Raw genomic sequence first — 41,646 nt, 5'->3', positions numbered from 1 at the left:
ATACCAGACCCCGGCAGCGATCCGCCGCCGCGGCCGGGCCCGGCTGACGGCTTGGCTTGCCAACCGGAGCGTGCGCGGCGCCGACGCGGTCGCCGTCACCGCCCTGGAAGCCGCCCAGGCGCAGCAGACCGCGCTGCCCGGCGAGGACGTCGCGGCCCAGATCGTGGCCGACCTGGCTATGCAGATCCTGGCACTGGACGACCGGCTCAAGCGGATCTACAGGCAGATCCGCGAGACGTTCCGAAGCCACCCGCAGGCGGAGATCATCGAGTCCCTGCCCGGCATGGGGCCGATACTCGGGGCGGAGTTCGTCGTCGCCGCAGGCGACCTCGCCGCATACGCCGATGCCGGCCATCTGGCCTCGGCGGCCGGGCTGGTGCCCGTGCCCCGTGACTCCGGGCGCCGGACCGGCAACCTGCACCGTCCCAAACGCTACAGCCGCCGCCTGCGCAGGGTGTTCTATCTGTCGTCGCAGACCAGCATGATGCGCGAGGGGCCGAACCGGGACTTCCTTCGATGTGACCTCACCACGGTCCTGGCTCGTCCGCCGTGATCGACCGGATGACGGCGCGGAGATTGATGTGCACCAGATCCACGTCCGCGACGGACAGGACGAGGTCGCCGGTGAGGACCGCTCCCCCGTTGAGGAGGCGGTCCAGCAGGTCGATGAGCGCGACCGGCGGGCCCGCGGGGGTGCCGTTCGCGGTGGCGCCCGTCCGGTCCGGCTCGCCGCTCATCGTGCCGCGCCACCGTCGGCGACCGGGGTCGCGAACGAGTACGGGGCCCAGGGACCGGTGACCTCGATCCGTACGCCCGGGGTGTCACGGACGAGCGCGTCGAGCCGGGAACGGAACCGTTCCGCACGGTGCGCGGGCACGAGGTACGCCTCGTTGACGACGTTCTCCCCGGCGCGGGTGGACAGTTCGCCCTGCTGGGGGCGGTGCACCACCCGTTCCGGGGCGAGATCGCGGACCGCCATGGCGGCGTCCGCCGCCACTTCCGCGGCAGCCCGGCGGACGTCCCGGCCGGCGCGCCGCTGCGCCCGCCGCTGCTGGAGATAGGCGCGGCCGGGGCTCACCGTCGCCTGTTCCTCGCGCGGCTCCTGTGGCTCCTGTGCGGGAACGCCGCTCGGGTCGGCGTAGACCTTGACGCCGAACTCCACGTGCCGGTCGAGCCGTTGGAGCAGCCCGTCGAACTCGTCGTGCCGTTCCTCGAGCATCGCGGTCACGCGGTCGTCGTCCCGGTACACCGTGGCCAGCCGCATGGGCAGGACCGTCGCCGCCGCGAACGCGACGTCGACCACCGCGTGGTGGGCGCGGGCGATCGTTTCGAGCCGGGCCAGGTCCTCCAGTTGTGCCTTCAGGCCCTGCTCGCCGTAGGTGTCGGCCGGTACGCGCGACACGAGGGCGGCGAGGCCGTCGGCGCGGGCCACCACCCGCACGGGCCGGTCGTCCACACCGGCGAGGAGCAGGGCGGTGCGTCCCAGCGCGTCGTGGTCCCGGCCGACCGCGTACACGTACGACAGTTCGTCGCCGGTCCGGCGGCTGCCGGTCACGGTGTTCACTGCTCGTTCCTCTCTGCCGTGGCGTGCCGGTCCGGGGCCGTGCCGACGGGCGCTTCCGGCAGTCCGGCCGCCGCCCGCAGCTCGGCGAGTTCGGCCCGCAGCCGGGCGTTCTCCCCCTCCAGTCCCTCCTGCCGCGGCGCCGCCGCCCGGGAGGACAGCGACGGGTCGTGCTCCCACCAGTCGATGCCCATCTCCTTCGCCTTGTCCACGGAGGCGACGAGGAGGCGGAGTTTGATGGTCAGGAGCTCGATGTCCAGCAGGTTGATCCGGATGTCGCCCGCGATGACGACGCCCTTGTCCAGGACACGTTCCAGGATGTCGGCGAGATTGGCCGACGAACCCTGCGGTCCGTAGGGGGAAGCGGCCGTGCGGCCGGCGAGTGGGTGGGTCACGGTGTCCGTCCCCTCCGCACCGCCGGTGCCCTGCCCGGCGACGTGCCGCGATCGGCTGCCAGGGCCGCGCCCGCACCTGCGTTGTCCGTCATTGCTCGTGCACCTCTTTCTCTCGCGCCGCAGGACGCCCCGGCGCGCGTCCGGGGCCGTGCGGGGCCGGTCAGGGGCCGCGCGTTCCGCGCCGGTGGGCCTCGATCTCCTCCAGCCGGTCGAGGAGTTCGTCCTCCCGCCGGTCGAACTCCTCTTCTCCGATACGCCCACCGGTCAGGTCCCTCTCGAGTGCTGCCAGCTCCCTGAGCACCGGCTCCGGGTCGTAGTACTCGCGTTCCGCGGCGCGCACGATCTGGTCGAGCACCCACGCGGTACCCCGGGCCGGGACGAGCGGGAAGGTCAAAAGGCCGGTGATCAGGCCCATGGCTGCTCCCTTGGTCCGGGACGGTCAGACGAAGCTGTACGGCGGGAGCGGCCCAGTGAGCGTGAGCCGGTAGGCGGTGCCCCGCCTCTCCGCCTCCTCCCGGACGAGCCGGGAGAAGGCCGCCGCCTCGTCGTCCTTGACGAGGAACGACATGGTGAGGAAGACACTCGCGGCGGGCTCGCCCCGGGCGGTCCGCGCGGCCGCCGGTTCCAGCAGGGCCACCAGTTCCTCGGCCTCGCTCTGCCGCCGGGCCGTGACCGCGTCGGAGACCATCTCCCCGAGCGCCACGCGCTCCTGGTGGGCCGAGGGGTCGATCCGTGTGCGCTCGTTGAGCCGCCGGATCTCGTCGGACTGCGTCATGATCTCGCGCAGCAGGTCGTCCTCGTCGCGGGAGACCTTGAGATGGAACTCGACGTGGCCGTCCAGCTCGGCGAGCCGTTCGCTGTAGCCGGTCTGCTCCTGTTCGAGGACGGCGGCCACCTGGTCGTCGTCGGGACCGAGCAGGCCGAAGCGCATCGGCAGGGTCGCGCCGTCGTCCATCAGCCGCTCGATCACGTTCTGGTGGGCCAGCACGTCGCGCCGTTTGGCCCTCAGGCCGGGCGGTGCCTCGCTGACCACGGCCGCGAGGTTCCGTGCCGTGACCGTTCGCAGGTGCGCCGGCGGGTCGCCTACACCGTCGACGCCGTCCAGCCGCAGCGGGTGGTCGGCCCGGGTGATGGCGTACACATAGGTGGGCACAGGTCACTCCCCCCGGCTCGCGGACGTCTGAGAGGCGGAGGTCTTGCGCGTGGAGCGCCTGCGCGGCTCCTCCTCGGGTTCGTCGCGGTTGCCCTTGAGCGTGTCGGTGACGGCTTCCACCGCGCCGCTCAGCGCGCCCTTCGACTTGCCCTTCGCGCCGCTCTCGGTCGCGTCGCCGACGATGTCCGTGAGCTGGCTGGGCGCTTTGCGCCCGGATTCGAGGTCCAGCCGGTTGCACGCCTCGGCGAACCTCAGGTAGGTGTCGACGCTGGCAACGACCACGCGCACGTCGACCTTGAGTATCTCGATTCCGACCAGGGAGACCCGTACGAAGGCGTCGATGACGAGCCCTCGGTCCAGGATGAGCTCGAGGACGTCGTACAGGGTTCCCGAGCCGCTTCCGCCGGTCGTTGCGTTGCTGCTTTGCTGGACGAGTGTCACAGCAGAACTCCATCCGATGAGCTGGTGCGGGCCCGGCCGGCCGCTCCGGACAGGCCGGGCCCGGTGGATTCAGCGGCGGTCGATCTGCCCTCTCGCGTACCGGTGCCTGCGCTCGTACGCGACGAGCCATCCGTCGGCGTCGAGTTCGACGTGGTAGGACGCCATCACGCTCATGGTGTCGGGGACTCTCTCGAGTTCGACGACCTCCACGTCGGCGCACCACCCTTGGTCGGTGGCACGCAGCGCGGACACGGCGCCGGGCTCGCACCGGAGCAACTCGGCGAGTTGGTCGGAGGCACGGCGCATGGCCGTGGAAACATCGATGCGTTTCTCGGCGGCCGTACCGCCTTTGCCGTCCGTGGTGTTCATGATCCCGCCTGTCGCGCCTCGGAAGTCGTGTCCCGGCGAGGGCCTTCGGCCGTCCGCCGTGGCTTCGATGCGCGTGCCCGTGCGGAGCGAACCTATGCGGCATTGATGGGTACTTGTCGCCGCCGATTTGCCGTACCCCAGCTCGGATACCCCCTGGGGGCGGTGCTCAGGCTGCGGAGCCGCGGAACCTTGTCGTATTCAGTACGGGGTCCGTCGTGCAGCCGGTCGACGGCTGCCGCGCTGAACAGGCTCTTGGCGGAGGCGATCAGGGTGAAGGCCAGGACGGTTCCGAGCAGGCTCACGTTCGCCAGCTCCGCGAAAGCGTCGAGCCCGGGCGGCTGGACGGCACCGAGTAGACCCTGCACCTCGACCGTGGCGACCGGGGCGCTGAACGCGAGTGAGGCGAGCGTGGCCAGCACGACCGCGGCGAGCGCGCCCGGTACGGCCTGTGCCCGCTTCGACATCCGCTTCCACAGCACCATCACCGCGATGGTGCCGGCACCGATCGCGAGCGACGCGAGTGCCGCGGTGCTGACGGCGGCCTCGACCAGAATCTCGGGGAGTCCGGCTATCTTGCCGAGACCGGATGCCGGGGCGTCCATGCCTGCTGCCGCGTACAGCTGGCCGGCGATGAGGACGAGTCCGATGCCGGCGAGCATGCCCTCGACGACCGAGACCGAGATGGCCCGGAACCAGCGCCCCAGTTTTAGAGCACCCATGGCGAGCTGAAGGAGCCCGGCGGCCAGCACCATCACGCCCAGTGCCGGCAGCCCGAATGTGCGGACGGCTTCGAAGACCAGCACGGTCAGTCCGGCGGCCGGACCCGATACCTGGAGACTGCTGCCCCGCATCATGCCGGTGACGAGACCGCCGACGATGCCGGTGACCAGGCCCAGTTCCGCCGGAACGCCGGAAGCCACAGCGACACCGACGCACAGCGGCAGGGCGACGAGGAAGACGACGAGCGAGGCGGCGAAATCCTGCCGCAGATGAGGAAACTTCGTTCCGAGATTCATGGCGGGCCTCACAGCGCCTTGAAGGTGTCGGACTGCGCGTCGTGGGCCAGTACGGATCCCATGTGCACCTCGTAGAACCAGCCGTGCAGGCGCAGTTGCCCGCCTGTCAGGCGCTTGTCGACGCAAGGGTACGAGCGGAGCCGCAGCAACTGAGTCAGCACATGGCTCTGCACGGCCTCGGCGACAGCCGGGTCATCAACCTCCCCCTGGGGACGGGGAGTCGCGTGCGTGAGCCAGTCGCGCACCGCGGGCACGGCGGTCAAGTCCTCACCCCGCACGAGTGCTCCGACGGCGCCGCAGTGCGAGTGGCCGCAGACGACGATGTCCGTGACCCCGAGCACCTCCACCGCGTACTCGATCGTGGCCGCCTCGCCCGTGGGCTGCTGGAAGGGGTAAGGGGGGACGATGTTGCCCGCGGTCTGCAACTCGAAGAGGTCACCGGGCCGAGCCCCGGTGATCAAGGCCGGGACGACCCGGGAGTCGGAGCAGGTGATGAACAAGACGTGCGGGGACTGGCCATGGGCCAGCCGGGCGAACTCCTCAGGACGCTCCGCGCACTGCTCACGGAAGGATCGGGCGTTGTCGATGAGGGGCTGCATACCAGTATTTCCTCCTGGCGCGCGCTGGCGGCGCGTCGGCGTACGTACGAGAACGGAGCGCTTACGGCACGGCTGCATAACCCCACAGCGGCCCGCACCTGACGGTGCGGGTCGAGGCAGCAGGTCAGCTCGTGCCGATGTTGTGCTTGGCGTTGCATTCGACTGATGCGACCGACGGGTTGAGCCCGCCCTGTTCGGAGCTGCCGCTCAGGCAGCGTCGTCGTGTGCCAGGTTGCCACCCAGTTCGCGGGAGGCTTCGGCCTGGGCGAGGAGTTCCCGTGCCTTGGCCGAGACGCCCTCGATGGCGTCGGCACCGGCGACGAAGCGCAGCGGCGGCTGGTCCTGGCCGGCGAGGGTCAGCAGGGCGCGGGCGAGCTTGGCGGGGTCGCCGGGCTGCTGTCCGCTCATGCCCTTCCAGGCTTCGACCGTCGCGGCGGTGCGCTCAGCGTAGTCGTCGATGGTCGGCTCGGGCCAGGTGGTGGAGGCGTCCACGAGCAGCTCGGTGCGGAAGTAGCCGGGCTCCACGATCGTGGTGCGGATGTTGTACGGCTCGACGTCGTAACGCAGGGATTCCATCCAGCCCTCGACGCCGAACTTGGAGGCGGCGTAGGCGATGACGAATTCCTGGCCGATCAGGCCGGCCATCGAGGACATCGTGATGACATGACCGTCGCGCTGACCGCGCATGACGGGCAGGACTGCGCGGGTGACGTTCATCGGGCCGAAGAGGTTGGTCTCGATCTGCCGGCGCATGTCCTCCGGCGAGATCTCCTCGAAGAAGCCGGCGAAGAAATTCCCGGCGTTGTTGATCAGGACGTCGATGCGGCCGAAGCGGTCGACGGCGGCCTGCGCGGCCGCGTGCGCGTCGTCCAGGCTGGTGACGTCCAGCTTGGTGACCAGCAGGTTGTCGTGCGGACCGCCCAGGGTCTTCTCGACTTCCTCGGAGCGGCGGCCGGTCGCGACGACCTGGTGGCCGGCCGCGAGGGCCTCGCGGACGATGTCCGTGCCCAGACCGCGTCCGGCACCGGTGATGAAAATGACCTTACTCATGAGAGATTCCTTTCGGGCGCCGAATGAGGCGCCAGTACGTTGTGTTGCCGAGCGTGGATGGGGTCAGCCCTGTTCCGTGGGCATGATCCACAGCTCGCCTACGGCGGCGTGGCGGGGACGGGTGACCATGTAGGCGACGCCGTCGTCGATGTCCTCGGCCGCGAGGACCTCGGTTCCCTGGAAGTAGGGGTCGATCATCTCGCTACGGATCTCGGGCTTGTTGTGCGTGCCCAGTTCGCTCTCCACAGCGCCCGGCTCGAGGACACCGACGCGCACGTGGCGCTGGGTGACTTCCTGGCGCAGGGACTCAGTGAAGCCGTTCACGCCGAACTTGGTGAGGTTGTAGACGCCGAAGCCCTTGCTCGCCACGCGGCCGGCGTACGAGCCGATGTTGACGATGTCGGCCACCTGGCGCGGGCCCTGTTCGGCGGCCTGCAGCAGATGCGGCAGGGCGGCGCGGGTGGTGTAGAGCAGGCCCTGGACGTTGATGGCGATCATGCGGTCCCACTCCTCGGCGTCCGCGCCGACGACGGGGCCCAGGAGCATCAGGCCGGCATTGTTGACCAGGGTGTCCAGCCGTCCGAACCGCTCGAGAACCTGCTGTACGGTCCCCTCGGCCTGGAGGCGGTCGGTGATGTCCGCTGCCACCACCATCGCTGTGCCGCCCGCCTTGACGATCTCGGCGGCGAGGTCCTCCAGGCGGTCCTTGCGGCGAGCCACGAGCGCCACAAAGGCCCCGTTCTCGGCGAGCCGACGGGCGGTGGCGGCGCCGATCCCGCTGCTCGCGCCGGTGACGAGTGCGACGGTGCGGGTCAGTGTCGCTGCCATGGGCATGGTCGTCTCCTCCAGACGGATGGTGTGAGGGGGAAAGGGGGGCACCGCCGATCTCCTATGTGCCTGTGTCGCACATGCTTCGCACATCGAGATCATCTTGCGTATGCCGTGAGCCGTACCGTCGGCCCGCTGTCCAGACAACCACCCGTCAACCGCCCGCGGGCCCGCCTATGAGGTACGGCCCTTCAGGGGGTCTGCCAGTACCCCTTTGAAGGGCCCCGGCGGCGGCAGGCCGCCGTACGGTGGATCCATGGACCGCAGCAGTGAGATCCGTGAGTTCCTGCGCACCCGCCGGGCCCGGATCACCCCCGAACAGGCCGGCCTCGCCCCACATGGCGGCCCCCGCCGCGTACCGGGACTGCGCCGCGAGGAAGTAGCCCAGCTCGCCGGGGTCAGCGTCGACTACTACGTCCGCCTGGAGCGGGGCCGCACCCAGGGCGTCTCCGAGACCGTCCTGGAGGCCGTCGCCCGCGCCCTGCAGCTGGACGATGCCGAACGCGCCCACCTCTTCGACCTCACCCAGCCCACCACCGCGCGGACTCGCCGCAAGCGCCCCCTCGCCCCGCAGAGGGTCCATCCGGTCCTGTACCGGACCCTGGACTCTCTCAGCGTCCCCGCAGTGGTCCAGGGGCGACGCACGGACGTGCTGGCCGCCAACCGGCTCGCCTACGCCCTCTACACCGACTTCGAAGCCCGGCCCCGCCGCGAGCGCAACTTCGCCCGCTTCGTCTTCCTCGACGAGGCAGCACGCACGCTGTACACCGACTGGGACCAGGTCGCCAGTGACTGCTTGGCCGCACTGCGCCTGTACGCCGGACGCCACCCCGACGACCCGCAACTCACCGAACTCGTAGGAGAGTTGTCCCTGCGCAGCGACACCTTCCGCCGCCTGTGGGCCGACCACAACGTCATCGCCCACACCTCCGGCGTCAAACGCCTCCACCACCCGCTCGTCGGCGACCTCACCCTCGACTTCGTGGCCCTGGCCGTCGAAGGCGACCCCGACCAGACCCTGGTCATCTACACCCCGGAACCCGCCTCTCCCTCAGCGGAAGCCCTGAGCATCCTCGCCAGCTGGTCAGGCACCTCCACCACCGGCCCGCGCACTTCCGAACAGACACACAAGCCGGCCGGCTGACACCCGCAAACACGCGTCGGGCAGCTTCCGGACCGGACCGGACCAAGCATGGTCTGCGCCTGATCGGTGCGTCGGACCAGCCGGCCCAGAACCCTGGATGGCCGGCGCCACACCCGTCATCGCCGAACGACAGGGCGGGCCGACCCTTCACAAGGCGTCGTGGACGACGCCAGTTCTCCTGCAAGCGCGCCGATGAGTACGGCGATCGGCCTTCCACCGAGCAGAAAGCGTACGCATGTCTACTGAGCTGAGTGATACGCCTCTTCCTCCTCCCCCAGAGTCCCCATCGGGACCGTCCCGTCGTACGTTCGTCGCCACGACCGCCCAGGTCGACATGACCGAGGAACAGCGCCTGCACGCACAGCTGCTGAACCACGCCGCCCGGCCGATCGCGGACTATCCCCGAGTGCACGTGGACACGGAAGTGATCAGCGGCCCGGCCGCCGCCACGCTTGTGGACGCCTCGTCCCACGCCACCATGCTCGTTGTGCCGCGCCATCCCCCTGCCGAACGCCTGGGACTGCGCCTGGGCTCCATCGTGCACGCGGTGCTGCACCACGCACCGTGCCCGGTCGCCGTCGTGCCGATCGTCTGACGGCCCGCTCGGGCCATGCCGACCCCTCGCGATACGACTTGGCCCGGTTTCTGGGTGACGGAACCTCCATCCAGCCGGTCTGCGCGCCGGCGAACCCACGGCGGCCGTCGACTCACAAGGGGTCGAACGGCTTCGTCGCGGTAGGCCGAACGCCGTCGTGACCACGGCCCGCACAAGGGCATCCGACCGCCACCCGGAAGGTGTCCTGTACGGACGCGCCGCGCACCGGGCCTGACTCGCCAGTCGGCCTCGGGCCGTCCAGATCGGCCTGCCGCCATCGGTCACACGGGCCATCCGACGGCCTGGCGGGTGCTCAGCGCCATCGCGCCCATGCCCTCGATGTCGCGCTCCGCAGCGTCCAACAGCTTCTGGGCGAGATCGCGCATGGCCCTGCCCGCCGCCAGTTCGTCGCCGATCTCCGGCACATTCGTGTCCGCCGGATTGCAGTGCGCAACCCCGCGGCCGGTGAGCGCCGTGGTCCCGGTATCCGGCACCACGCGCGCCTTCGTCGTTCCCTCATCCTCGAAGAGGCGGAGGCGAACTCTCCATTCCACCGTAGGTGGCATCACTGTGCTCCTCACTTCGGTAGGGACCGATGTGATCCGGATGCGGTTTGTTCTGGGCTCGGGGGCCGCGCGGTGGGCGCCGACGTCTCCTCCCCGATACGGCGCCGGACCCGGGAGGCGAGTGCGCTCAGCCGCTCGGAGGCCGTCGCACGGGGCGCTGCGGGGGCTCGGATCCGGCGGGCCGCCGACGGCAATTCGGCCAGGTCCGCGGCCAGTCTCTTCCGGCACTCGTCGAGCGTGGGTCTCCTGCCGGTGCGCCGCCCGTTGCGCATAACCGTCGCCAGCAACGGCCTGCCCTCCTCGGGTGGCTGCTCGTCGGCGAGAGAGATCACGTCGGCGTAGCCGGGGCGGCGAGCGATGTGGCCTGTGATGCCGGGCAGTGGCGCGGCTGCCAACCAGTTCCGTCCGCCCTAGCATGGAGCCTAGGACAGAGCAGAGAAGCCACCGCGCGCAGCTCGCGTTGCACATGCGGTACGCCACCGGGCAGGTGCCACCCGCGCCCTCCCCACTTCTGATTGAGCCGACCGTTCCCAGTGCCGACCGCCCGCCCGGAGGCGCGGCAATCCCGCAAGCGCATGGGCGCCACGGAAGACCGGAAGGGCAAGACCGATGCCTCCCACACATCCACTCGACTTCGAACACGCCATCCACACCGCCAACATCTGGCTCAAAGCGGTGTCGGAAGCTCTGGGAACAGAGGACCGCCACCTCGCCCACCGGGTGCTGCGCACCTGGCTGCACACGCTCCGCGACCGGCTCACCGTCGACGTGGCCGCCCACTTCGCCGCGCAGCTCCCCGACCTGCTGCGGGGCGCCTACTACGACGGCTGGGACCCCAGCACAGTACCGATCAAGTACGACCGCGAAGGCTACGTGAACCGCTTCGTCCAGGAAGCGCGGGTCACTGCCGAAGAAGTGCCCCAGATCGTTCCCGCGGTCACCGCCGTCGTACGCGAGCACGTCTCGCCCGGGCAGCTGGAGGCGGCACTGGAGCAACTTCCGCACGACATCCGCGCACTCCTCCTCCAGCCGACTGCCTGACCCAGCTCCACGCACGCGGTAGGTACCAGCATGGAGTCAACTCCCTGGTCAGTCAGCGCCGTTTTTGGCATCGGGCAGCGACCTCGCTCCTGCGCGCGGAGTCCGCGACCGGCGGGAACGCGACGCCCCGGCGGGGCGCGGGCTGGGACCCGACAGTCCCCCTCAGACCGGCAACTGCCATGCGCCGCTCGCTCATCGTGCGCAGATCGTTGACCGGGCACGAAGTCAACGTCGAGCAATCCGTCACGGGGAGCGCCCAGTTGAAGAACAGACGGGTAGCCCCACCGGCATGACGACAGATGCACTACGGCCTGATCGCCCCGCCCAGTGAGGAGCCGGCCCGTCACCGCCTCATAAGGGAGCACGACATGACGCAGAACCACTCCCCTGAACCCGATGCCGCGCCCGGGCCGGAAGCCCGGTTGAGCCGGCTGGAAGCACAGGTCGCGACCCTGGCCGAGGCCATCCGGGCACTCGCCCGTGGGCTGGAGGACATCCCGTCGGAGGACGTTCCGCCCGAGGAAGGGGCACGCGGCGCACGACTCGCCCACGAAATCCTGCTCTCTCAGGGCCTGTAGAAGCAGCCTTGCGCCGGAAGGGACGGAGCCGGCTGCTGCGGCCGGCACCCGCACAGGCCGGCACCGGGGCACATGCCGGTCGACGAGACGACTGGGAGTCGGCGATGACGCATGCAGAAGGACGTAAACCCATCGTGGCCGGCATCGACCCCGATCCGGGGAAACGCACGGCGCTCGCCTGGGCCGCCGACGAGGCGGCCCGACGGGAACTGCCACTGCTGCTGGTCCTCGCGCAGAACGTACCGACCCCCGGCTACCGGCCGACGGGCGGCCGGCCGTCCTGGGAGGAGTGGAACGAGGCGCTGCACGCGACAGGGAATCGCGTGCTGAACGATGCGGTGGCCTACGTGGAGTCCCGGCATCCGCGGATGCGGGTGTCCGCGCTGCTGGCGGAGGGACATCCGGCGTGGGTACTGCGCGAACAGGCGCAGAACGCCGCACAGATCGTGCTCGGTACCTGGCACCTGAGTGCTGTCCAGGAGCTTTTCACCTCGGCCTCGGTCGCCCTGCCGCTCATCGCCCAAGCGCCCTGCCCGGTGGTGGTCGTACCGGAGCCGGAACACATCACCCAGCAGCCACCGTACTTCGTGGTCGGAGCCGACGGCAGCCCTCAGTCGGACGCCGCCGTCGGCTTCGCCCTCGAGGAGGCCGCCCTGCGCGGCGCGGCCCTGCGGGCCCTGTACGTGTGGCAGCCTCCGCGGCTCGGCGCCCCGGACGAGGACGCGGCCCTCCAGGAGTGCCGCAGGCTGCTGTCGGAGACAGTAGCCGGGCGTGCCGCCGCCCACCCGGAGGTGGAACTGCACCACGAGGTCGTAAGAGGCCACCCGGTACAGGTCCTCACCGAGGTGTCCGAACACGCCCTCGGCCTGGTCGTGGGCACACGCGGGCACGGCGGCTTCACCGGAATGCTGCTGGGCTCTGTCAGTCAGGGCGTACTGCACCACGCACGCTGCCCGGTCATCACCGTCCCGCACACGCACGACCAGTAGCCCGCGATCTCCGGAAGCCCGAGTTGGACGGGGCCCAGCTCGCGCCGCCGTCGTGGTGCGTAACACGCCCGCGGCCGCGACGGCCACCATCACCGCCCTGGGGTCCGCTTGTCGGTGAGCACTTGACCTCTGGGGCGACGCCGAGGTGCCTGCCGTGACTGCCGCCGGGACAGTGCGGGGGCTCTCCAAGGGGCGGACAGTGGAGAGAGGATCCGCGCCGCGAGCGCCTGAGGAGGGAGCGGTCGCATGCTGCATCGAACGGTCGGCGACCTCATGACCACAGCGGTTGTGAGCGTGCGGCCGGACACAGGCTTCAAGGACATCGTCCAGCACCTCGCGGAGCACGGCATCGCGGCGGTACCGGTCGTCGACGACCAGGCTCGCCCGATCGGCGTGGTTTCAGAGGCCGACCTGCTGCGCAAACAGGAGAGTCAGGCTGATCCGGGCGGACATCTGGCCCCGGCGCACGTACTGTCCGCGGAACGCGCCAAGGCCCACGCGTTGACCGCCGAGGGATTGATGACCAGCCCGGCCGTGACGGCGCGACCGCAGTGGTCGGTCGTGGAGGCAGCCCGCGCCATGGCCCGCCACCACGTCAAGCGGCTGCCCGTCGTGGACGACGCGGGGCAGCTGGTGGGCATCATCAGCCGTGGTGACCTGCTGCACGTCTTCCTGCGGCGAGACCCGACGATCCGCGAGGAGATCACGACGGAGGTTCTGACCCGGACCCTCGGCCTGGACCCCGGCGCTGTCACCGTCCAGGTCACCGACGGACGCGTGACGCTCAGCGGCACCGTGCCGCAGAACAGCCTCATCCCCATCGCCGTACGCCTGTCCGGGAGCGTCGACGGTGTCGTCGACGTCACGAATCACCTCCGCGCCGAGACCGACCCTGCAGCCGGTACACCACAGTGAGCCTGCACCATCGGAGACCATGCGGCCGCGCTCGAGCGGATCTGCGACGCTCTCGCGGATGCGCTCGGTGGCGAGCGCAGCGTGCATCCGGGCGCTGGTCACTTCGTCGCCGCAGCACCGGGCTTCGCCGAACGGCTTGAGACCTTCCTGCGCAAGAGTGTCACGTGACGGGCTTCTTCCAGCAGGTGAGTGTGGCGGCGAGGGTGAGGAACGCGGCGAATATGTTGGCGGAGCGCGGGATGCACCGAGTTCCTGACGGCCGGGGGCGCTCCGTGGTGCCCACCCGGCTCCTCCCGCTGCTGCTGACCCGTGGTGTACCCCCACGGCGCGGCACGTCGCCCCGCACGGAAGTACACGAAGTGTTTCGCCCGAAACACTTCGTGTACTTGCCTGACTTGGCTATCGGCGTCCCGCCGCAGTGCGGCAGGGCGTCCGCGATCCGCCAACTCGTCCACCAGGCCCCGGCCCCCGTCATTGCGAAGGCGCTCGGCTACCACGACAAGTCCACTACACGGCTGGTCACCGAAGCCGGCGGAACCTGGAGCCGATACGCCCCTGGCGACCACAAGCGGTGAGCACCGGAGGCTGGAAACTCAGGCGACCGATGTCCTGAAGGGATCTGTGGGGATGATCCCTGCCTCGTCGAAGAGCTGCTCCAACGCCTCGTGTCCGTGATGCCTGCGGAACTCGATCTCGGCGGTCGTCACAGGCAGGGTCCACAAGATGCGGGCGCGGCCCCCGGGAACAGGACAATGTTCAAGGTCGGGTCCGTGGAGATAGGGCAGACTGATCAGCAGGTGATCGCAGGTCGAAGCCGGCACCCATGGTTCACCGAGCGGCATGCTGTGCTCCACATCAAGCTGATGCCCTCCGCAGTGGTAGTAGGCGATCATCGCCATGAGCTCGATGAACCGCTGGTCGCGGACGTGGGCGGTCATGACGAACTCAAGACCATGACCGTCCTTCTCCATCGCAGCCCAGCACCCGGCGGTCACATAGGCCCAGCTGTCGCTGCGGGGGCCAGGTCCGACAACGAGAACTTGCAGAGCAGGCACCACCTCTCGCCGTCCCAGCCCGAGGTCGTAGTCGACGACCTCTACGGAGTGCCCCTCGAAGAACGCCCGGACATGTGACTCAACAGCCTCTGCGGCCAGCAGCCTCGCATCACTCACCGCGCGATCATCCCAGACCTCGATCAACGGCCCTTGACGGCTCACTCAGCGTCATGGAGCCACGAATACGACACCTCAACATGCGAGCCCACCAGTCCCAAGGCCGAACTCGAAGGAGACGATCACGAATGGGCCGGCAACGGCGAGCGCGCGCACGGCCCCAGGCCCGGGCCGAGGTCGCTTCCGCGCGGCTACTTGGGTGCCTGCCCAGGGCCGGTCAGCGGTTCGAGCTCGGTCACCACGTACTCGATCCGGACCTCGTCCGCCAGCTTCAGCGCGCCCAGGAACGCGGAGTACGGCTTGATCCCGAAGATGGACTGCGTGACGGTCGCCCCACCGCACACCATGCCATCGCCGTCGCTGCCCCCGTGCACGGTCACCGGATGGGTCCGGCCCTTGATGGAGAGGTCCCCGATGATCTCGAAGGATTCCAGCGTTCCCGTGATTGAGGTGGAGCGGAAGGTGATGGTGGGGTGTTCCGCAGTGTGCAGCAGGGCTTCGCCCTCGAAGGTCCGCTTGATCTCCGCCTTGTCGGCGTCGGTGAGGGGTTTGAGCCCTCCGGTTCCCTCCCGAACGGTCAGCGATCCCGTCTCGACGGTCACGGTCACCGACGAGGCCCCGGGATCGTCGGCGACGACCACCGCCTCGCCGGACCATCGGGTGGCCTCGATCGTCAGGTCGTGCCCCGCCTTCCGGCCCATTCCGGCTCGGCCGGTCTTCACCAGCAGGCGGCCGGTCGAGGGCCCGAAGCCGTATGTTCCCTCACGTACCGTCACAGGTCCGACGGTACGTGCTGGACATGCGGTGCGCAGCTTGTGGTGAGCAGGTGCCGGTCAGGGGGCTGCTCGCACCGTCGTCAGGTCGGGTAACCGCGCCTCGGGTCGGCGCCGCTGTTCCATGGCGTCGAGGTGAGCCAGGTGAGCACTCGGTTGATGTCGGACGAGGAGACGATCCCCACCAGTCGGTCCTCCTCGATCACCAGTGCGCGGCGCGCGGGCGAGGATTCCAGTTCGAGCAGCAGAGCGCCCAGGGGTTCGTCGGGACCGGTGGTGACGACCTCGCCCATGGGGAACATGGCGTCCGCGACGGTGGCATTCTCCCCTTCCCGTTCCGCGACCTCCTGGGCACGGTGGACGGTCACCAGTCCCACCGGCGCACCGTCATCGTCGGACAAAACGGGGAAGGCCGAGTGCCGGTAGCGGAAGGCGGGGTCATGCAGGAGTTCCGCGAGGGGCAGCCCGGGGTGAGTGAACACCGGATCGGATGTCATGGCCTGGCGTACGGAGACCCGGTTCAGCGCCTCCTTCATCTGCGCCTGCCCCCCTTCGGCCGTCGCGGCGGCGACGAGGAACCAGCCGATGAGTGCCAGCCAGAGCCCACCGAGTGCGCCCATGAGGACTTCGTAGACGCCCACCAGGACGAGGAACCAGCCCAGGACACGGCCGGCGGCGGTGGCGACCCCCGTGGCCCGCAGCCGGTTTCCGGTACGCCACCACACAAACGCCCGTAGCAGCCGGCCGCCGTCGAGCGGAGCGGCCGGGAGGGCGTTGAACACGGCGAGCAGCACATTGATCGCGGCCAGCCACGCCACCGCCTCGACGGTGAGGCCGGACAGCCCCATTGCCACCAGCACGACCGCCAGCGCCGCGAACACGATGCCCAGGACGAGGCTGACCAGCGGGCCCACTCCCGAGACCCGCAGTTCCGCGCCCGGACTGGGCGCCTCGTCCTTCAGCCGGGCGGCGCCGCCGAGCAGCCACAGCGTGATCCTGTCCGCCTCCATGCCGTTGCGCCGGGCGACGACCGCGTGGGCGACCTCGTGGGCCAGCAGCGAGCCGAAAAACACCAGGGCCGTGAGGATGCCCACCAGCCAGTACTGCCACAGAGGCCGTCCCGGGTGGGCCTCGGGCAGCCGACCTTCCGACAGGCCCACCGCGATGATCAGGAAGATGACCAGGACGCTCCAGTGGACGCCGACACGGATGCCGGCGATGTGTCCGAGCCGAAACGTCTCATGCACCGGTCTCACCGTTCACATGCCGTTGTGTCGCCTCTGCGACCTCCGCGCTGTACGGCCGCGACGTGGCTGGTGGCGCCCTGGTGGGTACCCGCTGGGGACACCTCCACACGTGGACCCCCGCCTCGAACGCGCCTGACCGTGTCGTCCGGCGGGCAGTCCTCTCCAGCCCATCCAACTGAAGGCGGCCACGGGCCTCACCAGGAGCCGGTGAAGTTCCTGCTGCCGGACGCCGTGTACGGCGAGGCACGACTACCGGCGGCCAATCGGGCATGCTCGTCAGCTTGCCGCCCAGGGAGCGGCGCGCGCACCCTGGGCGTTGTGACGCGTTCCCACGGCACGCTGGCGCACCGGCTCATCGCCGACCATCTGGTCGACGGACGGATGGAGCCGGGCCACGAGATCGCTCTGCGGATCGACCAGACCCTCACTCAGGACGCCACCGGCACCCTGGTTATGCAGGAACTGGAGGCCCTCGGTCTGGACCGGGTCCGTACCGAGGTCAGCGTCCAGTACGTCGACCACAACCTGCTCCAGGCGGACGAGCGCAACGCCGAGGACCACGCCTTCCTGCGCTCCGCCTGCCGTCGCTTCGGCATCTGGTACTCCAAGCCCGGCAACGGCGTCTCCCACCCCACCCACATGCAACGCTTCGGCGTTCCCGGCAAGACGCTGGCCGGTTCGGACTCGCACACCTGCGCCGCCGGGTCGCTCGGCATGCTCGCCCTCGGGACCGGCGGCCTGGAGGTCGCCCTCGCCATGGCCGGACGGCCCCTGCACGTGACCATGCCGGAGATCTGGGGCATCCGGCTGACCGGACACCTGCCGGAGTGGGTGAGTGCCAAGGACGTGGTGCTGGAGATGCTGCGGCGGCACGGCGTCAAGGGGGCGGTCCACCGGATCCTGGAGTACCACGGCCCGGGGCTGGCCGCTCTGACCGCCATGGACCGGCACGTCATCGCCAACATGGGCGCCGAGCTCGGCGCGACCACCTCCGTCTTCCCCTCCGACTCCGCGGTGCGCGCGTTCCTGCGTGCCGAGGACCGCGAGACCGACTTCCGCGAGCTCGCCGCCGAGCCGGACGCCGTCTACGACCTCACCGACGAGATCGATCTCTCCTCACTCGAACCGCTCATCGCCCGCCCCACCTCGCCCGGCAACGTCCTCCCGGTGCGGGAGGTCAGCGGCGAGCCCATCGGACAGGCGGTCATCGGATCCTCCGCCAATCCGGGTCTGCGCGACTTCGCCATCGCCGCCGCCATCGTCACCGGCCGCCAGACCCACTCCGCCGTCAGCTTCGACGTCAACCCCACCTCCCGCGAGATCCTCGCCGATCTCACCACGATGGGTGCCACCTTCGACCTGATCACCGCGGGTGCCCGTATCCACCAGGCCGGATGCCTCGGCTGCATCGGCATGGGCGAGGCCCCGGCCGCGGACCGCAACAGCCTGCGCACCTTCCCGCGCAACTTTCCCGGCCGCTCCGGCACCGAACGGGACGCGGTCTGGCTCTGCTCCCCGGAGACGGCCGCCGCCTCCGCCCTGAGCGGCGAGATCACCGACCCCCGTGACTGGGCAGCCAGGGAGGGCGTGCCCTACCCGCGGCTGCGCCTTCCCGAGCGTGCATCGGTCAACCGCGCGATGCTCGAGCCTCCGCTGCCACCCGAGCAGGCCGCCCGCGCCGAACTCGAACGCGGCCCCAACATCTCCGGCCTGCCCCACTTCGATCCGCTGCCCGACGTGGTGGAGGGCCCCGTCCTGCTCAAGTGCGGCGACAACGTCTCCACCGACGAGATCTCACCGGCCGGTGCCAAGGCACTGCCGTACCGCTCGAACATCCCCAAGCTCGCCGAGTTCACCTTCACCCGGATCGACCCCGACTACCCGCGGCGCGCCGCCGAGCCGGCCACCGACGGCAGGCCCGGCCACCACATCGTCGTCGGCGGGGAGAACTACGGGCAGGGCTCGTCCCGCGAGCACGCCGCGATCACCCCGCGCCACCTGGGGCTGCGCGCGGTCGTCGCCAAGTCCTACGCCCGCATCCACTGGCAGAACCTCGCCAACTTCGGTGTTCTGCCGCTGGAGTTCGCCGATCCGGCCGACTACGACCGCATCGACCCCGGCGACCGACTGCGACTGGAGAACCTGCATTCTGCACTGGCCCCAGGAGCCAAGGCCCTCCTGCCGCTGCACAACACCACCAGGGACGAGACCTATCAGGTCCGTCACCGGCTCTCCGACAGCCGCCGCCGCACCGTCCTCGCTGGAGGCATCATTCCCGCCCTGGCACGCGAGGACCGCGCGGACAGACGACGCGAAAGCCCCGAATCCCCGGGCGACCCGGGCGACCCGGGCGACCCGGGACACGGTGGCGACTGAGGCGCAGACGTGCAGGCCGGCGAACTGGTCGGCGAAGTCGTGGGCCGGCCCACGGTCATCGTGGACGACATGATCAGCACGGGCGCGACGGTAGAAGCGGTCGTCCAGGTTCTCCTCGCCCGCGGGGCCGCAACGGACATCACCGTGGCCACGGGCCACGGCCTGCTGGTGGCAGACGCCCGCAGCCGACTGGCACGGCTGCCCCTGTCTCGCGTCCTGGTCACCGACACCCTCGCCCTGGAGCAGACGCAAAAACCGCCGCTGCACGAGCGATCTGTGGCCCCGCTGCTCGCCGGCGCCATCAGCTGCCTGCACAGAGACCAGCCGCTGAATGCTCTGCTGATGCGCTCCTGACTCACCGGCCTTATCACCGCGTGGTGTCACCCCGGGCGCACAGGCCGGACGGGCGGCCAACCGTGATGGCACCGGGCCCGGCTCGGATGCCCGCGTCACGTCAACCCAGCATGCCGTGTCACGTCAGTTCAGGGTGGCCGAAGAGTTCGGCGTAGCCGGCCGGAAGCCGGCTGATGAGTTTGTTCAGCTCCCCACCGGAGACGGTCTGGGCGAGCACGGTGAGCACGGCTTCGGCGTGCGCGCGGGCGGTCTCCTCGTCGTCGCCGGTGGCCTCGGCCACCTGCTTGACGAACTCGTGCACCCCCAGGTCTTGCCGGGGCGTTGTTCGCCGCGTCCATGAGAACCTTGGCGAGCTCGGTGGGGAGTTGGTCGGCCGGACGATCCGCTACGCCGGGCTGCAGGCGTTCGCCAAGGGTGGCCAGCACTGCCTCGGTGACGCTCATGTCTCCGGCGTATCCCCGTACTCACCCTGTGCGCGCACATCAGCCAGGATTCTCGGAACGTCAGGGACGGACTCTCCTCACTCCGCAGGCTTCGCACTGCAGACCCCCGCCGCTGCCTGCCGCGCGGCGGTTGCCGGCTCTATGCCGCAGAAGGCCGGTTCGTACGGCGCTGAGGCGAAAGCCCCCGCATCGCATCCGAGCTCCTCCGAAGGGGGCGGGGACAGGGATGGCCGTGCAGGCAGACGGCCGACGTTCCTGCCTCCTTCACACCGGAACGATTACGGCTCCACCGTGATCCGGTCGGAGCCGCCTCCTGGGTGGGCCGGGCGGAACCTATCGGTCGGACGCGCAGGGTACACGCTGGTCGTTGCGCGGTCCCACCACGTGATCCGCCGTGTGTGGCCTCCCCGCGGGCATACGCCAGGGCCCGGAGCGAGGGAGGGGGCGGGTCAGCTCCGCCCAGATGGTCTTGCCTGTCGGCGTGTGACGGGTACCCCAGCGCTCGGCGAGCTGGCCGACCAGGAACAGGCCACGCCCGCCCTCATCCAGGACACGGGCACGGCGCGGGTGAGGAGCCGTACTGCTGGCGTCAGAGACCTCGCAGATCAGGGCGGTGTTGCGAATGAGCCGCAGCTGGATGGGGGCGCTGGCGTACCGGATGGCATTGGTGACCAACTCGCTGACGATCAGCTCGGTGGTCGGGGCGGCATCCTGCAGTCCCCAGGTCGTGAGCTGGTCGGTGGCCCGCCGGCGCGCGTCGGCGACGACGACGGGCGCCGCGGGCAGGTCCCAGGAGGCCACGTGCGAGCGGCCCAGGGCATGGGTGCGGGCCACGAGCAGGACGACGTCGTCGCCCGGTCGCTCAGGCAGCAACGTCGTGACGAGGTGATCGCAAGTGGCTTCCAGCGACGGTTCGGGTTCGGCCAGGGCGTGCACGAGTTCCCGCATTCCGGTGTCGATGTCGCGGTCGCGGGTCTCGACCAGTCCGTCCGTGTACAGCACGAGCAGGCTGCCTTCGGGCAGGCGGATGTCGGTGGCCTCGAAGGGCAGGCCGCCCACGCCCAGAGGAGGGCCTGGGACCACAGGGAGGAACTCCACGGAGCCGTCCGGCAGGACGGCGGCAGGCGCGGGGTGCCCGGCGCCGGCCAGGGTGCAGTGGCGGGACACCGGGTCGTAGACCACGTACAGACACGTCGCGCCGACCTCCCCGGCGGATTCAATGCCCTCCTCGATCTCTTCGAGGATGAGATCGTCGAGCTGAGTCAGCAGCTCATCGGGAGGAAGATCGACATCGGCCAGGGTGCGGATCGCGCTGCGCAGCTGGCCCATGGTGGCGGAGGCTTGAATGCCGTGGCCCACGACATCGCCGACGACCAGAGCCACACGGGCGCCGGAAAGCGGGATGACATCGAACCAGTCGCCGCCCACACCGGCGTGCGGATCCGCGGGCAGGTAACGCATCGCCGTCTCCACTGCCGGCTGCGCGGGCCGGTGATACAAAAGCAGGCGACGCTGCAGGGCGAGGTCTGCACCGTCGGCGTCCTGCGGGACAGCATGGATGAACCACTCGACGTGGTCATCGGCACCCACCAACGGGAAGGCCCGCACATCGGCCTCTATCGTGTGGCCGTCCCGGTCGCGCAGCGCGATCCGCCCCGTCCACGGCTCCTGCTGCGAGAGGCTCCGCCAGGCCGAGTCCGGAAGGCGACCGGCAAGAAGATCCGACGCCGGACGTCCGATCACCTGGCCCGGCTCGTACCCGAGAAGCAGTCGGGCAGCGCGGCTCCATGCCACCACGAGGCCCCGTGCGTCAACGGCAGTCGCAGCGTTCTCCGAGGCCAAGGGGTTGTCGTACATGCCCTCATCTCATCCCCATCCTCCTTCCCATTGTGCTCCCGAACGATGCTCACTCCGGCGGCCACTCCTGGTGCTGGAAGGGCAGTGAACGGAGTGACGGGTGGGCACCGGCGCCGCTCGTCCTGCCGACCTGCCCGCTCGCAGCCGGCCGCCGCACCGGCTCCGCACGGCTGGGGGCCCGGACAAGCGCGCCACAGGCATAGCGATGGGTTCGGGTGGACTCGAGAGCGATGGCCGTGTTGTGGGCTGCTCAGGAGATTTGGGCGCGACAAGATCTGACATTGATTGCGTGCCTTGCCCCTTGCACCCCACGATCGGAATGAGGAGATGGGAGCGATGCCCACACGGCTGATGGACAGGCACGAGGTGCGGCGCCTCGCCGAGGCGGGGGCGCAGCTGGTGGAGGTGCTGCCCCGCGAAGAGTACGAGGACGTGCATCTGCCGGGTGCTGTGCACCTGTGGCTGCGGGATCTGGACCGTGAGGCATCGATACGGCTGGATCGGCACAGGCCGATGGTCGTGTACTGCTGGGACTGGATGTGCGACATGAGTCCCCGGACCGCGGCCCGGCTCGAGCAACTCGGCTTCCGCGAGGTGTATGACCACGTCCCCGGGAAGGCCGACTGGCTGGCAGCCGGATGGCCCGCGGAGGGACGGTCGGCCGAGGCGCTGTCGGCGGGGGCCGTGGCACGGCGCGACGTGCTCATCTGCCGGGCCGGCCAGCGGGTCGACGAGGTGCTGGCACAGATGCGCGACACGGGGAAGGCGGTGTGCGTCGTGGTGGATGACGAGCGGGTCCGTTCGGCCCGACACCGCCGGAACCCCCACGCGAGGAGGCTGCCGTGCCCCACGCACACCTAAGCCGATCACAAAGGGAGGGCAGACCTGCGGACACGCACGGGCCTGTGCCGCGATCACGCTCCGGCGTCATCGGCCGCCGCTGGGAACGGACAGGCACCGAGCCTGTCACGGCCCGCAGTGCCCTGGTCTGCGGCTGTTGCTGTCTGCCTGCTTCACGCCACTCTTCGTCGCCGCAGCGGTGCTGTTCGCCATATGGTCAACGCGCTCAGGGCAGGGCAGTACTCCGACGTCCTCACAACTCGCGGGTCTGGCAGGACTGTGTGCCGCACTCGCCTTGTTCTCCGCTGCAGACCTGATCATCCTCCACCGCCGGCGGAGGGAACGTGCTCCCCGCCGTACTGCCCAATGACAAGCTGGTCGAGGGGCAACGGAGATCCCAGTGCCGACCGACGCAGCCTGGGGGCCGCACCCCGGCTCGCTGCCGGCGACGGCGGTGCCGCACGGATACCGTGCCCTGCCCGGCCTCGGGCCGGGTCTGGCGCCCACGGTGGCCGCGCTGCTCGCGGAGCACCACATCGTCGGCTGGGTGTCGGGCCGCGAGCCCTCGATCCTCGCCCACCCCGGCCACGCCGCCACGCCGCCACGCGGGACCGGCTCAACGCGATCAAGAAGCGAGCCCCGTACCGCCCCTTCGCGCCGGCCGTCCTCGCCGAGCACGCCACGGAATGGTTCATGTCGGCCGGCGACCCCTCCATGAACCGTGTCGCCCACGTCCGCCGATGCCGAGCCGACCGCATCGCCGCCGTCACCCACCACGACGGCACCGCCCGCGTCCAGACCGTCGCCGCCGACCATCAGGGCCTGCGCGAACTCCTTGAGCAGTTCCGCGACCGCACCGGACTGCCGCTGCTGCTGAACACCTCCTTCAACCGCAAGGGCACCCCGATCCTGCGGACCGGCGAGCGATCAGCCGCAGAGCTGTGGATCTTGGTGCTCCTGCCCTGCATGAGGAGCCGGCGAAATCCCTCTGATCCGCGCAGCCGTGGGCACCGGCGCTGAACCGCCGATGCCCCCGAGGGTTCCGTCCTCGGCGGGGCAATCAGTCGTGACGCTCGTGCCTTCCCACCTGCACAGCCGCGCCGGTACTCGGCGCCCCTCGCGCCTATGGTGACGACGTCCCGCTCACGGCCCGGGCATCCGGGACGCAACGGGACGCTGGGGGCACCCGATCGGAGTGCCGGTGAACTGGTGAAATTCGGGGCGTCAGCGCCAGTCGTACGGCCCGTGCGTGGTGGAAGGCTCCACCATCGAGTCACCAGGCACGGGACGGAGAACCGATGGCGCAGGACCAGCAGGAGACCGTGCCGACCGAGCAGGCGCCCAACAGGCGCATCAGTGCCGGGGTCAGGCTCATGGGCTGGCTGACGACCACGGATCACAAGGTCATCGGCAATCTCTACATGGTCACCGCGTTCGGGACTGTCCTGAATTTTGTGTATGCCCTGGTGTGACCCGTCTGGCATGAGGCGTGGCCTCTGCCGGGAAGGATCCACCATGGCGATCAAGGACGAGCGCCCGCGCGAAGCGTAGCGAACAGCGTGAGAACGGGTGCGGAGTTGGCACGTGCGGCGCAGCTGGACCGGGATCTGGCCGAGCAGTTGATCGAACGGGCCCGCAGCGAGGGGGTGAATCTGGTCGGGGAGGGTGGTCTGCTGTCCGGGCTGGTCAAGCTGGTCCTGGAGGGCGCTTTGGAGGCGGAGCTCACCGAGCACCTGGGCTACGAGAAGGGCGGCAAAGCCGGTGCGGGGTCGGGCAATTCACGCAACGGCACCTCGAAGAAGACGGTGCTGACGGACGTCGGTCCCGTGGAGCTGGATGTGCCCAGGGACCGGGCCGGCTCTTTCAGCCCGCAGGTGGTGCCGCGGCACTCGCGCCGGATCAAGGGCTTCGATGCGGCGATCCTGTCGCTGTACGCGAAGGGGCTGACGACCGGGGAGATCCAGGCCCATCTGGCAGAGATCTACGACGTGGAGGTCTCCCGCGATCTGATCTCACGGGCCACCGACAAGGTCAGCACCGAGCTGGATGCCTGGCGCAACCGGCCACTGGACCGCACGTATGCGGTCGTGATGATCGACGCCATCTACATCAAGATCCGGGACGGGGCGGTTGCCAACCGGCCGGTCTACGTCGCCGTCGGCATCAACCTGGAGGGCGAACGCGACGTCCTGGGCATGTGGGTCGGCTCCGGCGGCGAGGGCGCCAAGACCTGGATGACCTGGCTGGCTGAGCTGAAGAACCGCGGCGTGCAGGACGTGCTGATCGCCTGCTGCGACGGGCTGAAGGGCCTGCCCGACTCGATCCAGAACATCTGGCCGCTGGCCGACATCCAGCTGCGCGTGGTCCACATGGTCCGCCACAGCCTCAAGTACGCCTCCACCGATGACGCGGCGGCACGGAACGAAGAACGTGGCGATCCGCCCGGTCCGGGCCGGGCGGCTCTCCGCGCCCAGGCCCGGTCAGGGAGCGGCCGACCGTCCTTTCCCCTGGGACCATCCCCGCGCGTGGGGGGATGGTCCCCGGCGGATCCGGCACGGCCACCGTCGCCGTGACTGCTCCCCGTGTCCGGCCGGGCTCCTTCGCGAACTGGCCCAGGTGTTCGCCCGCTTCGGCACCGCGGTAACCGTCGGGGAGGCGCTGGGGCGGCTGCTGTCGGCGGAAGAACCCGAAGCCGGAGCACTGCTGGCCGATGTACTCGAAACTGACACTCCCGCCCTGCGAGCAGTGACCAGGGCCCGCCGCGGTCTAGTAGGAGGTGGTCACTGTCACGCCGCTGAAGGCCGTGGCCCCGTACAGGCCGATGTAGCGGTAGCCGGCGTTGGTGTTGGTGACCGTCAGGCGTTCGGTGGTGCCGGTGCCGGTGGAGCGGGCGCTGTAGGCGCTGGGTGAGGCCCAGGTGCCGGTGTTGTAGTACAGGTCGGGGTTGCCCGTGCCGCCTTTGGTGGTGACGGTCAGGGTGCTGGTGCCGGCCGGCATCCACAGGTAGAGGTGGTCCGTGCCGGATGCCGGCGCCGAGCGGCCGGTGCGTGAGCAGTTGCGGCCCAGCAGCCGGGTGTCGGCGCCGGTGCACTGCGTCGCGGCGGGGCCGCCCTGGCAGGCGCCGGCGGCGCAGGCGGTGAGCCAGGCGTCGAAGTCCGCGTCGTAGCGGGTGCCGATGCCGTCGGCGTAGAGGGCGTAGGCGCCGTTGTAGTCGCCGGTGCGGAATCTGGCCAGGATGTTCAGCACGTCGGGACGGTGCTTCTCCAGCATGTAGCGGACCGCCAGGTAGCCCCACTGGTAGGTCCTGGCGAGGTTGCTGTTCTCGTAGGTGGTGCGGAAGAGGGTGCTCAAGTCGTAGGTGTGCTTGCCGGCTTCCGTGATCGCGGCGGTGTAGTCGATGCCGCGGTAGCTGTAGGAGACGTACTCGGCGAAGCCTTCGATCCACCAGACGGTGGGCACGGACACGGAGTCGGCGAAGTCGCCGTGGGTGTTGTAGCGGCCGTCGAGGTAGTGGGTGTACTCGTGGTTGAGGTTCCAGATCTGGCCGCCCTGTTCGTAGGCGACGAAGGCGGCCTGGTTTCCGGGACGGGAGGGGTCGCCCTCGAGGTACATGCCGCCGTTGTCGGTGTCGATGCCGAACATGATGCCCGCGTACATCTGGTAGTCCGCGCGGCTGTTGTAGGCGACGACCTGGATGGTGGTGTTGTGGTCGTCGGCCACGGGGCCGTTGTCGGCGACGATGTCGTGGAAGTAGGCGTCCTGGTTCTGCAGACTGCGGCACGACTCGGACAGTTGGGCGGCGGTCAGCTCCTGGGCGCGGATGGTGTGGGCGGCGTCGCACGCGTGGGTGATGGGCAGGGCGATCTTGTCGAGCTCGTCCTTGAAGCCGCAGATGTCGTAGTAGGCACACTGGGCGGCGTCGTAGTAGTCGGCGAGGTTGGCCGTGGCCAGCCACAGCCGGGCGGTCGGGCCGGTCATCGCCGTGGCGTCGAGCACCCCTTTGACCAGCGGGCGGACCGTGGCCTTGAGCGGGGCGTCGCGGAGGAAACGGGCGAGTTCGGCTCCGGCGTTGCTCGTCAGGTACGCCCGGTCGGTGCCGAGGAGGTCCAGGTGGCCGAGGGCGAACCGGTGCAGGGTGTGCAGAATGCTCGGATCGCGGACGACCGCCGTGACGAACTCGGGGAACTGGTGGCCCCGGAACAGCGGCGTGTACACGGCGTTTGCGGCCGACACCATGCTCCTGGAGGCGTCCCAGCTGCTGTTGTAGCCGTTGAGGACCCGCTGGAGGGGCCCGAGGTAGCGGCCCGCCTCGGCGGCGCTGTCGATGAGGGTGATCGACTCGCTGAGCGTACGGCCGTGTTCCTCGGTGACGTCGAGGTAGTGGCTGTTTCCGGTGAACGCGTCGAGGCCGCCGCGTATCGCCCTCCTGAGCGGCGCTCCGTAGTCGCCGACCTCGTCGGGATGGCCGTACTGGACGTAGTAGCCGGCGCGCAGGAAGAGGACCAGCTGGTAGGTGCCGTCGGCGTTGGTTCCGGCGTAATTGAGCGCGGAGGTGCGGAAGGCGTCGGCGACGGTGACCATCTGCGCCTCGCGGAACACGCTGTGCGCGTCGGCAGCGCCGACGCTGAACAGGCTGTTCAGGCAGGTGTCGGTCGAGGACTTGACGAGCGTCACGAGCTGCGGGCCGGTGCGGGAGCCGAAGTCCGCCGGCGAGCAGGCGGCGGCGCTGCCTGCGGCCGGGGCGGTACGGGTGGCGGGGGCCGGGCCGTTCCCGGACCCCGTGCCGGACAGCGGGGGAAGCTCGCCCGGGGTCAGCGGCCTGAGCTGTCGGTCCGTCGGTGCGTCTCCGGTCCCGGTCCAGGCCGGGTCGGCCGTGGTGGCGGCGGACAGGCCAGGAGAGGCGGCCCGTTCGGGAGCGGGCCGGCCGACGGCCCCGGACGCGGAACCGGGGAGGGCCCCGATGATCGCCAGTGCCGCGACAGAGGCCCATATTCCGGATACTTTGCCGAGCAGGGGAAGCATTCTTCTGCGCATCGACACTCCTGGTGGGGGGTTGCGCGCCGGCCGGGCGGCTCCCGGCCGCTCGCCCCGGACCGGGCGACGGCGCACAGGGAGATTTCCACGACTGCCCTGCCCTCACAACGAGTTGGGGGATAGGAGATCGCCCGTCCCCGGCATAACACCGACGCTCCTCGGACCGCTCGGGCCGCTCGCGACCCGGTCCGCGCCGTACCGGATGCGCGGGGAGCCGCTCATAATGGGGCCGGTCGTTTCCGTTCCCCAGGTCGGCGAGGTGTGGGCAAGTGGAGCTGGAGCTACGCCATTTGCGGGCCCTGTGCGCCATCGCGGACGCCGGGAGCGTGGGCCGGGCCGCCACGGCTCTGGGTTTCACCCAGCCCGCGATGAGCACCCAGCTCCGGCGCATCGAAAGCCTGCTGGGCGAGCGGCTGTTCACGAGGGGCAGTAAGGGGGTGGAGCTCACCGCGTACGGTGCCGAGGTGGTCAGCCGGGCCCGTGACGTCCTCGCCCGCGCGGACGCCCTCGGCCGGCGGCGGACCGCCACCCCGCCCGGCACCACGCGCCCGCTGCGGCTCGGCGCCACGAACACCCCGCTCCTGCCGAGCGTCGTGGCCGCGATGCACGCCGCCTTCCCGGACCTGGCGCTGTCGATGAGCAGCGTGTACGCCACCGGGGAACTGGTCAGGCTCCTGGAGAACGGCGAGCTGGACGCCGCGCTGGGCATCGACTACCCGGGGCTGGAGCTGCGCCACTCCCCCGCCCTTGCGCACCGCGCCATCGTCACGGCGCCGGTGTTCGTGGCGCTGCCCGCGGATCATCCTCTGGCACACCGCGTGGAGGTGCCGCTGGAGGAACTGGCTCAGGACACCTGGTTCGTCGCGCCCGACGACGGTGTGGGCTGGCCGGGTGCCTTCTACGACGCGTGCCGGGCAGCCGGATTCGCCCCGGCGTCGGTGCACGAGTTCGGCCCGCTCGACCAGTTGCAGGTACTGATCGCCGCCGGCCACGGCGTCTCCGCCATCCAGGCCACCCACAGGCCCTGCGACGGTGTGCTGGTCAAACCGCTGGCCGGTACGCCGCTGTGGCTCAGGCACCTGCTGATCCGGCGGCGCGACAGCGTCGACGACGTGACGGCGGAGGCGCTCCACCACTACGCGGCCGCGGCCTACCGGGAACTCGTCGCCCGGGCCCCGCACTTCCAGGCCTGGGCGAACCGGACCTACGCCGCTCCTCGTCCGCGGGGGCAGGCCGGCACGAAGGTCACGTGACGGCGCTGCCCCCTGCGCGCGGGTGCGGCGTCAGCCGCCATGCGGGTCTGCCAGGGGCCGTGGTGCGGAACACGGCTGCGGCGCGCCGCCTGTTTGCCCGGGCCCGGAGGCACACCCCGCCGGCGGTCTAGGAACCGGCGCCGGGTCCGGCCGGCGCCACCTCGATCTCGGGAGTGTCCGCAGGCTCGGGTGTCACCGTGCCGTCGGCATCGCCGCCGCCGTCACCGGCCACGGCCACGGCTGTGTCCTGGACGACAGGCTCAGCGCGCAGCGCCTTCAGCAGTGACGCACAGAGGCCGATCATCACGAGCATGAACGGGAAGGCGGCGATGATGGCCACCTGTTTGACCGCCTCCAGACCGCCGGCCAGCAGCAGGACGGCCGCGACCAGTCCGGTCAGCGCTCCCCACATGACGACCACCGGACGGCTGGGGTCCATGCTGCCGCGGCTGGACAGCATGCCCAGCACCACGGATGCCGCGTCGGCGCCGCTGACGAAGAACAGCCCGACCAGAACGATCACCAGAACCGCGGTGACGGTGAACCAGGGCAGGTTCTCCAGTGTGGCGAACAGGCCCGCTTCCTCCCCCTCGGCCACCGCCTCGGAGAGCTTGGCGCCGCCCAGCTCCTGGTTGAGGGCCGTGCCGCCCAGGACGGCGAACCACACGACGCTGACCACGCTGGGGGCGAGGAGCACGCCGACGACGAACTGCCGGATGGTGCGGCCGCGGGAGATCCTTGCGATGAACGTGCCGACGAACGGGGTCCAGGAGATCCACCAGGCCCAGTAGAAGATCGTCCAGCCGGAGAGCCATTCGCTGTCCCCGAACGCCCCGGTCTTGAAGCTCATCTCGGGCAGGGAGGCCAGGTAGCCGCCCAGTGCCTCGGTCTGACTCTTCAGGATGAACACCGTGGGGCCCACGACGAAGACGAACAGCGCCAGCAGGGTCGCCAGAACCATGTTGGTGTTGCTCAGCCACTGGATGCCCCGGTGCACACCGGAGACAGCGGAGATCACGAAGAGCACCGTGAGCACCGCGATCAGCGTGACGGCCAGTTCGGTGGAGCTGCCGATTCCCCACACCTCGTCCAGACCGCGGTTGATCTGGAGCGCGCCGAGTCCGAGGGACACGGCGGATCCGAAGAGGGTGGCGAAGATCGCCAGGATGTCGATGGCCTTTCCGGCCGGTCCGTCCACCCGGTCGCCCAGGAGGGGGCGGAAGGCGGAGCTGATCAGACCGTTGCCGCCCTTGCGGAATCCGAAGTACGCCAGCGCCAGACCGGCGACGGCGTACATCGCCCAGGGGTGGATCGCCCAGTGGAAGTAGGAGTACTCCAGCGCGACCCGCGCGGCGTCCTCGGTACCGGCCTTCGCCGTCCCCGGCGGCGGGCTGGACATGTGCATGATGGGCTCGCTGGCTCCGTAGAACATCAGGCCGATGCCCATGCCGGCGCTGAACATCATCGCGATCCAGGAGGCGGTGCTGAACTCCGGGCGGTCGCTGTCCTTGCCGAGCCGGATGTTGCCGTACCGGCTGAACGCCAGCACGGCCGTGAGCAGGACGAAGCCCGCGCTGGTCAGCACGAACAGCCAGCCGAAGTTGTCGATGATCCTGGCCAGCACGGCGTCGGCGGTGGATGCCAGGTTGTCGGTGAAGAACACCCCCCAGACGACGAAGAGGGCGGACAGGGTGACCGATATGTAGAGGACAGCCGGATCGGTACGTTCAAGGGCGGATTTCAGTCGGACGGAGGGGGGAGTACTCAATTCCGAAACCTTCCGAGGGGGACAACGCGGGGCGGCTCCTTTGCTGCGAGGCCGGCACTGCGTGTGCCGGTGAACCGTCGTCGCGCAGCGGGTCGTCGGGGAGATCGCGCCACCTCGCGTCGTTGCGTATCGCGGAACTATGCTCTTGATGCGAAACAGAGTCTCGGCTTAGTTCCAGCGCGTCAAGACTCTGTGCACGGTGTTTCGGCTGGGAACAAGATTGTTTGCCGGCGGGAAACAGAAGGTGTCCTGGGTCCGGACAGCGCCCGGGACGGCATGCACCGTCACTGAACAAGGCCGCGCTGCGTGCCGCGGGGACCGGCACGGTGATCGCGGCAGGCGGTCAGCGCCGGGCGAGGTGCCGGAGCGCCACGACGGCCTGGAGGCCGGCGGCCGGCCGCAGCGGCACGGGGCAGGACCGCTCGGGCATGGTGCCGCGGCGTGGCGCAGCCGGTGACGACGGGGAGCGGCGGGCGGCGTGACCGAGGAAGGGCACGACGGCTGCCGGGGTGACGTGCCCTTCCCGCACATCAGCCGCGTGGCGGCGCGGCTGTCGGCCGTCTCGGATATGGATTCCACGCTCCCCCGTCCTCCACGTGGTGGTGTCGCTCAGGGTAGGGGCCGACGCGACCGGAGATCGGTGAGCGCGCTCACCGATCGGCGGGGATGCCGGGCCTAGCGTGGACGAGACGAGCGACGGACGCGTGGAGAGGTCTGGGCATGGTGTGGTTCGGTGCTCTGGCGGCTGCGGCCGTGACGGGCGGGAGCGTGGCCGCCGGGTATCTGGGGCTGGTGACCGGGGCACTGCCCCTGGACGTGGGAGCCGGGCGGCGCACACGGCTGCTGGGACCGCAGATCATCGACGTCGCGGCGCCGCGAGAGCTGGTGTTCGACGTCATCGCCCAGCCCTATCTGGGCCGGGCCTCGCGGGCGATGCGGGCGAAGGTGCGGGTGCTGGAGCGGGGCTCCGACATGGTGCTCGCCGCCCACCGCACCCCGGTCGCCGGTGGAAGGCTGACGGCGACCACGGTGGAGACGGTGAGGTTCACCCGCCCCGAGCGGGTCGACTTCCGCCTGGTGCGCGGCCCGGTGCCGACCGTCACCGAGTCGTTCACGCTCACCGAGCACGGGTCCGGTACGCAGCTGGTGTACGAGGGCGAACTCGCCACGGACCTGTGGCGGCCCGGCCAGTGGTGGGGCGACGTGGTCGCCCCACGGTGGGAGGCGACTGTCGCGACGTCCCTGGCAGCGGTGAGGGAGGAGGCGGAGAGGCGCTCGTCCCTGCCCTAGGACGGGCGGAGTCCCCCACGAAGGCTCCTCCGCGCCGTTCAGGTTCGGGCGGCGGGTGCGGTCCGCTCCAGACGGGCGCGGAGCGTTGCGGCGAAGTCCTCGGCACGGGAGAGCTGGACACGGAGTTTTTCGACCTGTTGGGCGGCGGCCTGTTCGTACGCGCGCACGCGCTCCAGAAGGGCCTCGCGCTCGTCCCCGTCGAGGCCCGTTCCGGCGTCGAGGCGGTCGGTGGCGTCCAGCAGATCGCCCATCTGATCGAGGGTGAAGCCGAGCGGCTTCATGCGGCGAATGACCATGAGACGGGCGACGTCGTTCTCGGTGTAGAGACGGAAGCCGCCCTGCGATCGGGCAGACGGCCTGACCAGCCCGGTCTCGTCGTAGTGGCGGATGGTGCGGAGGGACAGCTCGGTCCGCGCGGCGACCTCGCCGATCTGCATGTGCTTGCCGTCCACGCCGTGATCCTCTGGCCTTCTCGTTCCTGGTGGCCGCGGCCCCTACGGCCTCAGCGAGCTCTACTCTAACGTTAGGGTAGAGTTTCCGGTGGCGAGGGCGGCCTGCCGCTGCCCCGCTTCAGCCGTGTCGGGGCCGATGATGCCCCCGCCGAAGTTCCGATTCCCGCAGGAGAGAGCGTGCGCGAGCCCACGATGCCCAGTGCCGCCGCCTGCCCGCCGTGACGCTTCGCCCCTGACGAGAGCGCCGACCGACCTTTCCGCCGGCCCCGCTCCGTTCCTCATGACTTCCGGCCCGACCTTGCGGGCCGTCCGCGGGGTGCCGCCCGGCCCTTCCGCGTCCTCCCGCACGCCCCGGCCTGCCGACGTGGGTGTGCCTGAGTACGACAGGTACCTGCTTCCTTGTCTTCCTCCGCCATCACCCCGGCCGCGCGCCTGCGCGGCCTGCGCCCCGACTGGCTCTGTGACCCGAAGGTCTGGCGCACCGAGATCCTGGCCGGTCTGGTGGTTGCCCTCGCTCTCATCCCCGAGGCGATCTCCTTCTCGATCATCGCCGGAGTCGACCCCGCGATCGGCCTGTTCGCGTCCTTCACCATGGCCGTCGTCATCTCCGTCGTCGGCGGACGCCGGGCGATGATCTCCGCCGCGACGGGTGCCGTCGCCCTCGTCATCGCACCGCTCAACCGCGACCACGGCCTCGGCTACCTGGTCGCCGCAGTCGTCCTGGCCGGCGTCTTCCAGGTGGCCCTCGGCGCGCTGGGCGTCGCGAAACTGATGCGGTTCATCCCCCGCTCGGTGATGGTCGGCTTCGTCAACTCCCTGGCGATTCTGATCTTCATGGCCCAGGTCCCCGAGATGCGGAACGTGCCGTGGGCCGTCTACCCGCTCATCGTCGGTGGGCTTGCGCTGATGGTGTTCTTCCCGAAGCTCACCACCGTGGTCCCGGCGCCGCTGGTCTCCATCGTCATCCTGACCGTCATCACGGTGGGCGCGGCGATCGCGGTGCCGACCGTCGGCGACAAGGGCGCCCTGCCGTCGTCCCTGCCGGTGCCCGGCCTGCCCGACGTGCCGTTCACGCTGGACACGCTGACCACCATCGCCCCGTACGCCTTCGCGATGGCGCTCGTCGGCCTGATGGAGTCGCTGATGACCGCCAAGCTCGTCGACGACATCACCGACACCCACTCGAACAAGACCCGCGAGTCGATCGGCCAGGGCATCGCGAACATCGTGACCGGCTTCTTCGGCGGTATGGGCGGCTGCGCGATGATCGGCCAGACGATGATCAACGTGAAGGTCTCCGGCGCCCGCACCCGCCTGTCCACGTTCCTCGCCGGCGCGTTCCTGATGGTGCTGTGCATCGTCTTCGGACCGGTCGTCTCCGACATCCCCATGGCCGCCCTGGTCGCCGTCATGGTCATGGTGTCGTTCGCGACGTTCGACTGGCACTCCATCGCCCCGAAGACCCTCAGGCGGATGCCCGCCGGCGAGATCGCCGTCATGGTGATCACCGTCGCCTGCGTCGTGGCCACGCACAACCTCGCGATCGGTGTCGTCGTCGGCTCCGTCACCGCCATGGTCGTCTTCGCGAAGCGTGTCGCGCACCTCGCCGAGGTCACCGCCGTGACCGACCCCGACGGCACGACGGTCGTCTACCGGGTCACCGGCGAGCTGTTCTTCGCCTCGTCCAACGACCTCGTCGGCCAGTTCGCCTACGCAACCGACCCGGACAAGGTCGTCATCGACCTGTCCGCCGCCCACATCTGGGACGCCTCATCTGTCGCCGCCCTCGACGCGATCGAGACCAAGTACGCCCAGCGCGGCAAGACAGTCGAGATCACGGGCCTGAACGACCCCAGCGCACAGATCCACGGCAAGCTCAGCGGCGAACTCGCAGCCAGCCACTGACGATCACCGCACGCACACCTCGGAGGACCCCCGCCCATCGGGCCGGGGTCCTCTGTTGTTCCCGGTGCTCGCACGCAGCGGCCCGCGCCGCCCGACTGGGCTACCAGCTCGTCGGGGTGGTCTCCGTCGGACTGGCGGCTCAGCCACCTCATGGGCGGCGCGATCGTCCCCGTCCTGCGCCGTACCGCCCCCGATCTTCCACGCACCTGGCGACTGCCCGCCATGGGCTGGTGCGCGCCCATCGGATGATCAGCGGTCATCCGGCGTCGGCGGTAGGCGACTCGGTGCTCGGGCGGCGCAGGTCGAGGTGGGTGCGCAGGGCAGCGGCGATGTCGCACGCGGCGGCGAGCTGGTCGGGTGACAAGGCGTCGATGAACAGCTCCCGGACGGCGCGCAGGTGCGGGACCGTGGCCGCTTTGAACGCCGTGGCCCCGGCGGGCGCCAGGACGATGTCCGCGCCGCGGCTGTCGGTGGCACTTGTCTCGCGGAGGATCAGCTCGCGTCGTTCCATGCGGCCCAAGTGATGGGACAGGCGGCTGCGTTCCCAGCCGATCACCACGGCCAGTTCGGAGGAGCGGAGTCGACCCTGCTCGGCCTCGCTCAGCGCGAGCAGGACGGCGTAGTCGCCCGGGGACAGACCCGTGTCGTCCTGTAGACGGGCGGCGAGCATCGTGCGCAGCGCCTCGGTGGTCTCGATGAATTCCCGCCAGGTGCGCAGCTCCTCGCGGGTGGGCAGCTTCCGTTCCGGCATGGCCACATCCCCTCGTACTTGACGTGTCAATCATATCGGGCCCATAGTTGAAAAATAAACGTTGACACGTCAATCACCTCGAAGGTGAGTGCCATGGAAGATCTCGTACTGGGCCTGGACACCTTCGGCGACATCCCGGCGGACGACTCCGGCGCGCCGGTCTCCCATGCCGCCGCGATCCGGCAGTTCGTCGAAGAGGCCGTGCTCGCCGACGAGCTCGGCGTCGACGTCATCGCCGTCGGGGAGCACCACCGCCCGGAGTACTCGATCTCCACCCCGGAGACCGTCCTGGCCGGCATCGCCGCCCGCACCTCGCGCATCACGCTCGCCTCCGGCGTGACCGTGCTGAGCTCCGACGACCGGTGCGCGTCTTCCAGCGCTTCGCCACGGTGGACGCGATCTCCCACGGCCGCGCCCAGGCGATCTTGGGACGAGGCTCGTTCACCGAGTCCTTCCCGCTGTTCGGCTACGACCTGAGCGACTACGACCTGCTGTTCGAGGAGAAGCTCGAGCTGTTCGTGAAGCTGCTGGACGAGGAGCCGGTCACCTGGAGCGGCACCACCCGCGCGGCCCTGGACAACGCCGAGGTGTTCCCCAAGACCGAATCCGGCCGCCTGGACACCTGGGTCGGCGTCGGCGGCTCCCCCCAGTCGGTCGTGCGCACCGCACGGCACGGCCTGCGCCTCATGCTCGCGATCATCGGCGGTTCCCCCGGGCGCTTCGGGCCCTACATCGACCTGTACCGGCGGGCCGCCGACCAGCTCGGCACGCACCCCCACGCCGTGGTGCCCGCAGACGCGTTGGCCGGCCCCGACTCCGGCCGCATGCTCGCCCGAGTCCGCGCCACCACCCGATAACACCCCTCACTGACCCACCATCACGCCCACCCCATGCAGCGCGTCATCGCGCACCGAGCAGTCAGGAAAAACATGAACGTCGTTCTGTGGATCACCGCCGGCGCGCTGGCCGTCCTCTTCGTCGGCGCCGGCGCGGCGAAGCTGTTGCAGCCGAAGGAAAAGCTGGCCGCCGGCCCCAACATGGCCTGGGCCGAGCCGTTCTCCCCCGGCGCGATCAAGCTGATCGGCCTCGCCGAGGTCCTCGCCGCGATCGGCCTGATCCTTCCCGCCCTGCTGGACGTCGCCCCCGTCCTCGTCCCGCTGGCCGCCACCGGGCTGATACTGCTGATGATCGGCGCCATTACCGTGCACGCCCGCCGGCAGGAGAACCAGACCCTCGTCATGAACGTGATCCTGCTCGTCCTGGCAGCCGTCGTCGCCTGGGGCCGCTTCGGCCCCCACGCCTTCTGAACCGAGCGACCAACCGGCGACGACGCGCACGATCGTGCGCGTCGTCGCCGTTACCGGGAGTCCGTGCCGCCCTGCGGCACGGACTCCCGTACGTCACGGCCAACGTGTGCCGGCCAACGTGACCTTCGCTGCCGCAAGGTCGATACTGCCGAAACAGGAATCCACCCGACTCGCTTCCGACACGGCCAGACCTGACGAACCGTCACCACAACCGGCATCGCGTCGGCATCAGTACCGCCACCGCCCGCTCCCGACGACATGGACCGCCGAGACCGACACCTGCCCACACCACATCTGACCTGCTGAAACGCAGGTCAGGGGCATCATCTGCCAGCGACACCAGGAGGTACCGATGAAAATGCTGATCAACGTCCCGGAGACCGTCGTCGCGGACGCGCTGCGCGGGATGGCCGCCGCGTATCCCGAGCTCAATGTCGACGTGGACAACCGTGTGATCCTCCGGCGGGACGCGCCGGTCGCCGGCAAGGTGGCGCTCGTCTCCGGAGGCGGTTCGGGGCACGAGCCGCTGCACGGCGGGTTCGTCGGGCCGGGGATGCTGGACGCGGCCTGTCCGGGTGAGGTGTTCACCAGCCCCGTGCCCGATCAGATGGTGCGGGCCGCCGCCGCTGTCGAGAGCGGTGAGGGCGTGCTGTTCGTCGTGAAGAACTACACCGGCGACGTACTCAATTTCCAGATGGCCGCGGAGCTCGCCGAGGACGAGGGCGTGCGGCTCGCCACCGTGCTGGTCGACGACGACGTCGCCGTGACGGACAGCCTGTACACGGCAGGCCGGCGCGGGACGGGTGCGACTCTGTTCGTGGAGAAGATCGCGGGCGCGGCCGCCGAGGAGGGCGCCCCGCTGGAGCGGGTCGAGGCCCTCGCCCGGCAGGTGAACGCCTCCTCCCGCAGTTTCGGCGTCGCGCTGAGCGCCTGCAGCACTCCCGCCAAGGGCGGCCCCACCTTCGATCTGCCGCCGGGCGAGCTGGAGTTGGGCGTCGGCATCCACGGCGAGCCGGGCCGGGAGCGGCGCGCGATGATGACGGCGCGGGAGATCGCGGACTTCGCCGTGGGCGCGGTCCTCGACGACCTGCGCCCGACCGGCCCGGTGATCGCGCTCGTCAACGGGATGGGCGGCACACCCCTGCTGGAGCTGTACGGGTTCAACGCCGAGGTGCAGCGGGTGCTCACCGAGCGCGATGTCGCCGTGGCCCGCACGCTCGTCGGCAACTACGTGACCTCGCTCGACATGGCCGGCTGCTCGGTGACGCTGTGCCAGGTCGACGAGGAGCTGCTGCGGCTGTGGGACGCGCCGGTGCAGACGCCCGCCCTGCGGTGGGGACGCTGAGCATCCGGCCCCGCCCCCTTTGGAACCGAACACCCGACCCGAGGAGTTCTCGTGCTCGACGCCGCATTCTTCCGCCGCTGGCTGACGACCGCCGCCGCGGCCGTGGACCGTGAGGCCGACCGTCTGACCGAGCTGGACTCCGCGATCGGCGACGCCGATCACGGCAGCAATCTCCAGCGCGGGTTCGCGGCCGTCGTCGCGGCCCTGGACAAGGAGCCGCCGGCGGCTCCCGGAGCCGTACTGGTCCTCGCCGGGCGGCAGTTGATCTCGTCGGTCGGCGGGGCCTCCGGGCCGCTGTACGGGACGCTGCTGCGGCGTACCGGCAAGGCGCTCGGCGACGACGCCGAGGTGAGCGCGGCGCAGCTGGCCGAGGCGCTGCGCGCGGGTGTCGCGGCCGTGGCGCAGCTGGGGGGCGCGAAGGCGGGCGACAAGACGATGCTGGACGCCCTGGAGCCCGCGGTGGCGGCGCTCGGCGACAGCACGGACTCGTTCGCCGCGGCCCGTGCGGCGGCCGAGCAGGGGGCGCTGGCGACGGTGCCGTTGCAGGCGCGCAAGGGCAGGGCCAGTTATCTCGGCGAGCGCAGCATCGGGCACCAGGACCCGGGGGCGACGTCGTCGGCGCTGCTCGTGGCCGCGCTCGCCGAGACGGCGGAGGCGGCCTGATGAGCGACGACGCCAAGCGGGTCGGGATCGTGCTGGTGTCGCACAGCGCGGACGTGGCGCGCTCGGTCGCGGCGCTGGCCGGCGGGCTCGCGGGCGGCGGGGAGCTCGCTCCGGTCGCCGCGGCGGGCGGTACGCCGGACGGCGGGCTCGGCACCAGCTCCGAGCTCGTCTCGGCCGCGGCGGCGGAGGTGGACCGCGGCGTGGGCGTGGCCGTGCTGGTCGATCTGGGCAGCGCCGTGCTGACCGTGAAGGCCCTCATCGCCGAGGGCGACGAACTGCCCGACGGCACCCGCCTGGTGGATGCCCCGTTCGTCGAGGGCGCGGTGGCGGCGGTGGTGACCGCGTCGGCCGGGGGCGACCTGGACGCGGTGGAGGCCGCGGCATCGGAGGCGTACGGCTACCGCAAGGAATAAGAAGTGACGGAAGAGGCTCGTGCGGCCGGGTGTGGTGAACGGCTCACCCGGCCGCGGGCCGATGCACCCGTGCGCGGCTTGTGATGTCGCTGGTCGGCGCACTACTGTCACGGAGCCTTGGTGTTCGGGAAACCGGTGAAGTACCGGTGCGGCCCTCGCCACTGTGATCGGGAAGTCCGGCTCCACCCCCTCAGGGGAAGTCACTGGGCCACCGCGGGAGACCGCGGTGCCTGGGAAGGCGGAGTCACGGGCGGCATGACCCGTCAGCCAGGAGACCGGCCAGGGCGCGTTGTCCATCCACGAGGTGCTGGAGAGGGTCTCCCGACCATGCATATAGCCGAGGGGTATCTGCCCCCGTTGCACGCCGCCGCCTGGGGCGTCGCGTCCGCCCCGTTCGTCGTCCACGGTGTACGCGCCCTGACCCGCGAGGTCAAGGCCCATCCCGAGTCCACTCTGCTGCTGGGCGCCTCCGGTGCCTTCACGTTCGTGCTGTCCGCCCTGAAGATCCCGTCGGTGACGGGCAGCTGCTCGCATCCGACCGGTACGGGGCTCGGCGCGATCCTGTTCCGGCCGCCGATCATGGCGGTGCTCGGCACGATCACCCTGCTGTTCCAGGCTTTGTTGCTGGCGCACGGCGGCCTCACCACGCTCGGCGCCAACGTGTTCTCCCTGGCGATCGTCGGCCCGTGGGCCGGTTACGGGGTCTACCGCCTGCTGCGGCGCTCGGGCGTGCCGCTGATGGTGGCCGTGTTCTTCGGCGCGTTCGTGGCCGACCTGTCGACATACTGCGTGACCAGCGTGCAGCTCGCGCTGGCCTTCCCCGACCCGAGCAGCGGATTCGCGGGCGCCCTCGCCAAGTTCGGAGGCATCTTCGCGGTCACGCAGATCCCCCTGGCGGTCAGCGAGGGGCTGCTCACCGTGCTGGTGATGCGGCTGCTGAGCCAGTCCAGCAAGGGCGACCTGGCGCGCCTCGGTGTGCTGGTCCCGGGTGCGAAGAAGGAGGCCGTGGTCCGATGAGCCGTAACGCGAGGATCAATACGCTGCTGTTGCTGGCCGTGGCGGCGCTGGCCGTCCTGCCGCTCGTGCTGGGACTCGGCGACCACAAGGAGCAGCCGTTCAGCGGTGCCGACGGCGAGGCGGAGACGGCGATCACCGAGCTGGAACCGGACTACGAGCCGTGGTTCTCCCCGCTGTACGAGCCGCCGTCGGGCGAGATCGAGTCGGCGCTGTTCGCGCTCCAGGCCGCGATCGGCGCGGGGGTGCTGGCCTACTACTTCGGCCTGCGCAGGGGGCGCAGGCAGGGTGAGGAGCGGGCAGCCGCGCGCGTCGGCGGTCCCTCGGACGGGTCCGCCGGCGAGACGACCGGGGCCGCTGCCGACGACGGGGACACGCCCGCCGCGAAGCTGCCGTAGCCGCCGGTGCTGCCGATCGACGCGGCGGCGCACAGCAGTCGCTGGCGCCGCCGCCATCCCTGTGAGAAGGCCGTGCTCGGGCTCGGGCTGACGGTGACCGCCGTCTGCCTGCCGCCCTGGCCCGGCGCCGTTCTCGTGGCGGCTGCCACCCTCGCCGTGCTGCTCGGCCCCGCCGGGGTCGCGCCCCGGCAGCTGTGGCGGGCCTTCCGTATCCCCCTCGGGTTCTGTGTCACCGGCGCCCTGCCGCTGCTGTTCGCCGTGGGCGGCGCGTCGGGTCCGGTGGCGTTCGCGCCCGACGGGCCCGAGCACGCCGCCGCGTTGCTGCTGCGGACGTCGGCGGCGTCGCTCGGCGTGTTGCTGTTCGCGTTCACCACGCCGGTGTCCGACGTCCTGCCCCGGCTGGTGCGAGCGGGCGTGCCGCCTGCCGTGGTGGACGTCGCGCTGGTGATGTACCGGCTCAGTTTCCTGCTGCTGGACGCGATGTCCCGTGTCCGGCAGGCGCAGGCGGCCCGTCTCGGTCACACGAGCCGGGCTGCGGCGTGGCGCTCGCTGGCGGGGCTGGGGGCGACCGCGTTCGTCCGCGCCTTCGACCGGGCGGGTCGGCTGCAGGCGGGGCTCGCCGGACGCGGCTACGACGGCACGTTGCGGGTTCTCGTGCCGCGGGCGTCCGTCTCGCGCCCCTTCCTCGCCGCCGTGGCCGTGCTGCTGGCCGGCATCGTGCTGCTCACCTATCTGCTGGAAAGGTTCGTCCTGTGATCGTTGAGCTCGTCGACGCCGGTTTCGCCTACGAGGACGGGCCCGCCGTGCTGAGCGGCGTCGGCTTCGCGCTCGCCGAGGGCCGCGCCACGGCGCTGCTGGGGCGCAACGGCAGCGGAAAGACCACCCTGCTGCGGCTGTTGAGCGGCGGACTGCGCCCGGTGACGGGCCACGTGCGGCTGGACGGGGAGCCGGTGACGTACGACCGCGCCGGGCTGACGCGGCTGCGGACGAGCGTGCAGTTGGTGGTGCAGGATCCCGACGACCAGTTGTTCGCGGCGTCGGTCGAACAGGACGTGTCGTTCGGCCCGATGAACCTCGGTCTGCCGGAGGAGCAGGTACGCGCCCGGGTGGACGAGGCGCTGGCGGCGATGGACATCGTGGCGCTGCGGGACCGGCCGACGCACCTGCTCTCGTACGGACAGCGCAAACGGGCGGCGATCGCGGGCGCGGTGGCGATGCGGCCGCGCGTGCTCATCCTGGACGAGCCGACGGCGGGGCTCGATCCGCACGGCCAGGAGAGGCTGCTGGAGGTGCTGGGCACTCTGGGCGCCGCCGGTACGACGGTGGTCATGGCGACCCATGACGTGGACCTGGCGCTGCGCTGGGCGGACGACGCGGCCGTGCTCGCGCCGACGGGTCTGCGCACGGGCCCGGTCGCGGAGCTGCTCGCGGACGAGGCCCTGCTGGAGGCGGCGCGCCTTCGTCGGCCGTGGGGCACGGCGGTGGCGGAGCTGCTGAGGTCCCACGGCCTGCTCGCCCCGACGGCCCCGGGCCCCCGCACACCGGAGGACCTGGGGCGGTGGGTGAGGGAGTCGGCTGCCGGGGGTCTGTCCCCCACCCGCCCCTTCCCGTAACCGGGCTCCGCCCGGACCCGTACCGCCCTTCGGGCGGAGTTCGGGGGCTCCGCCCCCGGGGCCCCCGCGCCTCAATCTCCCCCTACGGCCTGGCGGCCGTGGGTGGGGGTACCTCCCACGCCGCCAGGCGTAGGGGGA

Annotated in this window: 43 protein-coding genes, 6 pseudogenes and 1 riboswitch; of the genes and pseudogenes, 26 read left to right on the top strand and 23 right to left on the bottom strand. The window is 70.5% G+C overall.

Going from position 1 to position 41,646, the window contains the following annotated elements:
* Nucleotides 1-511: pseudogene (locus ACF08N_RS35270) on the top strand (transposase); the annotation flags it as partial.
* Between the two features lie 13 nt (nucleotides 512-524).
* On the opposite strand, the gene ACF08N_RS35265 reads toward ACF08N_RS35270, so the two are convergent.
* The 11 genes and pseudogenes from ACF08N_RS35265 to ACF08N_RS35215 all read right to left on the bottom strand — a co-directional run bounded on the left by ACF08N_RS35265 (nucleotide 525) and on the right by ACF08N_RS35215 (nucleotide 7,412).
* Entirely contained in the window at nucleotides 525-737 is a 213-nt protein-coding gene (locus ACF08N_RS35265; protein ID WP_392328822.1) for a gas vesicle protein, read from the bottom strand.
* A complete protein-coding gene (locus ACF08N_RS35260; protein WP_392328821.1) occupies nucleotides 734-1,564 on the bottom strand; it encodes a GvpL/GvpF family gas vesicle protein in 831 nt (276 codons plus the stop codon). Before ACF08N_RS35260 ends, ACF08N_RS35265 begins: the two co-directional genes overlap by 4 nt.
* On the bottom strand, nucleotides 1,561-1,956 hold the full coding sequence (locus tag ACF08N_RS35255) for a gas vesicle protein (protein WP_392328820.1): 396 nt from the start codon (nucleotides 1,954-1,956) through the stop codon (nucleotides 1,561-1,563). The genes ACF08N_RS35260 and ACF08N_RS35255 overlap by 4 nt, the downstream gene beginning before the upstream one ends.
* 160 nt (nucleotides 1,957-2,116) lie before the next feature.
* A complete protein-coding gene (locus ACF08N_RS35250) occupies nucleotides 2,117-2,371 on the bottom strand; it encodes a gas vesicle protein GvpG (protein ID WP_392328819.1) in 255 nt (84 codons plus the stop codon).
* A 24-nt stretch (nucleotides 2,372-2,395) separates the two neighbouring features.
* Nucleotides 2,396-3,109 (bottom strand): GvpL/GvpF family gas vesicle protein, encoded by a 714-nt coding sequence (locus tag ACF08N_RS35245; protein ID WP_392328818.1) that lies wholly within the window; start codon nucleotides 3,107-3,109, stop codon nucleotides 2,396-2,398.
* A gap of 3 nt (nucleotides 3,110-3,112) precedes the next feature.
* Nucleotides 3,113-3,550 (bottom strand): gas vesicle structural protein GvpA, encoded by a 438-nt coding sequence (locus ACF08N_RS35240; protein WP_392328817.1) that lies wholly within the window; start codon nucleotides 3,548-3,550, stop codon nucleotides 3,113-3,115.
* Between the two features lie 69 nt (nucleotides 3,551-3,619).
* Nucleotides 3,620-3,919: a gas vesicle protein gene (locus ACF08N_RS35235; RefSeq protein ID WP_392328816.1), complete on the bottom strand. Its 300-nt coding sequence runs from the start codon at nucleotides 3,917-3,919 to the stop codon at nucleotides 3,620-3,622.
* 188 nt (nucleotides 3,920-4,107) lie between these two features.
* Nucleotides 4,108-4,935 (bottom strand): annotated as a pseudogene (locus tag ACF08N_RS35230) (SulP family inorganic anion transporter); the annotation flags it as partial.
* An 8-nt stretch (nucleotides 4,936-4,943) separates the two neighbouring features.
* Complete coding sequence (locus tag ACF08N_RS35225; RefSeq protein WP_392328815.1) at nucleotides 4,944-5,534, bottom strand: carbonic anhydrase; 591 nt, start codon at nucleotides 5,532-5,534, stop codon at nucleotides 4,944-4,946.
* 207 nt (nucleotides 5,535-5,741) lie between these two features.
* The gene (locus ACF08N_RS35220; RefSeq protein ID WP_392328814.1) at nucleotides 5,742-6,584 is read right to left on the bottom strand and encodes an SDR family oxidoreductase; all 843 of its coding nucleotides are present in this window, start codon (nucleotides 6,582-6,584) and stop codon (nucleotides 5,742-5,744) included.
* A 63-nt stretch (nucleotides 6,585-6,647) separates the two neighbouring features.
* Nucleotides 6,648-7,412 carry an SDR family NAD(P)-dependent oxidoreductase gene (locus ACF08N_RS35215; RefSeq protein WP_392328813.1) on the bottom strand — a complete coding sequence of 255 codons (765 nt, stop codon included), beginning with the start codon at nucleotides 7,410-7,412 and terminating at the stop codon, nucleotides 6,648-6,650.
* 256 nt (nucleotides 7,413-7,668) lie between these two features.
* Between ACF08N_RS35215 and ACF08N_RS35210 the strand changes: the two genes are divergently transcribed.
* Nucleotides 7,669-8,556 carry a helix-turn-helix transcriptional regulator gene (locus ACF08N_RS35210; RefSeq protein ID WP_392328812.1) on the top strand — a complete coding sequence of 296 codons (888 nt, stop codon included), beginning with the start codon at nucleotides 7,669-7,671 and terminating at the stop codon, nucleotides 8,554-8,556.
* A 334-nt stretch (nucleotides 8,557-8,890) separates the two neighbouring features.
* Entirely contained in the window at nucleotides 8,891-9,151 is a 261-nt protein-coding gene (locus ACF08N_RS35205; protein ID WP_392328811.1) for a universal stress protein, read from the top strand.
* A gap of 281 nt (nucleotides 9,152-9,432) precedes the next feature.
* Here the strand turns inward: ACF08N_RS35205 and ACF08N_RS35200 are convergent, their stop codons facing one another.
* Both ACF08N_RS35200 and ACF08N_RS35195 read right to left on the bottom strand, forming a co-directional pair.
* Nucleotides 9,433-9,717 (bottom strand): DUF1876 domain-containing protein, encoded by a 285-nt coding sequence (locus ACF08N_RS35200; protein WP_392328810.1) that lies wholly within the window; start codon nucleotides 9,715-9,717, stop codon nucleotides 9,433-9,435.
* An 11-nt stretch (nucleotides 9,718-9,728) separates the two neighbouring features.
* Complete coding sequence (locus ACF08N_RS35195; RefSeq protein WP_392328825.1) at nucleotides 9,729-10,049, bottom strand: hypothetical protein; 321 nt, start codon at nucleotides 10,047-10,049, stop codon at nucleotides 9,729-9,731.
* Nucleotides 10,050-10,326: 277 nt separating this feature from the next.
* Here ACF08N_RS35195 and ACF08N_RS35190 point away from each other — a divergent pair, with 277 nt between their 5' ends.
* The 5 genes from ACF08N_RS35190 (at nucleotide 10,327) to ACF08N_RS35170 (ending at nucleotide 13,815) form a co-directional block, all read left to right on the top strand.
* Entirely contained in the window at nucleotides 10,327-10,758 is a 432-nt protein-coding gene (locus ACF08N_RS35190) for a DUF2267 domain-containing protein (RefSeq protein WP_392328809.1), read from the top strand.
* A gap of 368 nt (nucleotides 10,759-11,126) precedes the next feature.
* A complete protein-coding gene (locus ACF08N_RS35185) occupies nucleotides 11,127-11,336 on the top strand; it encodes a hypothetical protein (RefSeq protein WP_392328808.1) in 210 nt (69 codons plus the stop codon).
* A gap of 104 nt (nucleotides 11,337-11,440) precedes the next feature.
* Entirely contained in the window at nucleotides 11,441-12,325 is an 885-nt protein-coding gene (locus ACF08N_RS35180) for a universal stress protein (RefSeq protein ID WP_392328807.1), read from the top strand.
* A gap of 246 nt (nucleotides 12,326-12,571) precedes the next feature.
* Nucleotides 12,572-13,240 (top strand): CBS domain-containing protein, encoded by a 669-nt coding sequence (locus tag ACF08N_RS35175; RefSeq protein WP_392328806.1) that lies wholly within the window; start codon nucleotides 12,572-12,574, stop codon nucleotides 13,238-13,240.
* A gap of 386 nt (nucleotides 13,241-13,626) precedes the next feature.
* Nucleotides 13,627-13,815 (top strand): hypothetical protein, encoded by a 189-nt coding sequence (locus tag ACF08N_RS35170; protein WP_392328805.1) that lies wholly within the window; start codon nucleotides 13,627-13,629, stop codon nucleotides 13,813-13,815.
* 18 nt (nucleotides 13,816-13,833) lie between these two features.
* Here ACF08N_RS35170 and ACF08N_RS35165 read toward each other — a convergent pair whose 3' ends face one another.
* The 3 genes from ACF08N_RS35165 to ACF08N_RS35155 form a co-directional block, all read right to left on the bottom strand.
* Nucleotides 13,834-14,412 carry a suppressor of fused domain protein gene (locus ACF08N_RS35165; RefSeq protein ID WP_392328804.1) on the bottom strand — a complete coding sequence of 193 codons (579 nt, stop codon included), beginning with the start codon at nucleotides 14,410-14,412 and terminating at the stop codon, nucleotides 13,834-13,836.
* Between the two features lie 191 nt (nucleotides 14,413-14,603).
* Nucleotides 14,604-15,188 carry a YceI family protein gene (locus ACF08N_RS35160; RefSeq protein WP_392328803.1) on the bottom strand — a complete coding sequence of 195 codons (585 nt, stop codon included), beginning with the start codon at nucleotides 15,186-15,188 and terminating at the stop codon, nucleotides 14,604-14,606.
* 80 nt (nucleotides 15,189-15,268) lie between these two features.
* Nucleotides 15,269-16,432 (bottom strand): site-2 protease family protein, encoded by a 1,164-nt coding sequence (locus ACF08N_RS35155; RefSeq protein ID WP_392328802.1) that lies wholly within the window; start codon nucleotides 16,430-16,432, stop codon nucleotides 15,269-15,271.
* A gap of 381 nt (nucleotides 16,433-16,813) precedes the next feature.
* On the opposite strand from ACF08N_RS35155, the gene ACF08N_RS35150 reads away from it, so the two are divergent.
* Together ACF08N_RS35150 and ACF08N_RS35145 are read left to right on the top strand one after the other, a co-directional pair.
* A complete protein-coding gene (locus tag ACF08N_RS35150; RefSeq protein ID WP_392328824.1) occupies nucleotides 16,814-18,808 on the top strand; it encodes an aconitate hydratase in 1,995 nt (664 codons plus the stop codon).
* Nucleotides 18,809-18,817: 9 nt separating this feature from the next.
* Nucleotides 18,818-19,162, top strand: coding sequence for a hypothetical protein (locus ACF08N_RS35145; protein WP_392328801.1), 345 nt, complete (start codon nucleotides 18,818-18,820; stop codon nucleotides 19,160-19,162).
* A 118-nt stretch (nucleotides 19,163-19,280) separates the two neighbouring features.
* Here the strand turns inward: ACF08N_RS35145 and ACF08N_RS35140 are convergent.
* From ACF08N_RS35140 to ACF08N_RS35130, 3 pseudogenes are all read right to left on the bottom strand, one after another.
* Nucleotides 19,281-19,605: pseudogene (locus ACF08N_RS35140) on the bottom strand (DUF2267 domain-containing protein).
* Nucleotides 19,606-20,043: 438 nt separating this feature from the next.
* Nucleotides 20,044-21,129 (bottom strand): annotated as a pseudogene (locus ACF08N_RS35135) (SpoIIE family protein phosphatase); the annotation flags it as partial.
* Between the two features lie 45 nt (nucleotides 21,130-21,174).
* Nucleotides 21,175-21,462: pseudogene (locus ACF08N_RS35130) on the bottom strand (PAS domain-containing protein); the annotation flags it as partial.
* Nucleotides 21,463-21,798: 336 nt separating this feature from the next.
* Between ACF08N_RS35130 and ACF08N_RS35125 the strand changes: the two are divergent.
* From ACF08N_RS35125 to ACF08N_RS35110, 4 genes are all read left to right on the top strand, one after another.
* Nucleotides 21,799-22,323 (top strand): rhodanese-like domain-containing protein, encoded by a 525-nt coding sequence (locus ACF08N_RS35125; RefSeq protein ID WP_392328800.1) that lies wholly within the window; start codon nucleotides 21,799-21,801, stop codon nucleotides 22,321-22,323.
* 192 nt (nucleotides 22,324-22,515) lie between these two features.
* On the top strand, nucleotides 22,516-23,322 hold the full coding sequence (locus ACF08N_RS35120; RefSeq protein WP_392328799.1) for a carbamoyltransferase C-terminal domain-containing protein: 807 nt from the start codon (nucleotides 22,516-22,518) through the stop codon (nucleotides 23,320-23,322).
* Nucleotides 23,323-23,600: 278 nt separating this feature from the next.
* On the top strand, nucleotides 23,601-23,774 hold the full coding sequence (locus ACF08N_RS35115; RefSeq protein ID WP_392328798.1) for a hypothetical protein: 174 nt from the start codon (nucleotides 23,601-23,603) through the stop codon (nucleotides 23,772-23,774).
* A 105-nt stretch (nucleotides 23,775-23,879) separates the two neighbouring features.
* The gene (locus tag ACF08N_RS35110) at nucleotides 23,880-24,875 is read left to right on the top strand and encodes an IS256 family transposase (protein ID WP_392328797.1); all 996 of its coding nucleotides are present in this window, start codon (nucleotides 23,880-23,882) and stop codon (nucleotides 24,873-24,875) included.
* A gap of 193 nt (nucleotides 24,876-25,068) precedes the next feature.
* Here the strand turns inward: ACF08N_RS35110 and ACF08N_RS35105 are convergent, their stop codons facing one another.
* A complete protein-coding gene (locus ACF08N_RS35105) occupies nucleotides 25,069-27,336 on the bottom strand; it encodes a M9 family metallopeptidase (RefSeq protein ID WP_392328796.1) in 2,268 nt (755 codons plus the stop codon).
* A 269-nt stretch (nucleotides 27,337-27,605) separates the two neighbouring features.
* Here ACF08N_RS35105 and ACF08N_RS35100 point away from each other — a divergent pair, with 269 nt between their 5' ends.
* Nucleotides 27,606-28,589: a LysR family transcriptional regulator gene (locus ACF08N_RS35100; protein ID WP_392328795.1), complete on the top strand. Its 984-nt coding sequence runs from the start codon at nucleotides 27,606-27,608 to the stop codon at nucleotides 28,587-28,589.
* 127 nt (nucleotides 28,590-28,716) lie between these two features.
* Here ACF08N_RS35100 and ACF08N_RS35095 read toward each other — a convergent pair whose 3' ends face one another.
* Nucleotides 28,717-30,357: a BCCT family transporter gene (locus ACF08N_RS35095; RefSeq protein ID WP_392328794.1), complete on the bottom strand. Its 1,641-nt coding sequence runs from the start codon at nucleotides 30,355-30,357 to the stop codon at nucleotides 28,717-28,719.
* 720 nt (nucleotides 30,358-31,077) lie between these two features.
* Between ACF08N_RS35095 and ACF08N_RS35090 the strand changes: the two genes are divergently transcribed.
* On the top strand, nucleotides 31,078-31,647 hold the full coding sequence (locus ACF08N_RS35090) for an SRPBCC family protein (RefSeq protein ID WP_392328793.1): 570 nt from the start codon (nucleotides 31,078-31,080) through the stop codon (nucleotides 31,645-31,647).
* A 38-nt stretch (nucleotides 31,648-31,685) separates the two neighbouring features.
* On the opposite strand, the gene ACF08N_RS35085 is transcribed toward ACF08N_RS35090, so the two are convergent.
* Nucleotides 31,686-32,099 (bottom strand): MerR family transcriptional regulator, encoded by a 414-nt coding sequence (locus ACF08N_RS35085; RefSeq protein ID WP_392328792.1) that lies wholly within the window; start codon nucleotides 32,097-32,099, stop codon nucleotides 31,686-31,688.
* Between the two features lie 414 nt (nucleotides 32,100-32,513).
* On the opposite strand from ACF08N_RS35085, the gene ACF08N_RS35080 reads away from it, so the two are divergent.
* Nucleotides 32,514-34,004: a SulP family inorganic anion transporter gene (locus ACF08N_RS35080; protein ID WP_392328823.1), complete on the top strand. Its 1,491-nt coding sequence runs from the start codon at nucleotides 32,514-32,516 to the stop codon at nucleotides 34,002-34,004.
* A 256-nt stretch (nucleotides 34,005-34,260) separates the two neighbouring features.
* Here the strand turns inward: ACF08N_RS35080 and ACF08N_RS35075 are convergent, their stop codons facing one another.
* Entirely contained in the window at nucleotides 34,261-34,755 is a 495-nt protein-coding gene (locus tag ACF08N_RS35075) for a MarR family winged helix-turn-helix transcriptional regulator (protein ID WP_392328791.1), read from the bottom strand.
* A 93-nt stretch (nucleotides 34,756-34,848) separates the two neighbouring features.
* Here ACF08N_RS35075 and ACF08N_RS35070 point away from each other — a divergent pair.
* The 9 genes and pseudogenes from ACF08N_RS35070 to ACF08N_RS35030 form a co-directional block, all read left to right on the top strand.
* A pseudogene (locus ACF08N_RS35070) lies at nucleotides 34,849-35,540 on the top strand (LLM class flavin-dependent oxidoreductase); the annotation flags it as partial.
* A gap of 144 nt (nucleotides 35,541-35,684) precedes the next feature.
* Nucleotides 35,685-36,062 (top strand): DoxX family protein, encoded by a 378-nt coding sequence (locus ACF08N_RS35065; RefSeq protein ID WP_392328790.1) that lies wholly within the window; start codon nucleotides 35,685-35,687, stop codon nucleotides 36,060-36,062.
* A gap of 352 nt (nucleotides 36,063-36,414) precedes the next feature.
* Nucleotides 36,415-37,407 carry a dihydroxyacetone kinase subunit DhaK gene (gene dhaK, locus ACF08N_RS35060; RefSeq protein WP_392328789.1) on the top strand — a complete coding sequence of 331 codons (993 nt, stop codon included), beginning with the start codon at nucleotides 36,415-36,417 and terminating at the stop codon, nucleotides 37,405-37,407.
* A gap of 51 nt (nucleotides 37,408-37,458) precedes the next feature.
* On the top strand, nucleotides 37,459-38,070 hold the full coding sequence (dhaL, locus tag ACF08N_RS35055; RefSeq protein WP_392328788.1) for a dihydroxyacetone kinase subunit DhaL: 612 nt from the start codon (nucleotides 37,459-37,461) through the stop codon (nucleotides 38,068-38,070).
* Complete coding sequence (locus tag ACF08N_RS35050; RefSeq protein ID WP_392328787.1) at nucleotides 38,070-38,483, top strand: PTS-dependent dihydroxyacetone kinase phosphotransferase subunit DhaM; 414 nt, start codon at nucleotides 38,070-38,072, stop codon at nucleotides 38,481-38,483. Before dhaL ends, ACF08N_RS35050 begins: the two co-directional genes overlap by 1 nt.
* A gap of 101 nt (nucleotides 38,484-38,584) precedes the next feature.
* Nucleotides 38,585-38,782, top strand: a riboswitch (cobalamin riboswitch).
* A gap of 28 nt (nucleotides 38,783-38,810) precedes the next feature.
* Nucleotides 38,811-39,500 (top strand): energy-coupling factor ABC transporter permease, encoded by a 690-nt coding sequence (locus tag ACF08N_RS35045; RefSeq protein ID WP_392328786.1) that lies wholly within the window; start codon nucleotides 38,811-38,813, stop codon nucleotides 39,498-39,500.
* Nucleotides 39,497-39,895 carry an energy-coupling factor ABC transporter substrate-binding protein gene (locus ACF08N_RS35040; RefSeq protein WP_392328785.1) on the top strand — a complete coding sequence of 133 codons (399 nt, stop codon included), beginning with the start codon at nucleotides 39,497-39,499 and terminating at the stop codon, nucleotides 39,893-39,895. The genes ACF08N_RS35045 and ACF08N_RS35040 overlap by 4 nt, the downstream gene beginning before the upstream one ends.
* 6 nt (nucleotides 39,896-39,901) lie before the next feature.
* Nucleotides 39,902-40,651: a cobalt ECF transporter T component CbiQ gene (cbiQ, locus tag ACF08N_RS35035; protein WP_392328784.1), complete on the top strand. Its 750-nt coding sequence runs from the start codon at nucleotides 39,902-39,904 to the stop codon at nucleotides 40,649-40,651.
* A complete protein-coding gene (locus ACF08N_RS35030; protein ID WP_392328783.1) occupies nucleotides 40,648-41,508 on the top strand; it encodes an energy-coupling factor ABC transporter ATP-binding protein in 861 nt (286 codons plus the stop codon). The genes cbiQ and ACF08N_RS35030 overlap by 4 nt, the downstream gene beginning before the upstream one ends.
* The last annotated feature ends 138 nt before the right edge of the window (nucleotides 41,509-41,646 follow it).

This window comes from Streptomyces sp. NPDC015127, assembly GCF_043080095.1.
Lineage (GTDB): Bacteria > Actinomycetota > Actinomycetes > Streptomycetales > Streptomycetaceae > Streptomyces.
The sequence above is the reverse complement of the archived record's forward strand: the minus strand, read 5'-3'. Positions and strand labels throughout refer to the sequence as shown.

Coding starts and splice junctions, on each gene's coding strand:
- ACF08N_RS35265 (WP_392328822.1), bottom strand. CDS start 737: ATGAGCGGCGAGCCGGACCGGACGGGCGCCACCGCGAACGGCACCCCC.
- ACF08N_RS35250 (WP_392328819.1), bottom strand. CDS start 2,371: ATGGGCCTGATCACCGGCCTTTTGACCTTCCCGCTCGTCCCGGCCCGG.
- ACF08N_RS35235 (WP_392328816.1), bottom strand. CDS start 3,919: ATGAACACCACGGACGGCAAAGGCGGTACGGCCGCCGAGAAACGCATC.
- ACF08N_RS35225 (WP_392328815.1), bottom strand. CDS start 5,534: ATGCAGCCCCTCATCGACAACGCCCGATCCTTCCGTGAGCAGTGCGCG.
- ACF08N_RS35220 (WP_392328814.1), bottom strand. CDS start 6,584: ATGAGTAAGGTCATTTTCATCACCGGTGCCGGACGCGGTCTGGGCACG.
- ACF08N_RS35215 (WP_392328813.1), bottom strand. CDS start 7,412: ATGGCAGCGACACTGACCCGCACCGTCGCACTCGTCACCGGCGCGAGC.
- ACF08N_RS35210 (WP_392328812.1), top strand. CDS start 7,669: ATGGACCGCAGCAGTGAGATCCGTGAGTTCCTGCGCACCCGCCGGGCC.
- ACF08N_RS35205 (WP_392328811.1), top strand. CDS start 8,891: ATGACCGAGGAACAGCGCCTGCACGCACAGCTGCTGAACCACGCCGCC.
- ACF08N_RS35200 (WP_392328810.1), bottom strand. CDS start 9,717: ATGCCACCTACGGTGGAATGGAGAGTTCGCCTCCGCCTCTTCGAGGAT.
- ACF08N_RS35190 (WP_392328809.1), top strand. CDS start 10,327: ATGCCTCCCACACATCCACTCGACTTCGAACACGCCATCCACACCGCC.
- ACF08N_RS35185 (WP_392328808.1), top strand. CDS start 11,127: ATGACGCAGAACCACTCCCCTGAACCCGATGCCGCGCCCGGGCCGGAA.
- ACF08N_RS35180 (WP_392328807.1), top strand. CDS start 11,441: ATGACGCATGCAGAAGGACGTAAACCCATCGTGGCCGGCATCGACCCC.
- ACF08N_RS35175 (WP_392328806.1), top strand. CDS start 12,572: ATGCTGCATCGAACGGTCGGCGACCTCATGACCACAGCGGTTGTGAGC.
- ACF08N_RS35150 (WP_392328824.1), top strand. CDS start 16,814: ATGGAGCCGGGCCACGAGATCGCTCTGCGGATCGACCAGACCCTCACT.
- ACF08N_RS35125 (WP_392328800.1), top strand. CDS start 21,799: ATGCCCACACGGCTGATGGACAGGCACGAGGTGCGGCGCCTCGCCGAG.
- ACF08N_RS35120 (WP_392328799.1), top strand. CDS start 22,516: ATGGTCAACGCGCTCAGGGCAGGGCAGTACTCCGACGTCCTCACAACT.
- ACF08N_RS35115 (WP_392328798.1), top strand. CDS start 23,601: ATGGCGCAGGACCAGCAGGAGACCGTGCCGACCGAGCAGGCGCCCAAC.
- ACF08N_RS35105 (WP_392328796.1), bottom strand. CDS start 27,336: ATGCGCAGAAGAATGCTTCCCCTGCTCGGCAAAGTATCCGGAATATGG.
- ACF08N_RS35090 (WP_392328793.1), top strand. CDS start 31,078: ATGGTGTGGTTCGGTGCTCTGGCGGCTGCGGCCGTGACGGGCGGGAGC.
- ACF08N_RS35075 (WP_392328791.1), bottom strand. CDS start 34,755: ATGCCGGAACGGAAGCTGCCCACCCGCGAGGAGCTGCGCACCTGGCGG.
- ACF08N_RS35065 (WP_392328790.1), top strand. CDS start 35,685: ATGAACGTCGTTCTGTGGATCACCGCCGGCGCGCTGGCCGTCCTCTTC.
- dhaK (WP_392328789.1), top strand. CDS start 36,415: ATGAAAATGCTGATCAACGTCCCGGAGACCGTCGTCGCGGACGCGCTG.
- ACF08N_RS35050 (WP_392328787.1), top strand. CDS start 38,070: ATGAGCGACGACGCCAAGCGGGTCGGGATCGTGCTGGTGTCGCACAGC.
- ACF08N_RS35045 (WP_392328786.1), top strand. CDS start 38,811: ATGCATATAGCCGAGGGGTATCTGCCCCCGTTGCACGCCGCCGCCTGG.
- ACF08N_RS35040 (WP_392328785.1), top strand. CDS start 39,497: ATGAGCCGTAACGCGAGGATCAATACGCTGCTGTTGCTGGCCGTGGCG.